Origin of the sequence: Rhodanobacter spathiphylli B39, assembly GCF_000264295.1 — a bacterium.
In the GTDB taxonomy this organism is placed as follows: Bacteria; Pseudomonadota; Gammaproteobacteria; order Xanthomonadales; family Rhodanobacteraceae; genus Rhodanobacter; species Rhodanobacter spathiphylli.
Genome location: NZ_AJXT01000059.1, coordinates 1 through 50,546, shown reverse-complemented (window position 1 = coordinate 50,546; position 50,546 = coordinate 1). Strand labels below are relative to the sequence as shown.

Sequence of the window (50,546 nt, the reverse complement as noted above, 5' to 3'; positions counted from 1 at the left end):
CAAAATCAGAGTTTCCTTAGGCGTGTCTCAGGTCGCGGCTGGTGAGGATGACTATATTGCTCGAAACCATGGCGAACTGTCTTACTATTTTCAGTACCAATTTACGGGAAGGAGTTTTATTGTTGCGGCGCCCGCGGAGTGCTCGCCTAATTATTTTGGAGGCATTCGATTGTTGGCGACGACCTTGCCTCCTCATGACGAAAGTTATGGAAAGGTTGAAGCATTGAGACAATTCCATATTAGTGTCAATAATATGGGCTATAATGTGTACATGGCGGCTTCTTTTTGGTAGGCAACCTTCGTTATTTGGTGTCGAGGTGAAGCAATTTGTACTAAAGCCTTATGAGCGGACGCGACCTGATCTTGCGATACAATCCTTGTTGAAGAATCCCGACGTGGTTGAAGCGATGGAGAAGTTAGGTATTGAAGTCGCTGCAGAGCCGCCTTTGGGGCCTGGGGCTACCTCGCTTCGCGGTCCTCATGCGCTTCCACGTATATTTAGAAATATCTCGATTTCAGAGATTTTGTCAGAATTTCTGCGCACTTATCCGGGGACAATATTGCTTCTTGAGTGCAAGCTTCCTTCTGGTCGGCACGCATTTACATTGCATTATCAGGATCCGTCAGTTCTGACCTTTCCGCCTGATAATTGGTAGCCGGCATGAATTTAATGGCGCGGCGGGGCGGCGCCCTGCGGCATCGCGAAACTCAGAAACCTCAGGGTCAAGTCTTGTCACGACACATCGCCAAGCTTAGCCTGCCACGATGTTCCGTCCACTTCGCATTGGGTTCGCCGGCGCGCTGTACCACGTGATGGCGCGAGGTGACGCGCGCAGGCGAGCGCTTCGAGTGGCGGCTATGGCCTATTGTTTGATGGACAATCACTACCACCTGCTGGTCGAGACGCTGCAGCCGACACTTTCGCGAGGGATGCGCGAGCTCAACGGCGTTGATACGCGGGCATTCCGACAAAAAGGGGGCGTGGCCAATTAAGCCCCCTGACGAAGGTGTCGCCTATGGAACGGCTACATTGATGGCCCTCGTGCGACATCCATTTCTTGCACCACCTGCATCCGCATCACCCCCACAACACCGGCTTCGCCACCATCAGCCAGAACGTGGCGATCACGGCGAGGAAGGCCGGCCAGCCCAGTGCGAACCAGGTGCGCATGCAGCGATGGTAGGCCGGCGGCAGGGCGGTGCCGTCGCGCAGTGCGGCGGCGGCCAGGTTGCGCGCGCGCCATTGCAACCAGACCACTGGCAGCCAGCAGGCGCCGGCCAGCAGGTATAGCGCGATGGCGGCTTGCAGCCACGGCGTGTGCAGGTCGAAACCCATCAGGCGCATCAGCAGGTAGCCGGACAGCGGCTGCACGATCACCGCCGGCGTGGTGAACAGGAAGTCCGCACGCACGGTCAGCCGCGTGGCCACCGCGATCGCGGAGAGCTGGCCGCTGCGGTGGGTGAACCACAGGAAGAAGGCCGTGCCCAGTCCGGTGCCGAACAGCAGGGTGGAGGAGAGGATGTGCACGGTTTTCAGCAACACGTAGGCATTCATCGACGTTGTTCCGTCGCCAGCAGCAGCGCCAGTGCCGCGACCAGCGGCAGGTTCTTCAGCAGGCCGCCGAACGGGTCCAGCCAGTGGACGGGCCAGGCGATGCCGATGCCGAAGGTGTAGCCGAGCAGCATCGCCAGCATCAGGCCCAGCACCAGATGCGGCCGCCAGCGCAGCAGGCACAGCGCGCCCAGCAGCAGGTCGGCGCTGGCGGTGATGCGCGCCAGCGCGAGCAGGCTGCCGGCGGCGAGTGAACTGCCGTGCGTGGCGGCGACCACGTCGGTTGCCGGGGTCAGCCAGCCGACCACGCCCGAACCGATCCACAGCAAGGCCATCGACACGCGCAGCAGCGGCAGGCAGAAATACAGCCGCGCATGCCAGCGGTCCTGCACGTGGCTGGGCGCTTCGGCCAGCGCGCGTGGCAGTGATCGCGGAGTCAGGCCGAGGCGCTCGCGCAGGCGGGGGACGGCATCGGCGGCGCCGGCGTTGCCGCGTTCCAGCATGCGCCCGATGGTGTTGCCGAGCGGGCCGTTGCCGAGGTGTTCGCCCAGCGCGCAGGCCAGTCGCACCAGCGGCATCGGCACGGCGAGCGCGTATGCGTGCCCGAAGCCGAGCCAGCGTCGCCAGGCCAGCAGGTAGTCGCGCAGGCTCATGGTGTCGGGGCCGACCAGTTCGAGCATCTCGCGGGCGACTTGCGGTCGGGCCAGCGCGGCGACGACGGCCAGGCCGACGTCTTCGGCGGCGATCGGCTGCAGCGGCTGCGCGCCGCGGCCGGGCAGGGGCAGCAGGCCGGGTAGCCCGGCCTGCGCACGCAGCAGCGAACTGCCACCGTACGAGCCATGCGCGCTGTAGACCAGCGACGGGCGCAGCACCAGCCAGTCCAGTTCCAGCGCGGCCAGCGCCGCATCGGCACGATGCTTGGAGGCGATGAACTCGCCGTCGGTGGGATCGCCCAGTGCGGAGACCTGGATCACCCGCCGCACGCCGGCCTGCACGCAGGCGCGGAACAGGGCCAGCGGCGCCTGCTCGTGCACCGCCGCGTAGCTGTCGGCGCCGCGCTCGCGCAGGATGCCTGCGCAGTTGACCACCGCCTCGATGCCGGCGAGGCGGGGCAGCCAGTCTTCGCTGCGCAGGTCGCGGGCCATGTCGCAGGCGATCGCGTCGAGTCCGGGGAAACGCGTGTCGAGGCGCGCGCCTCGCACGGCGCAGACGACGTCATGGCCCGCGGCGACCAGCGCCGCCACGATGTGCGCGCCGATGAAGCCGTAGGCGCCGGTGACCAGCACGCGCATGGACACTCCCTGTTTGCCTTGCGGGGGAACGATGAAGGTGCGCTTCAGGCGTAGCGGTCGGCCAGCCGATCCATCGCCTGCACCAGCTGGTCGACGATCGCGGGATCAGCGGCGCTGTGGCCGGCCAGCACCACGTGCAGCTCGGCTTCGGGCCAGGCCTGGCTGAGGTCGTATGCGCTCGTCATCGGGCAGATGATGTCGTAGCGGCCGTGCACGATGGTGGCGGGGATGTGCCGGATGCGTTCGATGTCGCGCAGCAGCTGGTTCGGTTCGAGGAAGATGCGGTGGCGGAAGTAGTGCGCTTCCATGATCGCCAGGCTGACCGCCTTGTGCGGGTCCTCGAAGTCGCCACCGCCGTGGGGATCGTGCAGCAAGGTGGTGCTGCCGCCTTCCCATGCGCTCCACGCCTGCGCTGCGGCAAGCCGGGTCGCCTCGTCATTGCTGGTGAGCCGGCGCCAGTAGGCTTCCAGCATCGAGTCGCGTTCGGCTTCGGGAATGAAGTCGCGAAAGCGCGCCCATCGCTCGGGGAAGATCTGCGAGGCGCCGCCATCGACTTCGTTGAACCAGCGCAGTTCCGGCTCGCGGCCGAGGAAAATCCCGCGCAGCACCAGGCCGAGCACGCGCTCGGGATGCGTCTGCGCGTACGCCAGCGCCAGGGTGGAACCCCACGAACCGCCGAACACCACCCAGCGCTCGATGCCTAGGTGCTCGCGGATCGTCTCGATGTCGGCGACCAGGTGCCAGGTGGTGTTGTCGGTGAGCTCGGCGAACGGCGTGGACTGCCCGGCGCCGCGCTGGTCGAACAGCACGATGCGGTAGCGCGCCGGATCGAAGAAGCGACGGTGATAGGCGGACAGGCCGGCACCGGGGCCGCCGTGCAGGAACACCACCGGCAAGCCGTCAGGGTTGCCGCATTCCTCGACGTGCAGGGTGTGGATCGCGTCGACGGCGAGGCGATGGGTCTGGTAGGGGTCGATGGCGGGGTAGAAGTCGCGCATGGTGATCTTGGCGTGTCGCTGGAAAGGTGCAGCTTACGGGGAAATCGGCTTCGATGAAGTTCGACGCGGCGTGGACCCCACCCCTGCCCTCCCCTGCGGAGCAGGGGAGGGTATCCCGGTGGCGATGGAGTTTCGGGTGGCTCGTTCTGCTCCTCCCCCTGCCTGCAGGGGGAGGCTGGCGACCGAAGGGAGTCCTTCAGGTGAGGGGGTGCTCTGGGGCTCAACTGAACTGCAGCGCCGCGGTGAGGTCGCCGGGTGGCGGGCCGCCGGCGGCGATCATCGAGGCGTCGCGCAGTTTCAGGCCGGGCAGTTGCCTGAGGCCGAAGCGGCGGGTGAGGAAGCGCAGGATCGAGCCGGTGTCGTAGACGGTGTGGTCGACGAAACCCTTCTTCGCGTGGGGCGACACGATGATCGCGGGGATGCGCGAACCCGGTCCCCAGCGATCGCCCTTCGGCGGCGCCACGTGATCCCACCAGCCGCCGTTCTCGTCCACGGTGATCACCACCAGCAGGTTCGGCCACAGTGGACTTTTCTGCAGCGCCTCGACCACCTGCGCCAGATGTTCGTCGCCGGCATCCACGCTGGAATAGCCCGCGTGCATGTTCAGGTCGCCCTGCGGCTTGTAGAACGACACCGGCGGCAGCGTGCCGGCCTCGATCGCGGCGATGAAGTGGTTGCTGTCGGCGTGGTTGCCCACGCCGGCGTCGCGCAGGTGCTGCGCGCGTGCCGGCGTGCCCGGCGCGAAGCTGCGGAAGTAGTTGAACGGCTGGTGGTGGATCTGGAAGTTTGGTACTTCCGGGAACGCCTTGTGGTCGCCGTCGCCATGGCCGTCCAGCGCGAGCTGCCAGCCGCCGGCGTACCAGGCCCAGTCGACGCCGGCGTCGGACAGCGCATCGCCGATGCTGGCGTGCACCTGCGGCGGCAAGGTGTTGTGGCTGTCCGGGTCGGCAAAGCGCGGATCGTGCTTGTCGTGGCTGAAGGCGGGCGCGTAGGCCGGCCCCATCGTGTTGACCGCCCAGAAGTCCGGCGTCAGTGCGTCGCGCGAGGCGAACTCCGGGCGACCCTGCATCGCGCTGGCGGGCGAATCCTCGGCCATCACGCGCTGGAGGCCGGTCGGGTCGTCGCCTTCGACGGTGGCGATCTGGATCTTCGCCGGGTGCCGGTCGGCGTGCGGGAAATACGGCGGCTGCGCGGCGACCAGGTAGTGATGATTGAGGAAGGAGCCGCCGAACGCGCCCATGAAGAAGTTGTCGCACAGGGTGAATTGCCCGGCGAGTTTCCACAGCCGCAGGTTGGCCGCGCCGTCGCCGTAGTGGCCCATCGTCATCGCGCCGGTGTTGCCCCAGGCCACGAAGCCGTCGTTCCTGCCGCCGTTGATCTGCAGCTGGTTCTCGTAGAAGCGGTGCACCAGGTCGCGGGTGATCACGCCGTGCGGCAGTGCGTCGCCGTCGGGCGTGCGCAGGACGAAGGGGCGGTTGGGCAGGCCGCGGATCGCGTCTTCGCCGATCTGGTAGTGACGGCCGTCGACGGTCTGCGCGTGTGGCGCCAGGCCACCCCATACCGGTGGCAATGCGTCGAGCAATCGACCATCGCGATCGCGCTGGCGGTAGGCGGGCGAGTCGAGCGCCTGCAGCGGTTGCGCCAGCCCGGGGAAGTTCGCGAACAGGTTGTTGAAGCTGCGGTTCTCGGCGTACAGCACCACCACGTGGTGGATGTGCTGGCGCAGCTGTGCATCGAGTGCCGCGTCGCCTGCGCCTGGCGCCGCGGCTGCGCCGCGCTCGCCGAACGGCTGGCAGCTGCTCACGCCGAGCGCGGCTCCGGCCATCGCGAGGCCGCCGAGCAGGCGGCGGCGTTGCGGATCGGCGGGCGCGCCGGTGGTGGTCGAAGGGGGCGGGGTGGTGGGCTTGTCGGTCATGGGATGGTCGCAGGGGAGAGGGTCAGTCGCGTGACGCGGCGAGTGCGGCGTTCCACATCGCGCGGGTCAGCGGGCGGTGTTCGTGCGGCGTCTGCAGCACGATCAGGGTAGTGGTGCTGTTGCTGGCGCCGGTCTTGAGCAGGCGGTCGAGCACCGATTCCAGGTGGCCGATCGACATCGCCACCACATGCAGCAGGGCGGAGTCCTCGCCGGCCAGGCGGCGACACTCGAGCACTTCGGGGATGTCCTCCATCAGTGCGCCGATGCGCGCGCAGGTGACGCCGTCGCAACGCAACCGGATCATCGCGCTGATGCCGTAGCCCAGTCGCCGGGGGTTCACCGTGGCGCGGTAGCCGCTGATCACGCCGGCTTCCTCCAGCCGTTTCACCCGCTCGGCCACCGCCGGCGCGGACAGCCGCACCTTGCGGCCCAGCTCGGCGTAACCCAGGCGCGCATCCTGCTGCAGCGCTTCGAGCAGCTGCCAGTCCTTCGCGTCCAGTTCGAGCTTTGATTCCATGACTTTCGATTCCAAGGCAGGATCAGGTATCGATGAATTCGATCGCTGGCGAAACAGCGCGAAAACGCTTCGGTGCATTATTCCTCGGCGCGAGCGGCAAGACTAGGATGCGCACTTCCCCGTTTCAGGAATGCGTCCCCATGGGTACCGTTGACCGTCTCGATGGCCGCGCGCTGCTGGCCATCGCGATCGCCCTGCTCACCTGGTCGTCGGCGTATGCCGCGATCGCCTATGCGTTGCCCTCGTTCACGCCGGGCGAGGTGGCCTTTGCGCGGCTGCTGACCGGCTCGCTGTGTTTCGCCGTCCTGTTGTGGGTGAAGCGGGTGCCCCTGCCGGCGCCGCGTGACTGGCCGCAACTGGCCTTGCTCGGCGTGCTCGGCCTCAGCGTCTATCACCTGTGCCTGAACTACGCCGAGACGCGGATCGCCAGCGGCACCGCCTCGATCCTCATTTCGCTGGTGCCGGCCGCCACGGCGGCGGTGTCGGCGTTCTGGATCGGCGAGCGCCTGACCTTGCGCACCTGGGTCGGCCTGGCGCTGGCCCTGCTCGGCACGGTGCTGGTGGTGCTGGCCAGTGGGCAGCGGGTGGAGGTGGACCCGCACGCCTTGCTGGTGCTGGTGTGCGTCGCCGTCTCGGCGGTCTTCTTCGTGGGTCAGAAGGCGCTGTTCGCCCGCAGCAGCATGGTCGGCGTCACCGCGTTCGCGATGTTCGCCGGCACGCTCGGCGCGCTGCCGTTCGGCTGGCATCTGCCGCAGGCGCTGGCGGCCGCGTCGTGGTCGCACATCGGCGCGCTGCTGTGGCTGGGCATCGCGCCGACCTTCGTCGGCTACCTGGCCTGGAACATGGCGGTGCACCGTGCTTCGGCTTCGCAGGTCAGCAGCTTCATCTACCTGTCGCCGCCGATCGCGCTGCTGATCGGCTGGTTGTGGCTGCACGAAGTGCCGAATGCGCTGATCCTGGTGGGCGGGGCGGTCACCATCGGCGGCGTGGTGCTGGCCAATGCGCGGCGGCGGCCCGTGCGGGTCGTGCCGCCGATCGAAACCTGCGAACAGAACTGACCACGGGAGGTTGCACGACATGTACCAGCTGCACATCGCCAACAAGAACTATTCGTCGTGGTCGTTGCGGCCGTGGCTGCTGCTCAGCGAGCTTGGCATTCCGTTCGAAGAACATCTGGTGACGTTTGCCCAGGGCAACGGCGCCAGCTGGCAGGCGTTTCGCGCGTTCTCGCCCAGCGGCAAGGTGCCGTGCCTGCACGACGGCGAACGGGTGGTGTGGGATTCGCTGGCGATCGCCGAATACCTGGCCGAACGTCATATGGACGTATGGCCGTCCGATCCGGACGCGCACGCCTGGGCGCGTTGCGCTGCCGCGGAGATGCACGCGGGCTTCGCGGCCCTGCGCAACCAGTGCGGCATGAACTGCGGCCTGCGCATCCGCCTGCCCGACGAGCTGCCGGCGGCGCTGCAGGGCGACATCGCACGCATCGATGAATTGTGGAGCGAAGGGCTGGCCCGGTTTGGCGGGCCGTTCCTGGCCGGCGCGAAGTTCGGTGCCGTCGATGCGTTCTTCGCGCCGGTGGCCTTCCGCATCCAGAGCTACGGCCTGCAGCTTGGCGCGCCATCCTCGGACTATGCGCAACGGCTGCTGGCGCTGCCCGGCATGCGCCGCTGGTATGACGCCGCGCTGCAGGAGGGCTGGCGCGACGAGGAACACGAGCGCGAGGCGCGGCAGTCGGGCACGGTCTGGCAGGACCTGCGCGTGCCGGCGAGCTGAGGCGCGCCGCGCGCTCAGTTCAACCGGGTCACGCGAACGACGGCGGGATCGTCGGCATGCTCCAGCAGCAGGCACTTCACCCGCTCCTGCCACGCCTGGCCGAAGGCCGCGCGCTGTTCCGGCGTGGCCTGCGGGTCGAGTGCCGCCCCCAGCAGCGGACGCAGGCTGGCCGGCGCGGGGACATCGCCGAGATCCAGCGCCACCGACACGCTCTTTCCGTTGTCGCGTCGATGCACCCGCAGGCCCGCACCTGCGTCAGGCGTGGAGAAGTGCAACAGCGAATGCCGGGCGAAGCGGCCGGCAATGCCGTGAAAGCCGTTGGCTGCGGCGGCGCCGGTGACCAGGGTGAACACCTGGCCGATCACGCCGTTGACGCCCTCGTCTTCCGCGCCGCTCATTTCCACGCTGACGCCGCCGCGCTCGGCGGGGCCATCGGGATAGAGCGCGCGCAGCGCGGCACGCGCCATCAGCCAGGCGCCGGCTACGGTGGGGCAGGAGTGGCCGGCCAGACGCACGGCGTCGATGTAGTGGTAGTCGAGCAGGCCGTCGTCGGCCGCGCCAAGCAGGTCCGCCAGCGGATCGCGCAAGGTGATCGCTGGCGCCTGGTCGAAGAAGGGCGGATAGCGCATCACTCCACCGGCAGGCCGGTGATGCCGAAGTCGATCACCACGGCGTCCGCATCGCGCTGGCGGTAGGTCACGCTGAGGTTGTCGCCGAGGCGTTCGCGCAACTGGGCGATCAGCGGGATCGGGTCGTGGTCGTTGACGAAGCGCATCGTCTCACCCGAACGCAGCGCGCCGATCGCACCGAAGATCGCCGAATGGCGGAAGCGGCGGGCCACCCCGCGGGCGTCGAAAAGATGGGTGTTTTGTTCTGCAATGATGTCGCTGGCCATGGGGCGGGCTCGTCGGGAAAGGGAGCCCAACATACGCCGCGCGTCGCGGCGGGCCACTGATCTGGATCACGTCCACCCGGCGCGAATCGCCTTCCATGCAAACGGAAAACTGCTCGCCGGGTCGATCGGGGGAGGGACGGCGATGAATGCGCAGGTTGCGGCCGATGACGACGAGCCGGGGCGGGTTTGCCTGGGCCGGTTGACCTGGCGGGAGTCGATCAGCTTCCGCCAGGTCGAACGCGATGGCCGTTCCGGCGACACCTCAGCTGGCACCCGTCACCTTGTCGGCCGCGGGCGCAGGTCGGCTGCGGAACAGCCACTGGTAATTCATGATCGGGTGGAACAGGGGCGCCACAGCCGCCAGCAGCGTCACCAAAAGCAACGTCGCCCCGATGACCACGCCCAGGCTCTGCCCGACACCCAGGTGCCGGAACAGCTTCCAGATGCCGTATGCGGTGGCCAGCTTGATCAGAAGCCCATGCAGCAAGTACACCGAAAGACTCTCTCGACCCATCTTTTCAAACGGACTTGCTGCGCGAGGGGTCAGTCGCAGTACCGCCCATACGCCTGCGGCGGATGCCGCAAGCAGGCCCGCCTGGATCGCGCCTCCCCAAAGATTGGTGTAGGGAGCGAGACCGAAAAGCCATTTGGCGCTGAGCTCGCGGATCAGCCAGGCGAAACCGGCAAGCGCCAGCAACACGCCGACGGCTGCGAGGCGCGGCCCTTTGATCTTCGTGCCATGCAGATAGCCCGCGACGAAGAATGGAAAGAACACCAGCGTGCGCGACAGGCTGAACGAGTAGCCGACGTCGTTGAGGTAGCCAGAAAGCACGGCCAGGGTGCAGGCGACCAGGAGCGGTCTGGTAAAGGAAAGTGCCGGGATCAGCATGATCCGCCAGCAGGCCAGGCTCATCAGATACCAGAGTATCCAGTTGGGGCTTGTCACGGAGTAGACGAATGGCTTGCCAAGCAGCCACGCGTCGAAAGCGAGATAGATCGCCTGGAAAACCAGGAATGGCAGAACCAGCCTGGTCAGCCAGCGTGTCCCCTGTTCGATGCCGAACTTCGGCCGGGACAATGCACCGGACAGATAGATGAAGGCCGGCATGTGGAAAAGATAGATGAACTGATAAATAGCCAGAACGACAGGCGACTTGTAGCGCCACTCTTCCATGCAATGCCCCAGGACAACCAGCGCGATCAGGATGAACTTTGTGTTGTCGATCCAGGAGCTGCGTTGCGGGTCTGCGACCTGCGCGGATATTTCTTTTGCCGGGGAGCTGATCATGGCCTGCTGTCTTCGATGGCCGGAAGAGAAGACGCGCGTCGAAGTCACGCCAGATGGAAGCGCAGCATGCAGGCAGTGGCTGACGGATGCAACGGCGCATGCCGTCGAGAGCCCGAGTGGCCGACCGCATGTCTCCGCAAGATCATCGGGCGGGCACTGGTCGATACGCGGAAGCCGCCGCGGGGGGCGGCTCGCCGTTCATCTCCCGCGAGCCTTGGCGGCGCGTTGCCGAATCCGCGATCGTGTGGACGAAAATTCTCCTCTTCGACGCGTATATTCTCGCTTTTACCCGACTTGCGGGATGACGACGGTTGCCCGTGTGATGACACACTGGTGGTCGGAGTCGGCCTGTTCCGGCGATCCACGTGATGAAATGGAGGACGCAGACAATGCGCCGCAGCTATCCCGTACTACTTCTGCTGGCGATGTTGCCTGCGGCTCACGCGGCGAACCCGTCGCTGTTGCGTGTTGATACGGCGCCTGTCCGTGCGCTACTTGCCACGCCGGCAAGAACGCCGGTCTTGCTCGATGAAAACGCAGCACTTGCCGCGATGCAGGATGGTGGCCTGTGGCTGGACAGCCCGACGGGCGGACGCAGTTACGTGCGCTACGTGCGGCACGAAACCTTTCCCAATGGCGACTGGACCTGGATCGGCAGCGTCGATACGCAGCATGGTCCGCAGTCGGTGGTGCTGACCTTCGGCGCGCATGCCAGCTTCGGCAATATCCCGCAGGCCACCGGCGCCTCCCTGCGCGTCTACACGGATCGCTCGGGCAGCTGGCTGATGGCGCCGGCGACCCAGTCGCGGCTGCGGCAGCGCGCGTTGGGACCAGGCCGCAACGATGCGCGGATTCCCCCGCGCGACGCGCGAAAGGCATCGTTCGCGACCGCAGGAATGAGCCTGGCGGCACAGCAGGCGGCGATCAGCCCGCCAACCTCCCCGCCGACCGGCACCACCCTGGTCGACGTGCTGGTGGCCTACACACCGGACATGGTCCAGCAGCTGGGTTCGACCGACAACGTGCTGACCCGCATCCACTACCTGATCAGCTACGCCAACCAGGCCTATGCAAACAGCCAGGTCGACATGCGCGTGCGGCTGGCGCGCGCGGTCCCCGTCGACTACACCGCCGCCACCTCCAACGAGCAGGCACTGGACGACCTGACCACGGTCGGCGGCACCACGGCGCTGGAGCCGTTGCATGCGCTGCGCGACCGCTACGGCGCCGATCTCGTCGCGCTGTTGCGTCATTTCGACAACGCACGGGATGGCAGCTGCGGCAACGGCTGGCTCAGTGGCGGTGACGGCACCTCGATCACCGACCACTACGATTTCTCGGCCGGTTATGGCTTTTCGGTGGTGAGCGACGGCTCCGACGAGAGCGGGTACTACTGCGAAGACAAGTCCTTCACCCACGAACTTGGCCACAACATGGGCCTGGCCCATGACGTGGACAACGCCGACGGCACCGGCGCCTATCCGTATGCCTACGGCTACAAGAAGACAGTCGGTTCGGGTGGCTTCGGCACCATCATGGCCTACGAGGACGCGGGACAGGATTCGACCCAGGTGTTCTCGAGCCCGCAGCTGACGATCTGCCAGAATTTCCCCTGTGGCGTGCAGAATCAGGCTGACAACGCGCGCGCGCTGCGGCAGACAGACTGGCTCATCGGGGGCTTCCGGCACAACCGGATCGCGCCATTCAACGCCGATGGCGACACCACCTCCGATCTGCTCTGGCACAACCCGAACGATGGCCGGATGGTGTATTGGCCGATGCTTGGGGCAGGCCACGATGGTTATCGCAACCAGTCAGTCAGCACCTCGCTGCGGCTGCTCGGTACCGGCGATTTCAATGGCGACGGCTTCGTCGACCTGTTGTGGGCCGACAGCAGTCGTCGCATGACCATCTGGCTTGGCGGTCGGAATGCCGGCAAGAGCGACTACGTCGCCAGCAGCTTCGGCACCTACAACAGCAATGACTGGTATCTGGCCGGCATCGGTGACGTCGACGGCGACGGCAAGGACGATCTGGTCTGGCACAACCAGGTGCAGGGTACGCTCGCCTACTGGCTGATGGACGGTTCCAGCAGGAAGTCGGCGCGCAGCATCGGCGTCAACAAGGCCTACCGTGTTCTGGGCGTCGGTGACTTCAACGGTGACGGACTGGTCGACGTCCTGTGGGGCAATGCGCAACGCACGATGTATGTGTGGCTCGGCAATGGCAGCACGTTCTCGATCAACGCCTTCGGCACCTACAACGCCGGTGGCTGGAAGCTGAAGGGCACCGGTGACGTCGACGGCGACGGCAAGGACGACCTGCTCTGGTACAACCAGAGCCTTGGCACCTTCGCCTACTGGACGATGAATGGGGCCAGCAGGAAGGGAACGAAGAGCTTCAAGGTCAATGCGGCTTACGACGTGCTGGCCACCGGCGACTTTGACGGCAACGGCATGGTGGACATCATGTGGGGCAACGCTTCACGAGTGCTGTACGCCTGGCTCGGCAATGGCAGCACCTTCGACGTGCAGGCGGCCGGAAGCTACTCGACGGGCGGCTGGAAGGCGATCAATCGCAAGGGCGTGACCGACGCGGACATGGCGACGCCCTGAAGCGAGGAAGGTGGCAGCGGCGCGACCGTCTCCGTTCCGCCGTGTCGAATGCGCAGGGAATGCATGAACGGCGAGGCTGGAAGGCGAGGCCGGGAAAGGCAAGGCGACGATGGAGACGCTATGCCGCCGAACCGGGCACGCTGGTGCCGGCGGGTTCGCCGGCCGGCTCCATCGGGGCCGGCGGCTTCGCGATGTCGCCGGCCTGCCGGGCGGCTTTCTGCGCACGGGCGCGGGCGAGGCGGGCGAACAATCGGGTCAGCAGGGGAATCGTCAGCAGCACGAAGTTGTTCGGTCCTTCCCAGAACCATGCCAGCCCCAGCGACATCGCCGCCGCTACCGGCAAGCCCCACGCCCGTCCCAGTGCCCCGGCCACGTCCACGGGGCTGATGTCGGCATGCAGGAAGCCCGAACGCAGCGCACGGCCGAACAGCCAGCGCTGGAGCAGCGCTGCCAGCAACAGCGTGGCGGAATAGAACATTTCCGGCACGCGCGACAGCGGGTTCGAACTCATCAGCGCGGTGGCGAAGGGCATGAACGCGATCACCAGCAGCATCAGCAGGTTCGGCAGCATGACACCGGGGCTGTAGGCGGAGATCATGCCGAATACGCGGTGGTGTGCCGCCCACAACGCGCCGATCACCAGGAAACTCAGCACGAAGCCAAAGATGCTCGGACCCAGCGCGGCGAGTTCGGAGAGAAACACCTGGTCGCTGGCCAGGCCCAGTCGCGGGACATGGATTTCGATCACCAGCAGGGTGATCGCGATCGCGAACACCGCGTCGGAGAAGAAGACCAGGCGTTCCAGCTGGTGGTTGTGGCTGCTCATGCGGCGACGGCTCTCGGGGCGATACGGTCGATATTCGGCTCAGAACTTGTATGCGCGATGGATCGCCACGATGCCGTTGGTGAGGTTGCGCACCTCGACGCGGCCGAAGCCGGCGCGCTCCATCATGCCTTTCAGGGTTGCCTGGTCGGGATGCTTGCGGATCGACTCGGCCAGGTACTGGTAGCTGTCGGCGTCGCCGGCGAACAGCTGGCCGAGCTTCGGCAGGATCCTGAACGAGTGGAAGTCGTAGAGCTTGCCGAACAGCTCGCTCTGCACTTTCGAAAATTCCAGCACCAGCGCGCGGCCGCCGGGTTTCAGCACGCGGCAGATGTCGGCCAGCGCCTTGTCCTTGTCGGTGACGTTGCGCAGCCCGAAGGCCATGGTCACCGCGTCGAAGCTGTTGTCGGGGAACGGCAGCGCTTCGGCGTTGAGCTGGGCCCAGCGCAGGCCGGAAACCAGGCCGCGGTCGGTCATGCGGTCGCGGCCGACGCCGAGCATGGCCGCGTTGATGTCACCCACCACGATGTCGCCCTGGTCGCCGACGACCGGCTTGAGCAGGGCGGCGATGTCGCCGGTGCCGCCGGCCAGGTCGAGCACCCGGTCGCCCCGGCGCACGCCGCTGGTGGCCACGAAGTGGCGCTTCCACAGCCGGTGCGTGCCGAACGACATCAGGTCGTTCATCAGGTCGTAGCTGCGTGCGACCGAGGTGAACACCTGGCCGACCAGCTTCTGCTTGTCGCCCACGGGCACGTCGCGGAAGCCGAAGTGGGTGGTCGATTCGGGCGTGGTCTTGGGCTGTTCGTTCATGGCCGGCAATGCTACAGGAACGCCGTGGTCAGGCGTCGGGAGTGGGGCCGCGACGATCGTCGCCGCTGCGCCGTTCGTGTTCGTGCTGCTCGGCGTCGACGTGGCGCCGGTGCAGGTCGGCGGCGGAGGCGTCGTCGGGCAGCGCCTGCACGGGCACGGCATCGACCGGTTCCTCGGTGGCCGTTTCCCGCTCGCCGCCGGGGGTGATCTTCAGGATCGAGTGGCGCACTTCGCGCGACAGGATCACCCGCGCATCGCGCACCATGCCTTCCAGCGCGCTGTCGTAGTCGAGCTTGCCGTCGGCATCGGTCCACACGATGCGCCGCTCGCGCAGCTTCTGGATGAAGCCGCGGAACAGCGCCTTGTCGAAGAATTCCGGCGCGCTCAGTTCGTTGAGCAGGGACAGCCGCTGCGCGGTCAGCGTGCAGGCACTTTCCAGTTCGCCGCCGCTCATCGTGTGCGGACCGTTCTTGGCCAGCGCGGCGATGGTGATGTAGTAGCGCTCGAACGCCTGGATCAGGCTGCGGGCGATCACCTTGAGCTGGAACGCACCGTCGTCCTGGCCCGGGCTGCGTTCGAGGCTGCGGCCGTCGTTGGTGGATTCGAGCAGGCCGCGGCGCACGAAGAAGTCGATGGTCGCTTCCAGCTGCGCCACGAAGCCGTCCGCATCCCATGGCAGGAACAGCTCGCCCTGGATGAACGGGTAGATGATCTGGCCCAGCCGCAGCACCGAGGCCCGCGACATGCGGCGGTTGTTGAGGAAGCAGCAGGCCACCCATGCCGCGGTGGCGTTGAGATGCAGCACGTTGTTGCGGAAGTAGCTGAGCAGCACCGCCTGCTCGGCACCCACCGTCAGCACGTCGCCCAGCGGATGCTGCACGCGCTGGATCCAGCCCATCTGTTCGCCGTAGGCGATGATCGCGGCCGGATTCATCGGCGTCAGCGTGACCCGGTCCGAGTACGGCAGTTCTTCCAGCATCGCCTTGCCCAGCTCCAGCTGGGTCAGCAGGTCGGCCTCGGCCATCGCGTGCTTGGGCGTGGCCAGCAGGGCCAGCGCCAGCAGGTTGATCGGGTTGACGTCGGCGGCGCGGTTGATGTTGATCTGGATCTGTTCGGCCAGCCGGTCGGTGACGCTGTTCAGCCACTCGGGCTTGACGTCGGGATCGGCACCGGCGGCGCGCCAGTCGCTGCTGGCCGCGTCGAGCAAAGGGGTCAGCTCGATCGGCTCGCCGAAGTTCAGCGCCACGTGGCCATAGCGCTGGCGCAGCACCTTGAGGCCGCGCAGCAGGCCGATCAGCGACTCCTTCTCCTTCGCCTGACCGCTCAGCTCGCCGGCGTAGGACTTGCCTTCCATCAACTTTTCATAGCCGATGTAGACCGGCTGGAACAGCACCGGCCGGCGCGGCGCGCGCAGGAACGCGCGCACCGTCATCACCAGCATGCCGGCGCGCGGCGCCAGCAGGCGGCCGGTGCGCGAGCGACCGCCCTCGATGAAGTATTCCATCGGCACGCCGCGGTCGATCAGCTGCGCCACGTACTCGTTGAACACCACCGAATACAGCGCATTGCCCTTGAAGCTGCGGCGCAGGAAGAACGCGCCGCCGCGGCGCAGGATCGGGCCGATCACCGGCAGGTTGAGGTTCACGCCGGCGGCGATGTGCGGCACCACCACGCCGGACACGTGCAGCTGGTAGCTCATCAGCAGGTAGTCGGCGTGGCTGCGGTGGCAGGGCACGTAGATCACTTCGTGGCCGGGCGCGGCGGCGCGGGCCTTGTCGAAGTGGTGCATCGCGATGCCGTCGTACAGCTTGTTCCAGAAGTTGCTGAGCAGGAACGAGGCCGAGCGCACCACCGGATGCGAATAGTCGGCGGCGATCTCCAGCAGCAATTTGTTGGCCTTGCGCCAGGCCTTGGCGTGGCTGATCTTTTCCTTGGCGGCGGCCGCGACGATTGCCGCGCGCACCGGTTCGGCGTTCAGCACCGAGTCGACCACGGTGCGCTTGTGCGACAGGTCGGGACCGATCACCGCCGCACGGATGCGATGGAAATGGGTGCGCAGAACGCGGGCGACCTTGCGCGCGAAACGCTCCGGCGCGATCGTGCCGGACTCGTCCAGCATCTGCCGCAGCGACACCGGCGCGGAGAAGTGCACCACGGTGTCGCGTCCGTTCAGCAGCAGCGCCAGCAGGCGTCCGAAGCGGCCCACCATCACCCAGTTTTCCGAGAACAGCACGCGGAACCAGCCGCTGTCGCGGCTGGGCGCGCGGCCGACGTAGATCGACACCGGCACGATCTGCACGTCGAGCTCGGGCTGGCCTTCCAGCGAATGCACCAGCTGGCGCAGCGGCTCGCTGGCGGCACGCTTGCGGTTGCGTCCGAACAGCCAGCCGTCGCGGCGGGTCAGTGCGAACACCGAGCGGCGCCGGCGGGTGCCGGACAGCGCCTGCATCGGGCTGGGCAGGCCGGCCTCGCGGCAGGCGCGCTGCAGGATCAGCGCGTCGGAAAAGCCGTCACGCTCGATCACGTAGCAGACCGGCACGCCGGCCTGCAGCAGGGTCGCCGGTTCGGCCGGATCGCGGCGGATGCGCACCCAGGGCTGCAGCAGCTGGCCGGCGAGGTTGAACCACCAGGGAGCGGGTTGGCGGGCAGGAGCGTCCGCGGTCGTGATCATGGGCATCCGCCTATTCTAACGGTTGGGCGGATCAGTCTTTCGTTACGGGGCTGGCCGCGGCGGCGACCGTGCCGGCCACGGCCGCCTGCTGCTGCAGCCGGGCGTGCGAGCGGCGGGCATTCGCCAGCAATTCCTCGTTGTACCAGCGACCGTTTTCCTCGACCATTTTCGCTTCGGCGGACAGCGGCTTGCCGAGCAGGGTGTAGTCGATCTTCACCACGGCGTGGCCGTTGCCGTTCGTCAGCGGGGTGAGGCGGACCGAGTCCAGCGTCTGATCGATCGACAGGCCGTAGATCGCCAGCAGCTGCTTGGCGCCTGCGTAGGCGGTCGCGTACCTGGTCATGGTGGTGTCGAAATCCAGGCTGCGCAGCTGGTCGGCATCCTTGATGTCCAGCTTGCGGGCGGTGGCCACGGCCACGCCGATCGCCTGTTTCGCATGGGCCGCGTCGAACCACGGGGCCTGCTGCGCCCACGGCAGCAAGGCGTCCAGCACGCTGCCGAGCTGGGCTTTCTGCGTCTCGCCCAGGCTCGGGCTCCGCGCGATGGAACGCTTCAGGATCGCCTCGCCCACGCTGGCCAGTACCGGCAACTGGTCCTGGTACTGCTGCTGCATCTGCGCCAGCTTCGGCTGCAGTTCCGCATACAGGGTGTCCTCCGCGTCCGGGGCCGTCAGCTTGCGCAGGGTTTCGCTGAAGCGGGCGCGTTGCCCGGCGCTGTCCGGCTGGGCGTGGCGCTGTTGCAGGGCCCAGTCCGCGCGCATGCTGGCGTAGTCGGCTGGCGGCAGCAGGTGCTTCCACAGCCCGTTGAGGTCACCGCTGCGGAGCAGGTCCACCGACGACTGCAGCGCCGCTTCGGGCGTGCTGCCGCCGGCCTGTGCCGGCTCGTCCTTGCCGTGGCAGCCAGCCAGCAGCAGGGCGGCGAAGAGCAGCAGGGCGTGACGCAGGACGGGCAGGCGCATCGAATCGGTTCTCGCGTGGGGAGCGGGCGCGGATGCGCCGCCTGGCGGGCAGGCGCGCAGGGTAAGGGGCGTGGCGAGGGCGAGACAAGCGCGGCTGCAGGTTTTTGCGAGGCCGCCAAAAGAAAACCCCGCGGGCGCTGGCCTCGCGGGGAAATCCGGCAGGGCCGGAAGGGAAATGGCCTTGCCTGCAATGCACTTCGGTCAGCAGGTGTCGGCAGCGAGATATTAACGATTCGTCAAAGCTGAGGCAACACTTTTCTTTTGTGTTGCAAGTTATTGATTTAATTGTGTGGATCAGTGCGTGCGCAAGGCCTCGATCTTCTTTTGGCGACGCTGGTCGGGCGAGGCGGACCAATCGTTGTCGAACAGCGCCGGTTCCCACGAGCCGTAGGTGGGGTTGGGCAGCACGAACCAGCGCGTGCCGATCCACGGCAGATAGTCGGCCACCGCCTTGCGCCGGCCATCAAGCGTGTTCAGCGGCACGTCGACGAAGTCGCCGATCTGGTCGCCGAACTGCATCAGCACGCGGTAGTGCCGGGCCACCAGCTGGCGGCGGCAACCCTTCTCCGAGCCGGCCTGTTCGCAGCCCTCGACCACGGTGCCCAGGCCCAGGAACGATTCCGGGCCGGCAACCGGCAGGCCGGCCTTGCGCAGGTTGGCCAGGGTGACCTGATCCAGATCCTTCGCGCGGTTGGAGATGTAGATCACCGCGATCCCGTGCTTCGCCGCGAACTGGGTGAACTCCACGGCGCCGGGCAGGGCGCGGGCGATGGCCTCGCGGCACCAGGCGGCCCACTCGGCCTCGTTGTACTCGCGGTTGCCCTGGATCATGCGGGCAGCGGATGGCGAGTTGTCCAGCACGGTTTCGTCGATGTCCAGGATCACGGCGGGCTTGAGGCCCTTCAGCGGCGTGGTGCGATCGTTGCGGCCCAGCGCATCCCAGTGGCGGTCATGCAGCGCGGCTAGCAGGCGCGACTGAGCGTCGCGGTAAGTCTGCAGGTAGATCAGGTCATGTTCGATCGCGTGCTGGCTCCACGCCACCGCGTTGAGGTTGTCGTTGGCGGCGACCGTCGGCGTGGCGACAGGTGGGGACGCCGCGGGCGGCGTGACGGCCGCGCGCTGCGTGGGTGCGGCGGCGCAACCGGCCAGCAGGGCGAGCGCGAGCAGGGTCGAGGAAAGACGCAGTGACATGGGGAATCCTTGGCAAGACGAACTGGAGCTGATGCGGTACGAGAGCATGAACGGAGTCTACGACAGTCGCATGGCGGGGCTGGCCGCGGCGGCGGCCTGCTGACAGACTGGCGTCCCCGCCGCCACGACTTCACCCGCATGGATTCCTCCCTGCCCGCCTCGCGCGCGCCTTCGCCGGCCATCCGTTACGCGAGCTACGTGCTGACCGCGGCGGTACTGCTGCTGGTCATCGAGATCCACCTGCTGCCGGCGCTACTGGCCGGCCTGCTGGTGTTCGAACTGGTCCAGGCGATGGTGCCGCTGCTGGGGCGGCGCATTTCCGGCGACCGGGCACGCGTGGTGGTGGTGGCGGTGCTGGGCGCGGTGGTGGTGGGCCTGCTGATCCTGCTGATCCTGGGCGCGATCAGCCTGTTCCACAACGAGATCGGCAACCCGCAGCTGCTGTGGCAGCAGCAGTTGATGCCGCTGGTGGAAAAGGCCCGCGCCCAGTTGCCGCCGCTGCTGGTGAACAACCTGCCCGACAGCATGGACGACCTGCGCGTGGGCGCGATCGAACTGGCGCGCAAGCACGCGGCAACCCTGCAACTGGCCGGCAAGGGCGCGGTGCGCGTGTTCGTGCACATCATCATCGGCCTGGTTCTGGGGGCGATCGTGGCGCTCAGCCGCACCCGTCCCGCGCACCAGATGGGGCCGTTGTCCGCCGCGCTGAGCCAGCGTTGCCAGCGCCTGGCCGAGGCCTTCCACAATATCGTGTTCGCGCAGATCAAGATCTCGCTGATCAACACCGTGTTCACCGCGATCTTCCTGCTCGGCGTGCTGCCGTTGATGGGCATCCATGTGCCGTTGGCCAAGACCCTGGTGGTGGTGACCTTCGTGGTCGGCCTGCTGCCGGTGCTGGGCAACCTGATCTCCAACACCGCGATCGCGGTGGCGGGGCTGTCCGTGTCGCTGGGGGTGGGCATCGCCGCGCTGGTGTTCCTGATCCTGATCCACAAGCTGGAATACTTCCTCAACGCGCGCATCGTGGGCACCCAGATCCGGGCGCGCGCCTGGGAACTGCTGGTGGCGATGCTGCTGATGGAAGCCGCGTTCGGCCTGCCGGGCGTGATCGCCGCGCCGATCTACTACGCCTACCTGAAGAGCGAACTGGAAGCGGAGAACCTGCTGTAAGCGTGGGCGATGCCTGGTTGAATCCCGAATCCCGAATCCCGAATCACCCGCTGGCCAGCATCGCCTTGATCCGCGCCATGTGCGACTCGGCGGTTTCGCGGGTCACTTCCTTGTCCGCTTCGGGGTCCTTGCCCTGCCAGTGCAGGTCGTCCTGCGGCAGTTCGTGCAGGAAGCGGCTGGGCTGGTTGCGGTGGACTTCGCCGTAGCGTTTGGTCTGCGCGCACCACGACAGCGTCAGCAGCTCCTTGGCGCGGGTGATGCCCACGTACATCAACCGGCGTTCTTCCTCGACCCGACCTTCGTCGATCGCGCCTTCGTGCGGCAGGGTGCCGTCTTCGCAGCCGACGATGAAGACGAAGCGGAACTCCAGGCCCTTGGCCGCGTGCATCGTCATCATGCGCACCGCGTTGCCCGGCTCGTCGCGATCGGCGTGGCTGAGCAGGGCCAGCTGCGAGGCGAGGTCGCCTGCCGTGTTGCCACCTTTCTGCATCGCACGGAACCAGCCGGCCAGTTCCTGCAGGTTGCCCAGCTTGCGCTCGCGCGCGCTGGCGTCGGGCGTGCCGGCGATGATCTGCGCGGCGTAGCCGGTGCGCTTCAGGATCAGTTCGACCAGGTCGGCGGCGTTCTCGTGCAGCGAGGCGCTGCGCAGTTCGTCCAGCAGGTTGGCGAACGAGGCCAGCGCCGCCGCCGGGCGCGGGGTGAGCTGGCGCAGCACGCCGTCGCTGCGGGTGGCGTCGAGCAGGGACGAGTAACGCGACTGCGCAAGCTGGCCCAGCTTCTCCAGCGTGGTCGCGCCGATCTCGCGTTTGGGCACGTTCACCACGCGCAGGAAGGCGGCGTCGTCGCTGGGATTGGTCAGCAGGCGCAGATAGCACAGGATGTCCTTCACCTCGGCGCGGTCGAGGAAACTCAGCGCGCCGGTGAGGTGGTAGGGAATCCGCGCCAGGCGCAGCGCCTTTTCCAGCGGCCGCGCCTGGAAGTTGCCCCGGTACAGGATCGCCATGTCGTCCCAGCGCGCCTTGTGCTTCTCGGCCAGGGTGGTGGCGATCGCGGCCACGCGCTCGGCCTCGTGTTCGGCTTCCTTGCATTCCAGCACGCGGATCGGCGCGCCTTCGGGGTGCTCGCTCCACAGCTTCTTTTCGTGCAGGTGCGGGTTGTTGGCGATCAGCTTGTTGGCCGTGCGCAGGATGCGCTTGCCGCAGCGGTAGTTCTGCTCCAGCTTGATCACGCGCAGGTTCGGCCAGTCGCGGCCGAGCTGGTCGATGTTCTCCGGGTTGGCGCCGCGCCAGGCGTAGATCGACTGGTCGTCGTCGCCCACGCAGGTGATCCCGCCGCGCTCGCCGGTCAGCGCTTTCAGCAGGCGGTACTGCGCGTCATTGGTGTCCTGGTATTCGTCCACCAGCAGGTAGCGGAAACGCTCGCGCCACGCCTCGCGGCATTCGGCGTCGGACTCCAGGATGCGCAGCGGCAGCCGGATCAGATCGTCGAAATCCACGGCGTTGAACGCGCTCAGGCGCTGCTGGTACAGGTCGTAGATGGTGGCGGCCTCGATCTCGCGCGGGCTGCGCGCGGCGGCCAGCGCTTCCTCCGGCGACAGCCCGCCATTCTTGGCGCGGCTGAGCAGGTTGCGGATGCCGAACAGCACGTCGTTCTTCACGCCCTTGGGCGCCAGCTCCTTGACGATGCCGCTGCTGTCGTCCGCGTCCAGCACCGAGAAGCCGCGGCGCAGGCCGGCGCGCGCATGCTCGATCTGCAGGAACTTCAGGCCCAGCGCGTGGAAGGTGCTCACGGTGAGCGCGGCCGCGTCCTCGCTGCTGACCAGCTTCGCCACGCGCTCGCGCATCTCCTTCGCGGCCTTGTTGGTGAAGGTGATGGCGGCGATCTTGTGCGCACTGAGCTTGCGACGCTGGATCAGGTACGCGATCTTCTGGGTGATCACGCTGGTCTTGCCGGAACCGGCGCCGGCCAGCACGAGCAGCGGCCCCTCGCAGTGTTCGACGGCGGCCTGTTGTTGGGGGTTGAGCATGGATCGGAACAGTGCGTGATGCGGAGTCCGATGTTAGCAGAGCCTCGCTGGCGCGCCGCCGCGCTTCGGCCATAATCCGCCCACGACAGTCGCTGGGGAGAGGCATGGCGGAGCAGCAGGCAGAGCAGCAGGCAGAGCAGCAGGCAGAGCAGCAGGTGGAACAGTGTGACGTGGTGGTGATCGGTGGCGGCCCGGGCGGCAGCACCGCGGCGACGCTGCTGGCGCGCAAGGGTTACAAGGTGATCGCGCTGGAGAAGGCGCATCACCCGCGTTTCCATATCGGCGAGTCGCTGCTGCCGATGAACCTGCCGGTGTTCGAGCGCCTCGGCGTGCTGGACAAGGTGCGCGCGATGGGCGTGTTCAAGCCCGGCGCCGATTTCGAGGCCGACAACGAACGCGGCTACAACACCTACGCGTTCGCCCGCGCGATCGGGCAGAGCCCGCCGCATGCGTTCCAGGTGTGGCGGCAGGATTTCGACAGGATGCTCTACGACCACGCCCGCGAATCCGGCGCCGATGCGCGCGAAGGTCACGAGGTGGTGCAGGTCGAGCAGCGCGGCGCCCGCGAGAGCTGGCTGGACGTGAAGACCGACCAGGGCGACAGCTACGCGATCCAGGCCCGCTACGTGGTCGACGCCAGCGGTCGCGATGCCTTGCTGGCGTCGAAGAAGAAGCTGCGCCGCAAGAACGGCCAGCACCAGAGCGCAGCGATCTTCGGCCACTTCCGCGGCGCCGAAACGCGCGCCGGCGAAGACGCGGGCAACATCAGCATCTACAGCTTCGGCTACGGCTGGATGTGGATGATCCCGCTGCCCGATGGCGTGATGAGTGTGGGCGCGGTGTGCCGGCCGGAGTATCTAAAACAGCGCAAGGGCCGCAGCGTCGACTTCCTGCTCGACACGCTGAAGCTCAGCCCGGCGCTGTGGCAACGCGTGCAGCATGCCGAGCTGATCGACAACGAGGTGCGCGTCACCGGCAACTACTCTTACGACTCCACCTGCATGGGCGGACCGGGCTGGATTCTGGTCGGCGACGCGTTCGCCTTCCTCGATCCGGTGTTTTCCTCCGGCGTGTACCTGGCGATGAGCGGGGCCGAGCAGGCGGCCGAGGTGGTCGACCAGGCGTTGCGCGAGCCGTCGCGCGAACTGTCGCTGCTGCGCAAGCTCGAAAAGCGCCAGCGCGCCGGCATGGCCCGCTTCTCGTTCTTCATCTACCGCTTCAACGGTCCGGTGATGCAGCAGATGTTCCGCCAGCCCCGCAACACCTGGCAGCTGGAGCAGGGCGTGATCTCGATGCTGGCCGGCGACCTGTTCGACACCCCGAAGGTGCTGTGGCGGCTGCAGCTGTTCAAGCTGGTCTACGCGATCTGCGGCCTGCGCGACTGGCGCCGCTGGCGCGACGAGCACCGCTATCGACTGGCGCAGGCGCGCCTGCGCTTCACCGGCGGCACGACGCCGCTGGATCGGGAGTAGGGGTGGGGAACAGGGAACAGGGGCGGCTCTGGCGTTTGGAGTCTGTGAGAAACTGGGCGGCCTGTGCGGGCTCGGCGCTGCTCCTGCCGTTTCCGTTCCCCGTTCCCTGTGCCCCGATCCCGACCCCATGGCCAAGCTCTATTTCTATTACTCGGCGATGAATGCCGGCAAGACCACCACGCTGCTGCAGAGCGCGTACAACTATCACGAGCGCGGCATGCGCACGCTGATCCTCACGCCGGCGCTGGACAACCGTTTCGGCGAAGGCGTGGTGGCGTCGCGGATTGGCCTGAAGGCGAATGCCCGCCGATTCAGCCGCGACGAGGATCTGTTTGCGCTGGTCGAGGCGGATATCGCCGCACGCGGTGCGCTGAACTGCGTCTTCGTCGATGAGGCGCAGTTCCTCGGCAAGGCGCAGGTGTGGCAGATCAGCGACGTGGTCGACCGGTTGAACATCCCGGTGCTGGCCTACGGCCTGCGCACCGACTTTCGCGGCGAGCTGTTCGAGGGCAGCCGCCACCTGCTGGCCTGGGCCGACAACCTGGAAGAGATCAAGACGATCTGCCACACCGGCCGCAAGGCGACCATGGTGGTGCGCGTGGATGAGCACGGCCGTGCCGTCACCGACGGCCCGCAGGTTGAGATCGGCGGCAACGACCGCTATGTCTCGGTGAGCCGCGCCGAGTTCAAGAAGATCAGCGCAGGCGACGGCCGCATCGAGTTGCAGCAGACCGTGCTGCCGCTGGGCGAGCGCGAATGAAACGGACCATCAAGGAATCTGCATGAGCGAAGTCACCCCCGCCGTCAGCTGGCCCCGGCCGTACTGGCAGCCCGGCGAAGAAGAGGCCGTGCTGCAGTTCTACGTGTTCGGCAAGTTCGAGCCCGAGTTGCTGATCCCGTCGCCCCGCTATGGCAGCCCGGGCCTGCCCGAAGGTGTCGAGATCCAGCGTTTCCAGAACGCGGTGCTGCGGCAGTGGGAAGGCTATCCGCTGAATGGCGCACTGGGCCAGCTGATCAAAGAAGACACGCCGGCGGCGTACGAGAACGCGCGCATCGCGCCCGAGGTGCTGGTGGTGCGCGGCGTGCTCAAGGACGCGGACACCCTGGATTACCTGCGCGACACGCTGGGCGTGCTGGCCGGCATGCTCGACGTGGGCGGCACGGCGATCCTCGATCCGCAGATTCTCACCCTGTTCGACGCCGACCACTGGCGCCGCCACTACCTGGTGAAGGACGGCGCGCCGCCGCGCAATCACGTGCTGATCCTGCGCAGCGGCGAGGAAGCAGCCGATCGGTCGTGGATACACACCCGCGGCATGCGCAAGTTCGGCCGTCCGGACCTCAGCCTGCACAACGTGCCCGAGGGCGACATCGATCGCGCCGGCGTGCTGTGCGAGCGGCTGGTGGAGCTGTTGTCGCTGGGCGCGAACTTCGCCGCCGGCCAGGAACTGGAGGTCGACGGCCTGGCCGAAGGTCTGGTCGCGCGACCGGGCGGCAGCCTTGACGATCCGGATTTCAACAACACCCATATCGCGTTCCACTGGCCGCAGTAAGCGCCGCCACGGCCACAACGACAAAGGGCGACACCGAAGTGTCGCCCTTTGTCGTCAGTCCGACGGATGAGAGGCTGCGAATCAGTCACTCGCGTGACCGATCCGCGACCGGCCATCCGTGGCCGAGCCAGCTCACACCTCTCAGCCCTTGACGATGAAACGCTGGCTGTCGTCCATGAAGGCCTTCTCGCCGAAGCCGCCTTCGTGCGAACCGAACGGCATCTGCGCGCGCAGTTTCCACGTCGCCGGCACGTCCCATTCCTGGCGGGTGGCATCGTCCGCCACCGGGTTGTAGTGCTGCAGGCTGGCGCCCACGCCGGCCTCGGTCAGCGCCAGCCACACGGCGAACTGCGCCATGCCGCCGGCCTGCTCGGACCACACCGGGAAGTTGTCCGCGTACAGGGCGAACTGCTCCTGCAGACCCTTCACTACCGACTGGTCCTCATAGAACAGCACCGTGCCGACGCCGGCGGCGAAGCTGTCGAGCTTGGCGGCGGTGGGCGCGAAGGCGTCGGCCGGCACGATCCTGCTCAGCTCGGCCTTGGTCAGTGCCCAGAACTTCTCGCTCTGCTCGCCGAACAGGATCACGGCGCGCGAACTCTGCGAATTGAACGACGATGGCGTATGCCGGATGGCTTCCTTGATGCGCTGGGTCAGCGCGTCCTTGTCCAGCGACACGTTCTTGCCCAGCGCGTACTGGGTGCGGCGCTGCTTGAGCGATTCGATCAGGGTGCTGTTCATGGGGATTCCTTGGGCAATGGGGTCGATGCAGGGAATCGCGGGTTGCAGAAGGCTTGTCAGGGAAACAGTGCCGGAGGGCCGTGCTGTCCGCGCCCGACCACGGAAGAATTCCGTTTCGTCGCCTTCATCGCCTTACGTCGCGATCCATGACCAACATGTTAGGCCCGAAAATCGGCCTGGCTAGCCGGCGACTCGTGGTTAGTCTGTTTCCAGAAAGAAACAATGGGCGGACGGATGCCAGCCTGCGTCAGCGCTGGCAGTGCGGGCACCAAAACGTCGAGCGCTGGCCCAGGGTGACCTGGCGGATCGGTGTGCTACACACGCGGCAGGGCTCGCCGCTGCGGCCGTAGACCATCAGTTCGCGGAAGAAATAGCCCGGTGCGCCGTCGGGGCTGATGAAGTCGCGCAGGGTCGTGCCGCCGCGCTCGATGGCCCAGGTCAGCAGGCGTTTCACCTCGGCGGCCAGTCGTGCATAGCGCGCCCGTGAGACCTTGCCCGCGGCGAGCCGAGGATCGATGCCGGCGTAGAACAGCGCTTCGCTGGCGTAGATGTTGCCCACGCCCACGACGATCGTGTTGTCCATCAGGAACAGTTTCACCGCGGCCGTGCGACCGCGTGAGCGACGCCACATCAGGTCGCCATCGAAGGCGTCGGTCAGCGGTTCCGGCCCCAGCTTCGCCAGCAGTTCGTGCGTCTCACCCGGCGCTTGCCACAGCAGGCAGCCGAAGCGGCGCGGATCGGTGAAGCGCAGGATGCGCGGCGCCTGCGCGCTGGTGCGTTCCAGCGCAATGTCGACGTGATCGTGCTTGCCGATCGGCGCATCCGGCGGCAATACGCGCAGCACGCCGCTCATGCCCAGGTGCAGCAGCGCGCTGCCCGCTTCGGTATGCAGCAGCAGGTATTTCGCCCGGCGTTCCACCGCGTCGATGCGCTGGCCGGGCAGCATGCTGCTGATCTCCGGCGGAATCGGCCAGCGCAGGTCGGGACGACGCAGGGTCACCCCGGTCACGCGCCGGCCGATCAGATGCGGCGCGATGCCGCGACGGGTGGTTTCGACTTCGGGCAGTTCGGGCATGCGCTGCTGCCGGTCAGTGCAGTTCGGTGACGGCGACCGCGGGCGAGCGCGGCATGTAGCGCGACGACACCAGCGCCACGCGATCACCCACGCGCACGTAATGCTGTGGTCCGGTCACCGAGCTTTCGCCGAACTCCAGCTTCTGTCCATCCAGCAGCAGCACGGCGCGCGGTGGCAGCAGGCCGATCTTCGCCGGATCGAAATCGCTGGCCGGGCGCCAGCTCAGCACATGGGCGGCGGCGATGCCGGCGAGATCGTCGAGGCGATCATCGTTGGCGACGCGGCCGGGCGTGCCGTTGGTGCGCCACCAGTGGCCGTCGTCGTGCTTGCGGTAATCCAGCGGGGTGGCGCCCGGCAGGGTGAGGCTGATCTGCGTGATGGTCGCCGGGTCCAGCGTGGTCAGCGGGCCGGTTTCCCGGCTGGCATCACGCTGCAGCTGCCAACCGGCCACGCCGAGCAGGACCAGCACGCCCAGCACCAGGAACAGCTTGCCACGCTGCGCGCGCTTCATCGCTCAGCGCCGCCGCCGACGCCACACGATGGCGCCGCCGATCAGCAGCAACAGCAGCGGCAGCGCGATCAGGAAGCCGAAGCTCAGCGCGTTCAACTCGCCCTGCGAGATCTGCAGCAGCCGGTCCGGCGCGCCCCGCGGGGGCAGGTTGACCAGCTTGTCGTCGCCGAGCAGCCAGTCGAACACGCGTTCGCCCAGCGCGCGATTGCCGCCATTGCCCAGGTAGGTGTTGGACAGGAAGTCGCCGTCGCCGATCACCACCGCGCGCTGCTCGCTCTTGTCCGGGCTGGGCGACAGCCGGCTCAGGGCGAAGCCGAAGTCCAGCGGACCCTTCAGCTCGCCCACGTCGGCATCGAAGCGGATGTCGGACGACTTCGCGTTGTCGATCGGCTGGAACTCGGTCCAGCTTTGCGCGCTGGAACGCAGGAACGGCGCGAACGCCCAGCCGCTCTGGTCGAGCTGCGCCAGCGCGGAGGCCTGCGGAAACAGCGTGGTCAGGCTGAAGCCGCGGGTGATCGCCTGCGCCGGGTAGTCGCCCAGGGTGATCAGGCGCGGGTCGTGCAGCCCCAGCGCGGCGCCCGAGCCATCGACCAGCACGCCGGGCAGCACGCGCACACCCAGTGCGGCGGCCAGCGGCCTGAGGCCCAGGTCGTCGTTGGCCGGTTCGGCCAGCCACAGCAGGTTGCCGCCGTTGGCCACGTAGTTGACCAGCGCCTGCACCGCCGCCGGCGGCAGCGCCACTTCCGGACTGGCCAGCACCACCAGGTCGGTGTGCTCGGGCACGGCGCCGACCTGGCTGAAGTTCAGCGGCACCGCGCGCATGCCGCGGCTTTCCAGCTGGGTGATGAAGGTGCCCAGGTCGCCATTGCCCTGTCCGTCGGCACGCCGCTCGCCGTCGCCGGTGACGAAGGCCACGATGCGGTCGCGGCCGCGCAGCAACCGTTCCAGCGCATTGGTGAGGCTGCGCTCGGACAACTCGTCCAGGCGTTGCTCGCGATCCTGGTAGTGCAGGATCAGCGCGCCGTCGACCGTGATGCCCAGCTCGCGCATCTTCGCCGGGTCCAGTTGCGGGTCGACGAAGCGCAGCGTGAGGTCGGGCTTCACCGCCTGGTAGCGCTGCAGGAAGCCGGCCACGGTCTGGCGCAGGTCGCCCTGCGGCCGCGCGTAGCTGACGATTTCCACCGGGCCCTGCAACTGCCCCAGCACGGCGCGACTTTCCGCCGACAGGCTGGTGCGGCCATTGGTGGTCCAGTCGGACTGCGTCGCGTAGCGGGTCGAAAGGTAGCCCAGCGCGGCGAAGGCCAGCACCAGCAGTGCGGCAAACAACCAGCCGTCCAGACGTCTGAACAGGTTTTGCATCAGCCACGCTCCCGGTCGGCGGCGAGCCGGCGCGTCGCCAGCGCCAGCGCCAGCGCCGCCAGCAGCACGAACCACGCAAGGTCGGCGCTGGACACCAGCCCGCGCAGCAGCGGCTGCAGGTGCGAGCTCATCGCCAGCCAGTTGATCGCGCCGCCGTTGATGCCGGCCAGCTGTGCGCCCAGGTTCACGCTCCACAGTGCCAGCGCGATGACCAGGGCCGCGGCGGCCGCCATCGCCGGGTGCGAGGCGAAGCTGGAGCAGGCCACCGCGATCGCCGCCAGCGTGGCCAGCATCAGGGCGAGGCCCAGGCTGGCGGCGGCCAGCTTGCCCCAGTCGAAGTGGGTGGCGTGCATCAGCACCAGCGGCATCATCAGGGTCAGCGCCAACCACAGCAGCAGCCAGCCGAGCAGGGCCAGGTACTTGCCCAGCACGATGCGCGAAGCGGGCACGCCCGCGGCGAACATCAGCGGCAAGGTGCCGTTGCGACGTTCGCCGGCGATCACCGACATGCCCAGCAGCGGCACCACCAGGAAGGCCAGCTGGGCGAGCTGGCCCAGCAGCGGCACGCCGACCAGGTCGACGAAGCCGGGGCCGTCAGGCTGGGCGGCGCGCTGGATCTGGCCGGCCAGGAAATTGCCCAGCAGCAGGGTGAAGTTCCAGGCCAGCCAGGCCAGCGTCAACGCCGCCAGCACCCAGGCCAGCGGGCGCACCAGCAACCGGCGCCATTCCAGTCGTGCCACCGCAAGCAGAGTCATGCGGCCTGCGCCTTGTCGCTGCCGTTCATCGCAATCCCGAAGAAGGTCTGTTCCAGTGCCGGGTGGTCGTCGGCCAGCACGGCGCCGTCATGGCGCAGCGTGCCCTCGTGCAGGATCGCCACGCGATCGCACACCGCGGTCACCTCGGCGAGCAGGTGGGTGGACAGGATCACCGCGGTGCCGGCGGCGGCCTGTTCGCGGATCAGCGCGCGCAGCGCCGCGACCTGCACCGGGTCGAGCGCGTTGGCCGGCTCGTCCAGCACCAGCAGGGCCGGGCGATGCAGCAGCGCGCAGGCCAGCCCGAGCCGCTGGCGCTGGCCTTGCGACAGCACGCCGGCCAGGCGCCGGGCCAGTGGCTGCAGTTCCAGTCGTTCGATGATCGCGGTGCGGGCCTGGCGCAGGTTGCTGCCACGCATGCCGCGCAGTCGCCCATGGGCATCGAGATGCTCCTCGACCGTCAGTTCGGCCCACACCGGCGCGCGCTCGGGCAGCCAACCGATTTCGCGCCGGGCGAGTTCCGGATACTCGAGGAAATCCTCGCCGTTCAGCTGGATGCCGCCGCTGTCCGGGCGCAGCGCGCCGGCGATCATCGACAAGGTGGTCGACTTGCCGGCGCCATTGACGCCCAGCAGGCCCATCACCTCGCCGCTTTTCAGCGCCAGGCTGAGCTCGCGCACGGCCTGGCGGCCGGCGCGTCGGCGGCTGAGGCGATCCAGTTGCAGCACGGTCTTGGGGGAGGCCGGAACGATGGTGGTCATTGCCTGATTGTCATGGCGCCCCCATCCTGAAACAACAGGCGCGTGAATAACGTCGCCTTAGCTTCCACGGCTTGACCAACTGCTATCATTCGTGGTTCACAACATGCTGGTGGGTACGGAAGCCCCTGATTTACACTGACTTGTCTCTCATCCGGTGCCTTCCATGCTCGACGCGGTAATCAATTTCCTCAACGATGGTCTGACCGGCGCAAGCTGGGGCCAGATCGCCGTGTACATGCTGGTGATGACCCAGCTCACCATCTTCACGGTGACCCTGTACCTGCATCGCAGCCAGACCCATCGCGGCGTGGATTTCCACCCGGCGCTGGCGCACTTCTTCCGCTTCTGGGGCTGGCTCACCACCGGCATGGTCACCCGCGAGTGGGTGGCGGTGCATCGCAAGCACCACGCCAAGGTCGAGACGGCGGACGACCCGCACAGCCCGATGATCTATGGCATCAAGAAAGTTTTCTGGGATGGCGTGTCGCTGTACCGCGACGCCTGCGAGAACAAGCAGGACATGGAGCAGTACGGCCGTGGCACCCCGGACGACTGGGTCGAGAAGCACGTCTATGGTGCGCATCCGTACTGGGGTCCGACCCTGATGCTGTTCATCAGCGTGGCGCTGTTCGGCGTGATCGGTGCGGCGCTGTGGGCGCTGCAGATGGTGTGGATTCCGTTCTGGGCCGCCGGCTTCGTCAACGGCATCGGCCACTGGGCCGGCTATCGCAACTTCGAAAGCGCGGACACCGCGCGCAACCTGATCCCGTGGGCGTTCTGGATCGGCGGCGAAGAGCTGCACAACAACCACCACGCCTTCCCCAGCTCGGCCAAGTTCGCCCTGCGCAAGTGGGAGTTCGACATCGGCTGGGCGGCGATCTGCGGCCTGCGCGCCGTGGGCCTGGCCAAGGTGCTGCGCGTGGCACCCACCCTCGACATCCGCCCGAACGTGCGCCTGCCCGATGCCGAAACGCTGAAGGCCGTGCTGACCCATCGCTTCCAGGCGATGACCGACTACTACCGCGGCGTGATCCTGCCGACCATCGCCGAAGAGGCGCAGCATGCCGGCGAAAGCCTGAAGTCCACCCCGCGCCGCCTGCGTCGCGCCCTGGCCGACGGTGGCCGCTGGCTGGACAGCGAAGGCCGTGACCGCATGCAGGCAGTGCTGGCCAGGCGTCCGACGCTGGCCACCGTGGTCGAGTTCCGCAGCCGCCTGGCGGCGCTGATGGAGCAGCGCGGTGCCGAGCAGGCGCTGAAGGGCCTGCAGCAGTGGATTCACGAAGCGGAGGAAAGCGGCATCCGGGCGCTGCAGGAATTCGCCCAGCGGCTGAAGGGCTACGGCGTGGCCACGGCCTGATCGGAAGCCAGCATGTTTCAGCAGAACCCGCCGTCCGGCGGGTTTTGTTTTTCGGGGATCGCCACGGGGGAATGGATGGCCTTGCGCGTAGTGTTGATCGGCGCCACCGGCGTGTTCGGTTCGCGGATCGCCCGCCAGCTGGCGGGCGATCCGCGCTTTCAACTGGTCGTCGCTGGCCGACGGGCGCAGAGCCTGGCGGCGCTGCGTGAGGCGCTGGGTGATGCCTCGGTGCAGCTGGCGGCACTCGACGTGGCCGCGCCGGGCCTGGCCGATGCGCTGGCCGCGTTGGGGCCGCAGCTGGTGATCCACGCGGCCGGTCCGTTCCAGCAACAGGACTATCGGGTGGCCGAGGCATGCCTGGCCTGCGCCAGCGACTACATCGACCTTGCCGACGGACGCGACTTCGTCGGCGGCATGAGCCGCCTGGACGACCGTGCGCGGGAGGCCGGCCGCCTGCTGGTCAGCGGCGCCTCCACGGTGCCGGCGCTGAGCAGCGCGGTGGTCGATGGCCTGCTGCCGCACTTCGCCGAGCTGGAGGTCATCGAGCACGCGATCAGCCCGGGCAACCGCACGCCGCGCGGCGACGCCACGGTGGCGGCGATCCTGGGCTACTGCGGACGCCCGCTGAAGCTCTGGCGCGACGGTCGCTGGCAGCGCGCTCACGGCTGGATGCTGACCCGGCGCCCGCGGTTTTCGTTCGGCCGACGCTGGACCGGCTTGTGCGACGTGCCGGATCTGGAGCTGTTCCCGCGGCGCTATCCCGGTGTGCGTACGGTGATCTTCCGCGCGGGGCTGGAGCTGAAACGTCTGCACTTCGGCACGCTGGCCGCGGCGTGGCTGGTGCGACTGGGGCTGCTGCGCGACCTGGCCCGCCACGCCACGCGCCTGCGCCGGATCAGCGAATGGTTCCTCGGCGCGGGCAGCGACGTCGGCGGCATGCTGGTCGAGCTGCGCGGGCGCGACGCCCAGGGGCGGGCGCTGAAGTTGCGCTGGTCGTTGCGCGCCGGTGCCGGCGATGGCCCGCAGATTCCCGCCACGCCCGCGGTGGTGCTGGCCCGCAAGCTGGCCGACGGCAGCCTGTCGGCACGCGGGGCGATGCCGTGCATGGGCCTGTTCACGCTCGACGAGGCGCTTGAAGCACTCGATGGCTTCGCGATCCAGACGCAGCTGGAAGCGCTTACGGGCTGAAACGCGCGCGTTGTTCCGGCGTGGGCACGAAGCAGCTGCGGCTCTGTCCGAAGATCCGGTAGCGGTGGCGGGCCACGAAGCGATAGGCCGGGTCGGCGAGCCAGCGCGGCACCCGATGCAGCGCATGGCCCAGCCAGCGCCAGCGACGCTGGCCCAGGCTGCGCAGGATCTGCACGATCGCCCGGGTGTCGGTGTAGCCATACTGGTCTTCGACCAGCAGGAACGACAGCGGCGAGTCCGGGTCCAGCCCGTGCGCCAGCAGCAGGGCGCGGCCGTGCTCCGATTGCATCGCGGCGAAGTGATAGCGCGATGCGCGATCGTGCTTCAGCAGGAAGCGCACCCAGCGACTGCACAGCAGGCAGACGCCGTCGAACACGATCACCGGTGCGGCGGTTTCAGCCTTCATCCGGTGTTGCCCCGGTTTGCGAAGGTTCCAGCCAGCCGTGGTAGGCGACCAGCTGGCCCAGCCACGGCAGCCGCACGTCGACGCTGAACTGGTAGCGACCGTCACGGATGCCGCTGCGCGAAAGCACCTGGCCATGCAGCGCCCGCGGGCAGGGCAGGCCGAGGAAGTGCACGCTGCGCAGCTGCCAGTCGATCGCGTCACCGTCCTGGCGCAGGGCGAAACCCAGCCGGGCCGGTCCCAGCGTTTCGAACAGCAGGGGCGAGCCGTTGCGCCGGCCCAGCGTGGAGCGCATCTGCCTGCTGGCGAAACGGCGGGTCCAGACCTCGCGGTCGTCGCGGCGTTCGATGGTCAGTGCCAGTGCCTGCGCCGGGCCTGGCGACGGCAAGCCCAGCAGCCGGCGCAACCAGCGTGCGGGCAGGCGGCGGTCGCCGGTGATGTCGGCCAGGCCGTTCGCCTGCAACCGTGGTGACGAGCCGTGCATGGCCTGCACCGCCGCTGGCAACTGTCGCCAGCTCTCGTCGCCGAGCAGCTCGGGAAACAATGCGATCAACGGGGCGGGACTCATCCGGCGATGATGCGTGGCAGTCGCCGGCCCGGCAAGCAGGCAAAAGAAAACCCGCCACGGGGGGCGGGTTTTCTTCGGCGCGTCGATCAATTACTTGATCTTGCCTTCCTTGTACATCACGTGCTTGCGAACCACCGGATCGTACTTCTTGAACTCGAACTTTTCCGGGGTGTTCTTCTTGTTCTTCTGCGTGGTGTAGAAGTGACCGGTGCCGGCCGTGGAGATCATGCGGATCTTGTCTTGGGTCTTGTTAGCCATGGTTTGATCCTCAGACCTTTTCGCCGCGGGCGCGCATGTCGGCAATCACGGCCTCGATGCCATTCTTGTCGATGGTGCGCAGGGCGTTGTTGGAAACGCGCAGCTTGATCCAGCGATTCTCGCTGGCCACCCAGAAACGACGCTCATGCAGGTTCGGCAACCAGCGGCGACGGGTACGGTTGTTGGCGTGCGAGACGTTGTTGCCGCTCATCACACCCTTACCGGTGACTTGACATACACGGGCCATGACGACCTCCGTAAATTTTTTTGACACCCGTTGGCCAGGGTGTGATCGGCCCAGCGGCGCCATGCGCCACGCGATGCTGGAGGTCTTGCGTCGCGTGAGCGTGAGGTCCGTACCGCGTGGCGGACCGCCCGGAAACACCGGGTCGACAGAGGCGAGCCGCGTATTCTCGCAGAAAAACAGCGCCCTGCGCAATCTTTGCCGCATTTGGCGGTCCCCGCCGGCGTGCGCGCGGCGGGGATGTATGGAACAATCGTCCTCTTTTATTCAAACGACCCGACTCGAGGAACGCCCGATGGCACAAGAGATCACCAACGACCAGGCCAACGGCCAGTCCAGTCAGCCGCAGCTGGTGATGCAGAAGATCTACGTGAAGGACGTGTCCTTCGAGGCGCCGAACGCGCCGCAGATCTTCCAGGAGATCGACGAGAAGGATCAGCCGCAGGTGCAGCTGAACCTGGGCCAGAAGGCCACCGATCTGGGCAACAACATGTACGAAGTGGTGCTCAGCCTGACCCTGACCTGCACCATCGGCCAGCGCACCGCGTACCTGGCGGAAGTGGAGCAGGCCGGCGTGTTCGGCATCGCCGGCTTCAGCGAGGCCGACCAGGCCGGCATCATCGGCAGCTACTGCCCGAACCTGCTGTTCCCGTACGCCCGCCAGGTGATTTCGTCGCTGGTGCTGGAAGGCGGCTTCCCGCCGTTCCTGCTGCAGCCGATCAACTTCGATGCGCTGTTCGCGGAACAGCAGCGCCGCGCGATGGGCGGCGACGAAGCCCCGGCCACGCTGAACAGCTGAGTCCGGCCCATGCCTGACCACCCGAAGCTGACCGTTCTCGGCGCCGGCTCCTGGGGCACTGCGCTGGCGGCCCTGATCGCACGCAACGGCGTGCCCACCACCTTGTGGGGGCGCGATGCCGGGGCCCTGGCGGCGATGGCGGCCGCTCGCGTCAACCAGCGCTACCTGCCGGACATCGAGTTGCCGGAGCAACTGGGCTACGAAAGCGACCTGGCCCGCGCCGTGCGCGGCGCCGGCATCGTACTGATCGTGGTGCCCAGCCATGCCTTCGCCAGCATGCTGGACGAACTGGCACCGCTGCTCGATGCGGATACCGCGATCGCCTGGGCCACCAAGGGTTTCGAGCCGGGCACCGGCCGTTTCCTGCACGAGCTGGTGGCGGAGAAGCTGCCCGGTCGCGCGGCGGCCGTGGTCACCGGGCCCTCGTTTGCGAAGGAAGTGGCGTCCGGCCTGCCCAGCGCCGTCACCGTGCACTCGGACGATGCGGCGTTCGCGCAGCAGCTGGCGACCCTGCTGCACGCGCCGAACCTGCGCGCGTATTCCGGCGGCGACGTGCTGGGCGCCGAGCTTGGCGGGGCGATGAAGAACGTGCTGGCGGTGGCCACCGGCATCGCCGACGGCATGGACCTGGGCCTCAACGCCCGCGCCGGCCTGATCACCCGCGGCATGAACGAGATGCTGCGGCTGGGCGTGGCGCTGGGCGCGCGGCCGGAAACCCTGATCGGGCTTTCCGGCCTGGGCGACCTGGTGCTGACCTGCACCGGCGACCTGTCGCGCAACCGCCGGCTGGGTCTGGCGCTGGGCCAGGGCATCGCGATCGACGAAGCGGTGCGCCGGATCGGCCAGGTGGTCGAAAGCATCCTCACCGCCGACGAGGTGGCACGGCTGGCCGACAAGCACGGCCTGGACCTGCCGATCAGTGCCAGCGTGCGCGCCGTGCTGCATGGCGAGGTCACTCCGGTGGCAGGGCTCAAGGCGCTGATGGCGCGCGAGCAGAAGCCGGAATATCCGCACGGGCTGTTCGGCAACGCCTGAGAGGTTGTGATTTTTCAACCTCGAAGCCCGGCCAGGGATGGCCGGACGCGGATCGGTCACGCAAGTGACTGATCCGCGTGAGCACGTCCGGGCGTGTACCGGACGTGCGATAGAAGAAAACCACAGGAAGTGGTTTTCTTCACCGGACCTGATTCTCCCCCGCGCCCCGGTCCGCATTGGCCGGCGATGCGATCGCAACGATCGCATCCAGCCCGCGCGCTGCTAAGCTCAATGTTTTGGTCATCGCCACGGACCGCATGCGCATGCAGCAACCGGACGAGAAACAGCACGCCGCCAGCGCAGCATCCGGCGATGACGAAGCCCTGCCGCAGGCATGGCGACGGCTGCTGGCTGCGCCCCGGCCGACCGCGACGGACGAGCCGGGCGTGCTCGGTTTCTTCCTGGAAGTGATGCCCGAAGAGAATGCCCCGTTCGCGCGCCTGGACGTGGCGCCGGTGCTGCTCGGCGTGGTCGAGCACGGTCGCTACGCGCGGCCGGTGCCGCTGGACAGTCGGCACCTGGCGCAGTCGCCGCTGCAGCCCCACGAGCAACGCCTGGCCGCGACCATGCTCGGCCTGCCGCAGAACGTGCGCAAGGGGCGCAGCTATGCGCGCATGGGCGGCCACGTCGGCGACACCCTGTTGGCCGAGATCCTCGACACCGCGCCCTGTTTCCTCGGCGGGCTGGCTGGCCTGCGCCTGTCGCGCGGCAAGTCGCACCAGCTCAACTGGCACTGGAAGATGGAGCCGGACGGCAGCCAGCGCCTGTTGCCGGTGCTGCCGCACAGCCAGCGCCTGCTGCGCATCGACTGCCTGTGGTATCTCGATGTGGAGCGCGCCACCGTGGGCCGCTTCGATGCCGTCGGCGAGGAGACCCACTGGCTCGACCTGCCGCCGCTGAAGCATGAGCACGGTCGCCGCCTGCGCAGCCGCTTGAGCGGCAGTCGCCTCGCCACGCGGGTGCCGCCGCCCCAGGTGTTCGGCGAGGTGCGCCGCTCGGAGCTGGCGCCCAAGCCCATCCTGATCCTGCACGCGCTGACCCGGCATGCCCGGCTGGCCGCCGGCACGCCGCCGCTCGGCTACGCCAGGCTGGCCTTCGACTACGCCGGCGAACGCCTGCCCGGCCGCGGTGGCGAACCGCTGGTGCGCCGGGTGCGCAACGGGCAACTGGTGGAGATCAACCGTCGCCGCGCCGAAGAACTGACCGCGATGGAACAGCTCGAGCGCGCCGGCCTCACCCCCGGCGTGGATACCGAAGGCCTGCCATGGGACGTGGCCGAGACCTTGCCCGACGACGCGTGGCTGTTTCCCGGCACCGGCTATGCCGGCGCGCTGGAGGTCAACACGCCCGCCCGCTGGCTGGCGCTGCGGCCCAAGCTGGAGGCCGAGAACTTCCACGTCGAGTACGCGCCCAGCTTCCCGTTCGAAGTGCTGGAAGGCCCGGTACAGTGGTACGGCCACGCGGTGGAGGACGCCGACGACCATGCCTTCGACCTGGAAATCGGCATCGAGCTGGATGGCCAGCGGCACAACCTGCTGCCCGCCGTGGCGCAGGCGCTGGCCGAGCATCAGCTGAACCTGAGCCCGGCGCCGAACGAACCGGAAGACGCGGTGTGGTACGCGCCGGTCGATGCGCGCCGGCGCGTGCCGGTGCGACTGAAGGAACTGCGCGGCCTGCTGGCGCCGCTGGCCGAATACCTGGAGAAGCCGCGCAAGAAGCTCCACCTGCCGCGGGTGCAGGCAGGCCGGCTCGAAGAGCTGGCCGCGGCGATGCCCGGTGGCAGCCAGCTGGAAGCGGCCGAGCCGTTGCTCGGCTTCGCCGCGCGCCTGCGCGATGCCGCCGAGCGCGCCAGCGATGCGGTGCCCGAAGGCCTCACCGTCGAGATGCGGCCGTACCAGCGCGAAGGCCTGCGCTGGCTGAATGCGCTGGCCGAGGCCGGCGTTGGCGGCGTGCTGGCCGATGACATGGGCCTGGGCAAGACGCTGCAGCTGATCACCCATCTGCTGTCGCTGAAACAGGGCGGTGCGCTGAGCCAGCCTGCGCTGATCGTGGTGCCGACCAGCCTGATCCCGAACTGGCAGTCGGAAATCGCCCGCTTCGCGCCGATGCTGCAGGTGCTGACCCTGCACGGCCCGCAGCGCGCCGAGGAGTTCGACCAGCTGGGCGCGCAGGACATCGTGCTGACCAGCTACGCATTGTTGCCGCGCGACGTGGTGGCGCTGCGCCAGCAACCGTTCGCGCTGATCGTGCTGGACGAGGCGCAGCAGGTGAAGAACCCGCGCACCCAGGCGCGCCGCGCCTTGCTCAGCCTGCGCACGCCGCGTTATGTCTGCCTTACCGGCACGCCGCTGGAAAACCATCTGGGCGAGCTGTGGTCGCAGGTCGACCTGGCGGTGCCCGGCCTGCTCGGCGACGAGAGTGCGTTCCGGCGTTTCTACCGCGTGCCGATCGAGAAGCAGCACGACGAGGAATGCCAGCAGCGGCTGAACCTGCGCATCTCGCCATTCATCCTGCGCCGGACCAAGTCGCAGGTGGCCAAGGAGCTGCCGCCGAAGACCGAGATCACCCGCCGCGTGGTGCTGGAAGGCCGCCAGCGCGAGCTGTACGAAGGCCTGCGCCTGTCGCTGGCCGAGGAACTGCGCGAGGTGATCGCCGAGCGCGGCATTTCGCATTCGGGCATCGTGGTGCTGGACGCGCTGCTGAAGCTGCGCCAGGTCTGTTGCGATCCGCGCCTGGTGAAGCTGGAGGCCGCGCGTGGCGTGCATGAATCGGCCAAGTTCGAACTGCTGATGGACATGCTGCCGGCGCTGCTCGACGAAGGCCGCAAGGTGCTGCTGTTCTCGCAGTTCACCGGCATGCTGAAGCTGATCGCCGCCGAACTCGACCGCCGGCGCATCCGCTACGTCACCCTCACCGGCGACACCCGCGATCGCGCCGAGCCCGTGCAACGTTTCCAGAACGGCGACGTGCCCCTGTTCCTGCTGTCGCTGAAGGCCGGCGGCGTGGGCCTCAACCTCACCGCCGCCGACACCGTGATCCACTACGACCCGTGGTGGAATCCCGCCGCCGAAGCGCAGGCGTCCGATCGCGCCCACCGCATCGGCCAGGACAAGCCGGTGTTCGTGTTCCGCCTGATCACCTCGGGCACGGTGGAGGAGCGCATCGAGGAACTGAAGGAGCGGAAGGCCGAACTGGCCGCCGCCGTGCTGGAAGGCGGCGGCAGCCGGCAGAAGCTCAGCTTCGACGAAGGCGACCTGGACGCGCTGCTGGCACCGGGCTGAGCCGCTTCGGCAGGTGCGACGCGGCGGTGGATATCCGCCGTGGCACAGATACTTGTCAAAGCAGTCATCAACCGCAACACTCGAGGAAGTGCTTGACGGGGGGCGGCAACACGATGGTGCGCATGGAGGCGGTGACACGTCATTACCGGATCGGCGGGCAGCTCATCGCCGCGCTGGACGGGGTCAGTTTCGCGGTGCCGCAGGGCCAGTTCATGGCCATCGTCGGGCCGTCCGGTTCGGGCAAGTCCACCTTGCTCAACATGCTTGGCTGCCTCGATCGGCCGGACAGCGGTCGTTACCTGCTGGATGACGTCGACGTCTCCACCTTCGACGACGAGCGCGCCAGCGATTTCCGCAACCGCCGCATCGGTTTCGTGTTCCAGTCGTTCCACCTGCTGCCGCGCCTGAGCGTGCTGGAGAACGCACTGCTGCCTCGGCGCTTCCTGCGCGGCTCCGACGAAGGGCTGGAACAGCGCGCCCACGAACTGCTGCAGCGGATGGGCCTGCAGCGGCACCTGGCACATCGCCCGGGGCAGCTGTCCGGCGGTCAGATGCAGCGCGTGGCGATCGCCCGCGCCTTGCTGATGAAGCCGGCCCTGCTGCTGGCCGACGAGCCCACCGGCAACCTCGACTCGAAGAGCGCCGCCGACGTGCTGGCCCTGCTCGCCGAAGTGCATGGCGACGGCCAGACCGTGGTGATGGTCACCCATGACGCCGACGTCGCTGCGCGGGCGCAGCGGCAGATCAGCCTGCGCGACGGGAGGATCGAGCATGATTCGGCGGCTTGAGGCGCTGGCGCTGCTGCTCCTGCTGCCGTCGCTGGCGTCGGCGACGGTGTTCAGCGGCGAGGTGCAAGTGGCCGGCGCGCAGGAGATCTTCACGCCGCCCTCGATGAGTTCGCCAGTGGTGTTGCGCTATTACATCGCCGACGGCGCGAAGGCGAAGCCCGGCGACGTGCTGCTGCGCATCGACGCCGGCCCGGCCGAGACCCAACTGCGCACGCTGCAGGCGCAGCTCGACCAGGCCATCGCCAAGAACGCCAAGGAAATCGCCGAGCTCGAACTGAAGCAGGCCGACGCTGAACTCGCACTCGCCGATGCCCAGGCCGAACGCGACACCGCGGCGGTGGACGCGGTGATCCCCAAGTCGCTGATCTCGGCGCTCGACTACGACCGCCACCAGGGCGAGATGCAACGCACCGAGCGCGCGCTGGCGCTGAAGAAGCAGGAGGTGGCCCAGGCCATCGCCGCGGTGACGAGAAGGCGGCAGGACAGCGAGCTGGAACTGGGCAAGCAGCGCGCCTCGCTTGATTTCTACCGGAAGCAGGTGGCCGGCGCGGTGGTGCGCGCCAGCCACGCCGGCACCGTGGTGCACGGCTTCGACGACGTGTTCGGCAATGGCGGCCGTTACGAGGAGGGTTCGACCAGTTTCCCCGGCGTCAAGGTCGGCGAGCTCGTGGGCGAGGCCAGCGGCTACACCGTGCGGGCCTGGGTGCTGGAACCGGATCGCCCGGGCCTGCGCGTGGGGCAGCCGCTGCAGTTGCACGTGGACGCGCTGCCGGGCAGCAGCCTGCGCGGCAGCATCACCAGCATCGCCGGTGCATCGGCCAGCAAGGATGCCTGGGGCGACGGCCGCTACTTCGAGGTCGACATCGCCTTGCCCGCCGGGATGAAGCTGCCGTTGCGCCAGGGCATGAGCGTTCGCGTCGACAGCGACCTCGATGATCCGCAGCCACACGCCGGCGCGTCGGGTGGCGGCATGCTGGCGCCGCTGAAGGCCGATGGCGAGGTGTTCGCCCAGCGCAGCCTGGCGATCTCGCCGCCGTCGGTGGATGGCCTGTGGCAGATGACGGTGAGCCAGATGGCCGGCGATGGCGAGTCGGTGAAAAAGGGCGACATGCTGGTGGCGTTCGAGGCTTCCGAGGTGGTCAAGAACCTCACCGCCAAACAGGGCGAGCTGGCCGAAAAACGCCGCAAGCAGGAACAGCTCAAGCTTGACCTGGCCGATCGCGCCCGCGAAGCCGAGCTGGCCACGGCGCAGGCGCGCGCCGAGATGGAAAAGGCGCAGCGCAAGGCCGATCAGCCGAAGGACTACATCGCGCGGGTGGATTACCAGAAGCTGGTGGTGGCGCGAACCAGGGCGGAGCAGCGGCTGAGCCTGACCGCGCAGCGACAGCAGGTGGCGGCGCGCGAGCGCGGCGCCGAGCAGGCCATGGCCGATGAGGACGTGGATGCGCTGGAAACGGAGGTGGGCAAATTGCAGGAGTCGCTGGTTGCGTTGACCGTCAAGGCGCCGCGCGACGGCATCGTGGTGCACGAGGACAGCTGGCAGGGCGGCAAGGTCGATGTCGGCACGCAGATATGGCGCGGCCAGTCGGTGGCGCAGATGCCCGACCTGTCGACGCTGGCCGTGCGCGCCGCGTTGCCCGAGCGCGAGCTCACCCGGGTGAGCAAGGGACAGCACGTGCGCGTGCTGGTGTCCGGCGGCGATCGCAGCCTGTCGGGAGTCATCGCCGAAATCGGCGGCACCGTGCACAGCAAGTCGCGGGTGGAGGCGATACCCGTGGTCGATCTGATCATCCATCTGGACCAGGGCCAGCCACGCCTGAAGCCGGGCCAGCCGGTGCAGGTCGAGCTCACCGCGACAGCGGGAGCGAAACGATGAACCGCTGCGCCTGGTTGCTGCTGTTCCTGCTCGGCGGATGCTCCCATGCAGACGCCGATCACACCGTGCTGGAACAGGCGCACGCGGGGCCGCTGGAATTCAGCGTGCTCGGCGAGGGCGAGCTGCGTTCGACCCGGCCGACGCCGCTGCTGGTGCCCGGCAAGCAATGGAGCTCGCGCCAGCTGAACTGGATGCTGCCCGACGGCAGCACGGTGGAGAAGGGCGAACTGGTGGCGCGGTTCTCGGCCGACCAGAGCAAGCAGGATCTGCTGGAAGCCCAGATCGACCTGCAGCGCAACGCGCTGGCGCGTGCCGGCAAGCAGGCCGAACTGGATGACAAGAATGGCCAGCTTGATGTCGACCTGATCCAGGTGGCGGCGCAGCACGCGATCGCCGCGCGCTATGCCAACGCCAGCCTCGACGCGATGGCGCGCAACGACATCCTCGACGCGGTGCAGGACGTGCACTACCTCGACGTGCGCCAGCGCATCCTGCAATGGCGCGAAGACCAGTCGGCGTCGCGCGGAGCCGCCGAGCTGGCCGTGCTGGATGCCCAGCGAAACAGTTTCGAAACCCTGGCGAAGCAGAAGCAGGCCGATCTGGAGGCGCTGGAACTGCGCGCCCCGCATGCCGGCGTGCTGGTGTTGGAAAGGGACTGGAGCGACCAGGTGCCGCACGTGGGCGGCAGCCTCTACGCGGGCAACACCTTCGCCAGCCTGCCGGACCTGGCGGCGTTGGAAGTGCAGCTGAGCGTGCCGCAGATCGAGGCCCAGGGCATTCGCGTGGGCGATGTGGTGCAGCTGCATCGCTGGGGCATCCCGGCGCAGACGGCGAGCTCCCGCGTCAGCTGGATCGCCTCGGCGGCGCAACCGCGCAGCCGCGACAATCCGGTGAAATACCTGTCGCTGAAGACCACTCTGCCGGCTGACGTGGCGCGGCGCTACGGATGGATTCCCGGCCAGCGCTTCGTCGGCAAGATCATCCTGTTGCAGGCGCAGGGCTACAGTGTGCCGAACATGGCCTTGAGTCACGACGACGGCCACGACAGCGTGCAGGTACTGGCCGGCAACGAAGTGCGCACGAAGCGGCTGAAGCTGGGCGTGCGTGGCGCCACCCGCACCCAGGTGCTCGACGGACTCCGGAGCGGCGACCGCATCCTGCTCGCCGGCAAGGCCGGGGAAGCGAAATGATTTCCGCATTGTGGCGCGAGGCCATCGAGGAACTGTCGCGGCGCAAGCTGCGCACCCTGCTGACCCTGCTCGGGATGATCTTCGGCGTCGGTGCGATCGTGGCCATGCAGGGCGTGGGCGAAGGCAGCCGGCGCGAGGCGCTGAAACTGGTCGACAGCCTGGGCCTGCACAACCTGATCGTGGAAGCGAAGAGCCAGGATGGCGATGCGCTGAAGGAAGCCCGTGCCCGCAGCATCGGCCTCACCGTGGCCGATGCGCGGGCGGCGCTCGACGTGGTGCCGTCGGCCGAACGCTACGCCGCCGAAAAGCGGGTCAAGCGCTGGGACGTCTACAGCGATGACGGACATGCCGACGCCGAGATCAGCGGCATCAGCCCGGACTACTTCCAGCTTGCCTCGCTGCATCTGGCCGAGGGCCGCGCGCTCTCCGCGGACGACGATGCCGGCCTGGCCCCGGTGGCGGTGCTCGGCCACCAGGTAGCACACGACCTGTTTCCCGATGGCAAGCCGCTGGGCCGGCTGTTCAAGGTCAACCAGGTGTGGCTGCGCGTGGTCGGCGTGCTGGCCGATCGCGACCTGGGCCAGGACAAGTTCGAGGGCGTGGCGCTGGGGGCGGAGAGCAATCGCGTCTTCGTGCCGCTGGCCAGCGCCCGGGCGCGCTTCCGCTTCCAGCCGATGGAGGACGAGGTCGACCGCTTCCTGCTGCGCCTGAAAGACCCCGAAGGCCTGGCGGCCGGCGCTCGCGTGCTGACCGCCCTGCTCGACCAGCGCCATGCCGGCGTGGGCGATTACCGGCTGATCGTGCCGCAGCAGTTGTACCGGCAAAACCAGAAGACCCAGCGCATCTTCAGCGTGGTGATGGGATCGATTGCCGGCGTGAGCCTGCTGGTCGGCGGCATCGGCATCATGAACATCATGCTGGCCAACGTGCTGGAACGTCGCCGCGAAATCGGCCTGCTGCGGGCGATCGGTGCACGCCGCCAGGACATCGTGCAGCGCTTCCTGCGCGAGGCGCTGGTGATCTGCCTTGCCGGTGCGTTGGCCGGCCTGCTGTTCGGCGCCCTGCTGGCCTACGCGATCGCGGCCTTCGCAGGTTGGCAGGTGGCGTGGGCACCGATCGGCGTGATCGCCTCGGTGCTGGCCTGCGTGCTGATCGGGCTGGCCTTCAGCATCTACCCGGCACGCCAGGCGGCGGCACTGGACCCGATCGCGGCGATCCGCGACGAGTAACCGGCAATCCGGGCGTCAGGACGACTGCGGCGGCAGTCGCGTGCGCAGCAGGGCGTCCACCGACTGCTGCCATTCCGGCGAGCCGGGTTGCGACTGGGGCGCTTCCTCACCCAGCTTGCGCTGCACAGCCTGGTTCCATTCGGCCGAACCCTGATCCGGGCCGTGGCCGTCGTCGCTGATATGCAGGGATTGATCGACCCAGGCATACCAACCGGCCGAGCCGAGCGCGGCATTGGCCTTCGCCACTTGGGCGGTGCCGGCTGCCGGCGGCGCCGGCGAGCAGGCGGCGAGCAGCAGGGCGAGCGGCAGACTGGCGAGAAGTCGACGCATGGGCGGCTCCCTTGGCGATGATTGCACGATGCAGCGGAGCCTACTGCGTCGCCCGTGGCCGGTGATTAATTTTTCATGAGATGGCGCGTGGCGATTCAGCTGCCTTGCGCGTTCAATCGCGCGCCGCCACTTCGTCCACATGGCGCAGCAGGTCGGCCGGATCGTCATACACGCGGAACGCGCCCGATTGCTGCAATTCGGCCAGGCCGTAGCCGCCGCTGAGCACGCCCACGCCCAGCGCCCGGGCACGCTGGGCGGCCAGCATGTCCCACACGCTGTCGCCGATCACCAGCGACTGGCGGATGTCCACGCCGAGGCGTTCGGCGGCGGCGATGAACAGGTCCGGGTCGGGTTTGGCATGACGCACCTGGTCGCGCGTCACCACCGGCACCTTCGCCGGATCGACGCCAAGCGCCTGCAGGTTCGGCGCGGCGGTTTCCATCCGCCCGCTGGTGGCGATCGCCCACGGAATGTCCTGCGCGGTGAGGTAGTCCAGCAGTTCGCGCGCGCCGGGCAGCGGTCGCACGGCACCTTGCGCATGCTGTCGGTTGAACGCCTCGGCATGCCAGCGGCGTAGTCGTTCGAGGCGGTCCTCGGTGATCTCCAGCCCGGTCTCGCGCAACAGCATGTGCGAGAACAGCCCGCCGCTCATGCCGATCTTGCGATGGATGCGCCACACCGACAGCTCCACGCCCTCGCGGTCCAGCGATTCCTTCCACGCCAGCACGTGCTGGTACACGCTGTCGATCAGGGTACCGTCGAGGTCGAACAGGAAGGCGGTGTCGCGGCGGGGCATGGGCGGTTCTCCGTGAAACGGCGGTCAGCGCAACAGCTTGATCCTGCGCATGCCGCGCCGGATCGCGTCGAGGTTGCCACCGGGCGGCCAGCCGACCACGGTGTCGACGACGGTACCGTGGTCGAGGAAGTAGAACACCGGGGTTTCGATGCGCTCGACCATCGGCAGCGCGGAGCGGTCGTAGGCGACGCCGAGCCGCAGCGCGGGGTGCAGCTGGTTCCATTCGCGCAAGGCGTCGAAGGCGGTGACTTCATCCGGTGGCGCCACCCATTGCCCGAACTCGCGGAACAGATCGCTCAGCAGCGGGTCCGCCTCGATGTCGTGCGCGGCGCTGGCGGAAAAATGGCATCCGGTCGAGGCCAGCACGATCACTTGCGCCGGCGCGCGGATGTTGAAGCGGAAGCGCACCAGCTCGCGTTTGCGCGTCCCCGGGGTGACCACCCACAGGCTGGGCTGGCCCTTGCGAATGCGGTTGAACGTGCGCATCGATGGTGGCGGGTTGCGTTCGAGCGCGGGGTGGGCGGCGAGCAGCGCGCGCGCTTCGTCGTCGTGATGCGCGGTGAGCAGCGCGTCATGGAAATCGGCGAGCTGCGGCCGATCGATCCGATGCCGGCGTTGCAGTTCGGCAAAGTCGCCGCGCATGTCGGCGAGGTAGGTCGGCTGGCCGGTAAGGCGGAAGGCCAGGTTCGCGGCGCGGAACAGGAACTCCGTGTCGCGGTCGCCGAGTGCGTGCCGTTGCGCGTCGTTCTGTGCAGGTGCGAAAGCCGCGGCGTATTCCTGCACGACTGTCGGTGTCTGTGCTCCATCGACCTCGGCCTGATCGACGGCCTTCAGCAGGCGATCGTAGGCGGGCTCCAGCGTGCTGGTCGCGGGTGATTCCGGCGCCCGCGTGGTCAGCGCGTCCAGGTCGATCGCGTAGTTCTGCGCACCGAACAGTTGCAGCAACACGTAGGCCTGCTCACGGGTGAGCTCGTAGCGCAGGTCGGCAAGGCTCATGCCGCCCAGGCCGTGTTCGCGGTACACCAGGCTGTCGATGAAGCGGCGCCTTGCGCCAGGCGTCAGCCAGCTCAGTGGCGAGCTTTCGGGTGGCGTATCGCGCTGATAGGCGTCCAGCGCCGCGCGCGAGGTGATCGGCGTGGCCGGGATGGCCAGTACCGCGTCGCGGGTGACGCCGGGATCCGATGCCGGCGCCGCCAACGCGGCGAACGGCAGCGCGGCGAACGGCAGCGCCAGCAGGCACAGCAGGCGAACGATGGTGGAGCAGGACATGCACATTCCTCGCAATCCGTCGGAAGGATACGTGTTCGCCCGTGGCGTCGCCGCGGACTAACGCGATGGCAGCAGCGTGCGGCCCGATTCCAGCACCGCCAGCGCCGCCGCGCCCAGCAGGCCCGGCTCCGGATTCATGATCGCCTGGGTCGGCACTTTTTCCATGATGTCGCGGAAGCGGCCCTTGGCCTCGAAGCGTTCGCGGAAGCGGCCGCGTTCCAGCCACGGCAGCAGGATCGGGATCAGCCCGCCGGTGAGATACACGCCGTCCCACGCGCCCAGCGTCAGCACCAGGTCGCCGGCGACGCTGCCGAAGATGCCGGCGAAGGTTTCCACCGTGCGCGTGCACAGCGGGCAGCTGCCGTCCTTCGCGCGGGCGGTGATGTCTTCCGGTTTCAGGTCGGCCGGTATCGCGCCGACCATGTGGCAGATCGCGTCGTAGAGGTTGACCAGGCCCTGGCCGCAGATCAGCCGCTCGTTGGAGACGCGGCCGTACTTGTGGTTGAGGTAGTCGAGGATCGCGATGTCTTCCGGCGTGTGCGCGGCAAAGCCGGCGTGGCCGCCCTCGGTCTGCAGCACGCTGCAGTGGCCGGCGCGCACCAGCAGGCCGCCCACGCCCAGGCCGGTGCCCGGCCCGACGATGGCGAAGGTCTGCTCGGCCTCGGCGCCGATCACCGGTCGCGGCAGCGTGCCCACGTCGACCAGGTCGTCGCCGTGCAGCAGGGTCACCGCCATGCTCTGGGCGGCGAAGTCGTTGACCAGATGCACATACTCCAGGTCTAGCGCGCTGGCGGTCTGCTGCGCCGAGATCGCCCACGGATTGTTGGTGACCTTGACCGTCTCGCCATCCACGATGCGTCCGGCCGCAGCCACGATCGCGCGGCGCACTTCCAGGCCGGTGTCGGCGAGGTACTGCTTCGCGGTGGAAACCAGCGAGTCGTGCTCGGCCACGCGGTAGCGCCGGATGCTGTCGGTGATCAGCGGCTTGTCGCGCGAGGGGTCGGCCACGCCGAAACGGACATTGGTGCCACCGAGATCGACCAGCAGGGTGGGGGCGCTGCGAGACTGGCTCATGGAGCTTCCTGACGACGTGAAGCGACAAGCCTGCCGGCCCGCTGGCGGTTAGTCCAGTGTTTTGCTCACCGTACGGCGCAGAATGGCCGGGCCGGCACATTCGGTGGAGGCTTGCCGCAACGGCGTAAAATGGCCCGATGCCCCGCCACGAGACCACGCCATGAGCTTCCCCGCCATCCGCATGCGCCGCATGCGCCGCGACGCCTTTTCCCGCGCCCTGATGCGCGAGCACACCTTGCTGGCCAGCGACCTGATCATGGTGGCCTTCGTGATCGAGGGCGAAGGCCAGCGCGAAGCGGTGCCATCGATGCCCGGCGTCGACCGTCTCTCCATCGACGAGTTGCTGAAGCTGGGTGGCGAATGCGTGCGTCTGGGCATCCCCGCGCTGGCGCTGTTCCCGTCGCCCGGTGCCGACGTGAAATCGCTCGACGCCAGCGAGGCGTGGAACCCCGACAACCTGATGCATCGCGCCACCCGCGCGCTGAAGGCGAGGTATCCCGAGCTGGGCCTGATCGGCGACGTCGCGCTCGACCCGTACACCACCCACGGCCAGGACGGCCTGATCGACGACACCGGCTACGTGATGAACGAGCCCACCGTCGAGGCGCTGATCAGGATGTCGCTGGCCCAGGCCGAGGCCGGCATGGATTTCGTGGCGCCGTCGGACATGATGGACGGCCGCATCGGTGCCATCCGCGAAGCGCTGGAAGACGCCGGCCACATCCACACCCGCATCCTCGCCTACTCGGCCAAATACGCCTCCGCCTTCTACGGCCCGTTCCGCGACGCGGTCGGCTCGTCGGCGAATCTCGGCAAGGGCAACAAGCACACCTACCAGATGGATGTCGGCAACAGCAACGAAGCGCTGCACGAAATCGAGCTGGACATCGCCGAAGGCGCCGACGCCGTGATGGTGAAGCCCGGCCTGCCGTATCTGGACATCGTGCGCCGGGTGAAGGACAGCTTCGGCGTGCCGACCTTCGTCTACCAGGTCAGTGGCGAGTACGCGATGTTGAAGGCGGCTTCGCAGAATGGATGGCTGGATGAGAGGGCGGTGGTGCTGGAGTCGCTCACTTCGATGAAGCGGGCGGGGGCGGATGCGATCCTTACTTACTATGCGATTGATGCGGCGCGGTGGTTGCGCGGGGAATGACCCGCTCTGCCCGATGCACAAAGCCATGTCCGAAGTCGACGGTCGACAAGTGCTGCCATGGGTAATCAGGGCAAAAAACCGCTCGTCCCAGTGATCGTCTTGCTGTGCGCCATGTTGTGTCTGTGCGTGGGTTTTTGGGTTCGGGAACGCTTGGTGGTGAAGGTGCAGGGGGCGGTGGTTGCGCGCGCGCTGACGGCATCTACTCCGGTCGGTGTCGATGCTGCCCGGAACTACCCTGCCGAGACCGTTGGCGTGGACGAAGCTGGCACCCATGTTCACCGCTTCCTCCAGAAAGCCGACTACACGTACACCGCATTCAACGGCGAATTGCTTGGTGCTGATCGCGGCGAGTGGGGTGGGGAGCTGGTGTTTCGTGATGCAAGCGGGGCGGTGCAAACGTTGCTCAGACAGAACGTGCGGGGCATCGTGGGCATGCCGTTCGGCATCGTTGTCTTCACCGGGTTGTCCCATATGCGGCATAGTACCGGCGGCATCTTTCGCGTGGAGCAGCGCAACGATGGTGCCGTAGTCGCGACGCCACTGCATTCTCTTCGCGGTGCTCCGGGTGATGTGCGGTGGACAACGCGCGGTGACCTGGTGTTTACAGTCGACTATGTGTCTCGTGGCAGGCTGTTCGGAGGGATGCATACGCAATGTTTCCTGCTGAAGAGATCCGGTGACCTGCGAAGGCAGCCTTGCCTGGCCATCGCAGGTGAATAGCGAAAGAGCAGGAATGTCAGCAGGAGCTTTCGTCCTTCTGCGGAGATCGAGCTACTTTTCTTTGTGTAGCAGGAGAATCTCTGTTCCGGCGAAGACTAACTAACCTGTCGGCTGTCATTCCGGCGAAGGCCGGAAGAGCTTTAGAACAGCGAAGCTGGTCATCGCACTTGTTGTTGTCGCGCAAGAGCAAAAGCTTTCGTCTGCCTACAGCAGCCGAGTTACTTTCTCTTTGCGTGGCCAAAGAGAAAGTAACCAAAGAGAAAGGCC

At 67.6% G+C, this 50,546-nt stretch carries 47 protein-coding genes; 19 read left to right on the top strand and 28 right to left on the bottom strand.

The features are described 5' to 3' along the window. Positions 1–292: hypothetical protein (locus tag UU7_RS19030; protein WP_238530976.1), on the top strand; the 292-nt coding region annotated here is incomplete at its 5' end. A gap of 786 nt (positions 293–1,078) precedes the next feature. Here the strand turns inward: UU7_RS19030 and UU7_RS16665 are convergent. The 5 genes from UU7_RS16665 to UU7_RS16645 all read right to left on the bottom strand — a co-directional run bounded on the left by UU7_RS16665 (position 1,079) and on the right by UU7_RS16645 (position 6,274). Beyond that, the gene (locus UU7_RS16665; protein WP_007810410.1) at positions 1,079–1,555 is read right to left on the bottom strand and encodes a DUF2269 family protein; all 477 of its coding nucleotides are present in this window, start codon (positions 1,553–1,555) and stop codon (positions 1,079–1,081) included. Next, positions 1,552–2,844 carry a DoxX-like family protein gene (locus tag UU7_RS16660; RefSeq protein WP_007810408.1) on the bottom strand — a complete coding sequence of 431 codons (1,293 nt, stop codon included), beginning with the start codon at positions 2,842–2,844 and terminating at the stop codon, positions 1,552–1,554. The genes UU7_RS16665 and UU7_RS16660 overlap by 4 nt, the downstream gene beginning before the upstream one ends. 44 nt (positions 2,845–2,888) lie before the next feature. Beyond that, on the bottom strand, positions 2,889–3,842 hold the full coding sequence (pip, locus tag UU7_RS16655; protein WP_007810405.1) for a prolyl aminopeptidase: 954 nt from the start codon (positions 3,840–3,842) through the stop codon (positions 2,889–2,891). A 220-nt stretch (positions 3,843–4,062) separates the two neighbouring features. After that, positions 4,063–5,757, bottom strand: coding sequence for an acid phosphatase (gene acpA, locus UU7_RS16650; protein ID WP_007810403.1), 1,695 nt, complete (start codon positions 5,755–5,757; stop codon positions 4,063–4,065). Between the two features lie 22 nt (positions 5,758–5,779). Further along, a complete protein-coding gene (locus UU7_RS16645; protein ID WP_007810402.1) occupies positions 5,780–6,274 on the bottom strand; it encodes an Lrp/AsnC family transcriptional regulator in 495 nt (164 codons plus the stop codon). Positions 6,275–6,414: 140 nt separating this feature from the next. On the opposite strand from UU7_RS16645, the gene UU7_RS16640 reads away from it, so the two are divergent. Next, the gene (locus UU7_RS16640; RefSeq protein ID WP_007810399.1) at positions 6,415–7,332 is read left to right on the top strand and encodes a DMT family transporter; all 918 of its coding nucleotides are present in this window, start codon (positions 6,415–6,417) and stop codon (positions 7,330–7,332) included. A 19-nt stretch (positions 7,333–7,351) separates the two neighbouring features. Beyond that, on the top strand, positions 7,352–8,050 hold the full coding sequence (locus tag UU7_RS16635) for a glutathione S-transferase family protein (RefSeq protein ID WP_007810397.1): 699 nt from the start codon (positions 7,352–7,354) through the stop codon (positions 8,048–8,050). A 14-nt stretch (positions 8,051–8,064) separates the two neighbouring features. Here UU7_RS16635 and UU7_RS16630 read toward each other — a convergent pair whose 3' ends face one another. The 3 genes from UU7_RS16630 to UU7_RS16620 form a co-directional block, all read right to left on the bottom strand. Then, positions 8,065–8,679, bottom strand: coding sequence for a hypothetical protein (locus tag UU7_RS16630; RefSeq protein WP_007810395.1), 615 nt, complete (start codon positions 8,677–8,679; stop codon positions 8,065–8,067). Beyond that, positions 8,679–8,945, bottom strand: coding sequence for a DUF2249 domain-containing protein (locus tag UU7_RS16625; RefSeq protein ID WP_007810393.1), 267 nt, complete (start codon positions 8,943–8,945; stop codon positions 8,679–8,681). Before UU7_RS16625 ends, UU7_RS16630 begins: the two co-directional genes overlap by 1 nt. A 262-nt stretch (positions 8,946–9,207) precedes the next feature. Beyond that, entirely contained in the window at positions 9,208–10,233 is a 1,026-nt protein-coding gene (locus UU7_RS16620) for an acyltransferase family protein (RefSeq protein WP_007810392.1), read from the bottom strand. Positions 10,234–10,622: 389 nt separating this feature from the next. Here UU7_RS16620 and UU7_RS17495 point away from each other — a divergent pair, with 389 nt between their 5' ends. Then, positions 10,623–12,848, top strand: coding sequence for a reprolysin-like metallopeptidase (locus tag UU7_RS17495; RefSeq protein WP_157582390.1), 2,226 nt, complete (start codon positions 10,623–10,625; stop codon positions 12,846–12,848). A gap of 118 nt (positions 12,849–12,966) precedes the next feature. Here the strand turns inward: UU7_RS17495 and UU7_RS16610 are convergent, their stop codons facing one another. The 5 genes from UU7_RS16610 to UU7_RS16590 all read right to left on the bottom strand — a co-directional run bounded on the left by UU7_RS16610 (position 12,967) and on the right by UU7_RS16590 (position 19,301). Beyond that, positions 12,967–13,674, bottom strand: a complete 708-nt coding sequence (locus tag UU7_RS16610; protein WP_007810387.1) for a TMEM175 family protein — start codon at positions 13,672–13,674, stop codon at positions 12,967–12,969. Between the two features lie 39 nt (positions 13,675–13,713). Then, positions 13,714–14,481 (bottom strand): bifunctional demethylmenaquinone methyltransferase/2-methoxy-6-polyprenyl-1,4-benzoquinol methylase UbiE, encoded by a 768-nt coding sequence (gene ubiE / locus UU7_RS16605; protein WP_007810385.1) that lies wholly within the window; start codon positions 14,479–14,481, stop codon positions 13,714–13,716. 28 nt (positions 14,482–14,509) lie between these two features. After that, positions 14,510–17,152 carry a glycerol-3-phosphate 1-O-acyltransferase PlsB gene (gene plsB, locus UU7_RS16600; protein WP_040673627.1) on the bottom strand — a complete coding sequence of 881 codons (2,643 nt, stop codon included), beginning with the start codon at positions 17,150–17,152 and terminating at the stop codon, positions 14,510–14,512. Between the two features lie 31 nt (positions 17,153–17,183). Next, on the bottom strand, positions 17,184–18,110 hold the full coding sequence (locus tag UU7_RS16595; protein WP_007810383.1) for a hypothetical protein: 927 nt from the start codon (positions 18,108–18,110) through the stop codon (positions 17,184–17,186). A gap of 294 nt (positions 18,111–18,404) precedes the next feature. After that, on the bottom strand, positions 18,405–19,301 hold the full coding sequence (locus UU7_RS16590; protein WP_007810382.1) for a 5'-nucleotidase, lipoprotein e(P4) family: 897 nt from the start codon (positions 19,299–19,301) through the stop codon (positions 18,405–18,407). 138 nt (positions 19,302–19,439) lie between these two features. Here UU7_RS16590 and UU7_RS16585 point away from each other — a divergent pair, with 138 nt between their 5' ends. Further along, positions 19,440–20,471, top strand: a complete 1,032-nt coding sequence (locus UU7_RS16585) for an AI-2E family transporter (protein ID WP_007810381.1) — start codon at positions 19,440–19,442, stop codon at positions 20,469–20,471. A gap of 43 nt (positions 20,472–20,514) precedes the next feature. On the opposite strand, the gene UU7_RS16580 is transcribed toward UU7_RS16585, so the two are convergent. After that, positions 20,515–22,497, bottom strand: a complete 1,983-nt coding sequence (locus UU7_RS16580; protein WP_007810380.1) for a UvrD-helicase domain-containing protein — start codon at positions 22,495–22,497, stop codon at positions 20,515–20,517. A 104-nt stretch (positions 22,498–22,601) separates the two neighbouring features. Between UU7_RS16580 and UU7_RS16575 the strand changes: the two genes are divergently transcribed. The 3 genes from UU7_RS16575 (at position 22,602) to UU7_RS16565 (ending at position 25,522) form a co-directional block, all read left to right on the top strand. After that, the gene (locus UU7_RS16575) at positions 22,602–23,969 is read left to right on the top strand and encodes an NAD(P)/FAD-dependent oxidoreductase (RefSeq protein WP_007810379.1); all 1,368 of its coding nucleotides are present in this window, start codon (positions 22,602–22,604) and stop codon (positions 23,967–23,969) included. 127 nt (positions 23,970–24,096) lie between these two features. Then, positions 24,097–24,729 (top strand): thymidine kinase, encoded by a 633-nt coding sequence (locus tag UU7_RS16570; RefSeq protein WP_007810378.1) that lies wholly within the window; start codon positions 24,097–24,099, stop codon positions 24,727–24,729. 22 nt (positions 24,730–24,751) lie between these two features. Then, a complete protein-coding gene (locus UU7_RS16565) occupies positions 24,752–25,522 on the top strand; it encodes a hypothetical protein (protein ID WP_007810377.1) in 771 nt (256 codons plus the stop codon). Between the two features lie 141 nt (positions 25,523–25,663). Here UU7_RS16565 and UU7_RS16560 read toward each other — a convergent pair whose 3' ends face one another. The 6 genes from UU7_RS16560 to UU7_RS16535 form a co-directional block, all read right to left on the bottom strand. Beyond that, positions 25,664–26,263, bottom strand: a complete 600-nt coding sequence (locus tag UU7_RS16560) for a nitroreductase family protein (protein ID WP_007810376.1) — start codon at positions 26,261–26,263, stop codon at positions 25,664–25,666. Positions 26,264–26,510: 247 nt separating this feature from the next. Next, positions 26,511–27,338: a bifunctional DNA-formamidopyrimidine glycosylase/DNA-(apurinic or apyrimidinic site) lyase gene (gene mutM, locus UU7_RS16555; RefSeq protein WP_007810375.1), complete on the bottom strand. Its 828-nt coding sequence runs from the start codon at positions 27,336–27,338 to the stop codon at positions 26,511–26,513. Positions 27,339–27,351: 13 nt separating this feature from the next. Further along, entirely contained in the window at positions 27,352–27,849 is a 498-nt protein-coding gene (locus UU7_RS16550) for a hypothetical protein (RefSeq protein ID WP_007810374.1), read from the bottom strand. 3 nt (positions 27,850–27,852) lie between these two features. Then, on the bottom strand, positions 27,853–29,208 hold the full coding sequence (locus UU7_RS16545) for a GldG family protein (protein WP_007810372.1): 1,356 nt from the start codon (positions 29,206–29,208) through the stop codon (positions 27,853–27,855). Next, the gene (locus UU7_RS16540) at positions 29,208–29,963 is read right to left on the bottom strand and encodes an ABC transporter permease (RefSeq protein WP_040673626.1); all 756 of its coding nucleotides are present in this window, start codon (positions 29,961–29,963) and stop codon (positions 29,208–29,210) included. The genes UU7_RS16545 and UU7_RS16540 overlap by 1 nt, the downstream gene beginning before the upstream one ends. Continuing rightward, entirely contained in the window at positions 29,960–30,721 is a 762-nt protein-coding gene (locus UU7_RS16535; RefSeq protein ID WP_007810368.1) for an ABC transporter ATP-binding protein, read from the bottom strand. Before UU7_RS16535 ends, UU7_RS16540 begins: the two co-directional genes overlap by 4 nt. 163 nt (positions 30,722–30,884) lie before the next feature. Between UU7_RS16535 and UU7_RS16530 the strand changes: the two genes are divergently transcribed. After that, positions 30,885–32,078, top strand: a complete 1,194-nt coding sequence (locus tag UU7_RS16530; protein WP_007810366.1) for a DesA family fatty acid desaturase — start codon at positions 30,885–30,887, stop codon at positions 32,076–32,078. Between the two features lie 75 nt (positions 32,079–32,153). Then, the gene (locus UU7_RS16525) at positions 32,154–33,266 is read left to right on the top strand and encodes a saccharopine dehydrogenase family protein (RefSeq protein WP_007810364.1); all 1,113 of its coding nucleotides are present in this window, start codon (positions 32,154–32,156) and stop codon (positions 33,264–33,266) included. Here the strand turns inward: UU7_RS16525 and UU7_RS16520 are convergent. From UU7_RS16520 to rpmB, 4 genes are all read right to left on the bottom strand, one after another. Beyond that, positions 33,256–33,672, bottom strand: coding sequence for a thiol-disulfide oxidoreductase DCC family protein (locus tag UU7_RS16520; RefSeq protein WP_007810361.1), 417 nt, complete (start codon positions 33,670–33,672; stop codon positions 33,256–33,258). The two genes, UU7_RS16525 and UU7_RS16520, sit on opposite strands and share 11 nt — an antisense overlap. Next, on the bottom strand, positions 33,662–34,237 hold the full coding sequence (locus UU7_RS16515) for a DUF4166 domain-containing protein (protein WP_050981479.1): 576 nt from the start codon (positions 34,235–34,237) through the stop codon (positions 33,662–33,664). The genes UU7_RS16520 and UU7_RS16515 overlap by 11 nt, the downstream gene beginning before the upstream one ends. A gap of 90 nt (positions 34,238–34,327) precedes the next feature. After that, entirely contained in the window at positions 34,328–34,495 is a 168-nt protein-coding gene (rpmG, locus tag UU7_RS16510) for a 50S ribosomal protein L33 (protein ID WP_007810357.1), read from the bottom strand. Between the two features lie 10 nt (positions 34,496–34,505). Next, complete coding sequence (rpmB, locus tag UU7_RS16505; RefSeq protein WP_007810354.1) at positions 34,506–34,742, bottom strand: 50S ribosomal protein L28; 237 nt, start codon at positions 34,740–34,742, stop codon at positions 34,506–34,508. 292 nt (positions 34,743–35,034) lie between these two features. Between rpmB and secB the strand changes: the two genes are divergently transcribed. From secB to UU7_RS16470, 7 genes are all read left to right on the top strand, one after another. Further along, positions 35,035–35,538 (top strand): protein-export chaperone SecB, encoded by a 504-nt coding sequence (gene secB / locus UU7_RS16500; protein ID WP_007810352.1) that lies wholly within the window; start codon positions 35,035–35,037, stop codon positions 35,536–35,538. A gap of 9 nt (positions 35,539–35,547) precedes the next feature. Further along, positions 35,548–36,573, top strand: coding sequence for an NAD(P)H-dependent glycerol-3-phosphate dehydrogenase (locus UU7_RS16495; protein ID WP_007810351.1), 1,026 nt, complete (start codon positions 35,548–35,550; stop codon positions 36,571–36,573). Between the two features lie 263 nt (positions 36,574–36,836). Beyond that, the gene (locus UU7_RS16490; RefSeq protein WP_040673630.1) at positions 36,837–39,854 is read left to right on the top strand and encodes a DEAD/DEAH box helicase; all 3,018 of its coding nucleotides are present in this window, start codon (positions 36,837–36,839) and stop codon (positions 39,852–39,854) included. A 92-nt stretch (positions 39,855–39,946) separates the two neighbouring features. Next, complete coding sequence (locus tag UU7_RS16485) at positions 39,947–40,642, top strand: ABC transporter ATP-binding protein (RefSeq protein ID WP_007810346.1); 696 nt, start codon at positions 39,947–39,949, stop codon at positions 40,640–40,642. Then, positions 40,626–42,518: an HlyD family secretion protein gene (locus UU7_RS16480; RefSeq protein ID WP_007810345.1), complete on the top strand. Its 1,893-nt coding sequence runs from the start codon at positions 40,626–40,628 to the stop codon at positions 42,516–42,518. The genes UU7_RS16485 and UU7_RS16480 overlap by 17 nt, the downstream gene beginning before the upstream one ends. Beyond that, positions 42,515–43,708 carry an efflux RND transporter periplasmic adaptor subunit gene (locus UU7_RS16475; protein ID WP_007810342.1) on the top strand — a complete coding sequence of 398 codons (1,194 nt, stop codon included), beginning with the start codon at positions 42,515–42,517 and terminating at the stop codon, positions 43,706–43,708. The genes UU7_RS16480 and UU7_RS16475 overlap by 4 nt, the downstream gene beginning before the upstream one ends. Beyond that, entirely contained in the window at positions 43,705–44,937 is a 1,233-nt protein-coding gene (locus UU7_RS16470) for an ABC transporter permease (RefSeq protein WP_007810341.1), read from the top strand. The genes UU7_RS16475 and UU7_RS16470 overlap by 4 nt, the downstream gene beginning before the upstream one ends. Before the next feature lie 15 nt (positions 44,938–44,952). Here UU7_RS16470 and UU7_RS16465 read toward each other — a convergent pair whose 3' ends face one another. From UU7_RS16465 to glk, 4 genes are all read right to left on the bottom strand, one after another. Next, a complete protein-coding gene (locus UU7_RS16465; protein WP_007810339.1) occupies positions 44,953–45,267 on the bottom strand; it encodes a hypothetical protein in 315 nt (104 codons plus the stop codon). A 112-nt stretch (positions 45,268–45,379) separates the two neighbouring features. Next, positions 45,380–46,063 carry an HAD family hydrolase gene (locus UU7_RS16460; protein ID WP_007810337.1) on the bottom strand — a complete coding sequence of 228 codons (684 nt, stop codon included), beginning with the start codon at positions 46,061–46,063 and terminating at the stop codon, positions 45,380–45,382. A gap of 24 nt (positions 46,064–46,087) precedes the next feature. Next, on the bottom strand, positions 46,088–47,332 hold the full coding sequence (locus UU7_RS16455; RefSeq protein WP_040673629.1) for a hypothetical protein: 1,245 nt from the start codon (positions 47,330–47,332) through the stop codon (positions 46,088–46,090). A gap of 57 nt (positions 47,333–47,389) precedes the next feature. Beyond that, positions 47,390–48,406: a glucokinase gene (gene glk, locus UU7_RS16450; RefSeq protein WP_007810333.1), complete on the bottom strand. Its 1,017-nt coding sequence runs from the start codon at positions 48,404–48,406 to the stop codon at positions 47,390–47,392. Between the two features lie 160 nt (positions 48,407–48,566). On the opposite strand from glk, the gene hemB reads away from it, so the two are divergent. Both hemB and UU7_RS16440 read left to right on the top strand, forming a co-directional pair. Continuing rightward, a complete protein-coding gene (hemB, locus tag UU7_RS16445) occupies positions 48,567–49,559 on the top strand; it encodes a porphobilinogen synthase (protein ID WP_007810331.1) in 993 nt (330 codons plus the stop codon). 57 nt (positions 49,560–49,616) lie between these two features. Continuing rightward, positions 49,617–50,279 (top strand): hypothetical protein, encoded by a 663-nt coding sequence (locus UU7_RS16440; RefSeq protein WP_007810329.1) that lies wholly within the window; start codon positions 49,617–49,619, stop codon positions 50,277–50,279. The last annotated feature ends 267 nt before the right edge of the window (positions 50,280–50,546 follow it).

What these genes read in the sequence shown, in the direction of transcription:
- UU7_RS16535 (WP_007810368.1), bottom strand. Translation starts at nt 30,721, where the DNA reads ATGACCACCATCGTTCCGGCCTCCCCCAAGACCGTGCTGCAACTGGAT.
- UU7_RS16640 (WP_007810399.1), top strand. Translation starts at nt 6,415, where the DNA reads ATGGGTACCGTTGACCGTCTCGATGGCCGCGCGCTGCTGGCCATCGCG.
- UU7_RS16540 (WP_040673626.1), bottom strand. Translation starts at nt 29,963, where the DNA reads ATGACTCTGCTTGCGGTGGCACGACTGGAATGGCGCCGGTTGCTGGTG.
- UU7_RS16465 (WP_007810339.1), bottom strand. Translation starts at nt 45,267, where the DNA reads ATGCGTCGACTTCTCGCCAGTCTGCCGCTCGCCCTGCTGCTCGCCGCC.
- UU7_RS16580 (WP_007810380.1), bottom strand. Translation starts at nt 22,497, where the DNA reads ATGCTCAACCCCCAACAACAGGCCGCCGTCGAACACTGCGAGGGGCCG.
- UU7_RS16665 (WP_007810410.1), bottom strand. Translation starts at nt 1,555, where the DNA reads ATGAATGCCTACGTGTTGCTGAAAACCGTGCACATCCTCTCCTCCACC.
- UU7_RS16570 (WP_007810378.1), top strand. Translation starts at nt 24,097, where the DNA reads ATGGCCAAGCTCTATTTCTATTACTCGGCGATGAATGCCGGCAAGACC.
- UU7_RS16470 (WP_007810341.1), top strand. Translation starts at nt 43,705, where the DNA reads ATGATTTCCGCATTGTGGCGCGAGGCCATCGAGGAACTGTCGCGGCGC.
- UU7_RS16595 (WP_007810383.1), bottom strand. Translation starts at nt 18,110, where the DNA reads ATGCGCCTGCCCGTCCTGCGTCACGCCCTGCTGCTCTTCGCCGCCCTG.
- UU7_RS16440 (WP_007810329.1), top strand. Translation starts at nt 49,617, where the DNA reads ATGGGTAATCAGGGCAAAAAACCGCTCGTCCCAGTGATCGTCTTGCTG.
- UU7_RS16630 (WP_007810395.1), bottom strand. Translation starts at nt 8,679, where the DNA reads ATGCGCTATCCGCCCTTCTTCGACCAGGCGCCAGCGATCACCTTGCGC.
- UU7_RS16610 (WP_007810387.1), bottom strand. Translation starts at nt 13,674, where the DNA reads ATGAGCAGCCACAACCACCAGCTGGAACGCCTGGTCTTCTTCTCCGAC.
- UU7_RS16520 (WP_007810361.1), bottom strand. Translation starts at nt 33,672, where the DNA reads ATGAAGGCTGAAACCGCCGCACCGGTGATCGTGTTCGACGGCGTCTGC.
- glk (WP_007810333.1), bottom strand. Translation starts at nt 48,406, where the DNA reads ATGAGCCAGTCTCGCAGCGCCCCCACCCTGCTGGTCGATCTCGGTGGC.
- hemB (WP_007810331.1), top strand. Translation starts at nt 48,567, where the DNA reads ATGAGCTTCCCCGCCATCCGCATGCGCCGCATGCGCCGCGACGCCTTT.
- UU7_RS16455 (WP_040673629.1), bottom strand. Translation starts at nt 47,332, where the DNA reads ATGTCCTGCTCCACCATCGTTCGCCTGCTGTGCCTGCTGGCGCTGCCG.
- UU7_RS16635 (WP_007810397.1), top strand. Translation starts at nt 7,352, where the DNA reads ATGTACCAGCTGCACATCGCCAACAAGAACTATTCGTCGTGGTCGTTG.
- UU7_RS16515 (WP_050981479.1), bottom strand. Translation starts at nt 34,237, where the DNA reads ATGAGTCCCGCCCCGTTGATCGCATTGTTTCCCGAGCTGCTCGGCGAC.
- UU7_RS16490 (WP_040673630.1), top strand. Translation starts at nt 36,837, where the DNA reads ATGCAGCAACCGGACGAGAAACAGCACGCCGCCAGCGCAGCATCCGGC.
- plsB (WP_040673627.1), bottom strand. Translation starts at nt 17,152, where the DNA reads ATGATCACGACCGCGGACGCTCCTGCCCGCCAACCCGCTCCCTGGTGG.
- UU7_RS16560 (WP_007810376.1), bottom strand. Translation starts at nt 26,263, where the DNA reads ATGAACAGCACCCTGATCGAATCGCTCAAGCAGCGCCGCACCCAGTAC.
- ubiE (WP_007810385.1), bottom strand. Translation starts at nt 14,481, where the DNA reads ATGAACGAACAGCCCAAGACCACGCCCGAATCGACCACCCACTTCGGC.
- UU7_RS16475 (WP_007810342.1), top strand. Translation starts at nt 42,515, where the DNA reads ATGAACCGCTGCGCCTGGTTGCTGCTGTTCCTGCTCGGCGGATGCTCC.
- UU7_RS16585 (WP_007810381.1), top strand. Translation starts at nt 19,440, where the DNA reads ATGGATTCCTCCCTGCCCGCCTCGCGCGCGCCTTCGCCGGCCATCCGT.
- UU7_RS16545 (WP_007810372.1), bottom strand. Translation starts at nt 29,208, where the DNA reads ATGCAAAACCTGTTCAGACGTCTGGACGGCTGGTTGTTTGCCGCACTG.
- UU7_RS16660 (WP_007810408.1), bottom strand. Translation starts at nt 2,844, where the DNA reads ATGCGCGTGCTGGTCACCGGCGCCTACGGCTTCATCGGCGCGCACATC.
- secB (WP_007810352.1), top strand. Translation starts at nt 35,035, where the DNA reads ATGGCACAAGAGATCACCAACGACCAGGCCAACGGCCAGTCCAGTCAG.
- UU7_RS16590 (WP_007810382.1), bottom strand. Translation starts at nt 19,301, where the DNA reads ATGTCACTGCGTCTTTCCTCGACCCTGCTCGCGCTCGCCCTGCTGGCC.
- pip (WP_007810405.1), bottom strand. Translation starts at nt 3,842, where the DNA reads ATGCGCGACTTCTACCCCGCCATCGACCCCTACCAGACCCATCGCCTC.
- UU7_RS16575 (WP_007810379.1), top strand. Translation starts at nt 22,602, where the DNA reads ATGGCGGAGCAGCAGGCAGAGCAGCAGGCAGAGCAGCAGGCAGAGCAG.
- UU7_RS16625 (WP_007810393.1), bottom strand. Translation starts at nt 8,945, where the DNA reads ATGGCCAGCGACATCATTGCAGAACAAAACACCCATCTTTTCGACGCC.
- rpmG (WP_007810357.1), bottom strand. Translation starts at nt 34,495, where the DNA reads ATGGCTAACAAGACCCAAGACAAGATCCGCATGATCTCCACGGCCGGC.
- mutM (WP_007810375.1), bottom strand. Translation starts at nt 27,338, where the DNA reads ATGCCCGAACTGCCCGAAGTCGAAACCACCCGTCGCGGCATCGCGCCG.
- UU7_RS17495 (WP_157582390.1), top strand. Translation starts at nt 10,623, where the DNA reads ATGCGCCGCAGCTATCCCGTACTACTTCTGCTGGCGATGTTGCCTGCG.
- UU7_RS16645 (WP_007810402.1), bottom strand. Translation starts at nt 6,274, where the DNA reads ATGGAATCAAAGCTCGAACTGGACGCGAAGGACTGGCAGCTGCTCGAA.
- UU7_RS16550 (WP_007810374.1), bottom strand. Translation starts at nt 27,849, where the DNA reads ATGAAGCGCGCGCAGCGTGGCAAGCTGTTCCTGGTGCTGGGCGTGCTG.
- rpmB (WP_007810354.1), bottom strand. Translation starts at nt 34,742, where the DNA reads ATGGCCCGTGTATGTCAAGTCACCGGTAAGGGTGTGATGAGCGGCAAC.
- UU7_RS16460 (WP_007810337.1), bottom strand. Translation starts at nt 46,063, where the DNA reads ATGCCCCGCCGCGACACCGCCTTCCTGTTCGACCTCGACGGTACCCTG.
- UU7_RS16530 (WP_007810366.1), top strand. Translation starts at nt 30,885, where the DNA reads ATGCTCGACGCGGTAATCAATTTCCTCAACGATGGTCTGACCGGCGCA.
- UU7_RS16480 (WP_007810345.1), top strand. Translation starts at nt 40,626, where the DNA reads ATGATTCGGCGGCTTGAGGCGCTGGCGCTGCTGCTCCTGCTGCCGTCG.
- UU7_RS16565 (WP_007810377.1), top strand. Translation starts at nt 24,752, where the DNA reads ATGAGCGAAGTCACCCCCGCCGTCAGCTGGCCCCGGCCGTACTGGCAG.
- UU7_RS16525 (WP_007810364.1), top strand. Translation starts at nt 32,154, where the DNA reads ATGGCCTTGCGCGTAGTGTTGATCGGCGCCACCGGCGTGTTCGGTTCG.
- acpA (WP_007810403.1), bottom strand. Translation starts at nt 5,757, where the DNA reads ATGACCGACAAGCCCACCACCCCGCCCCCTTCGACCACCACCGGCGCG.
- UU7_RS16495 (WP_007810351.1), top strand. Translation starts at nt 35,548, where the DNA reads ATGCCTGACCACCCGAAGCTGACCGTTCTCGGCGCCGGCTCCTGGGGC.
- UU7_RS16620 (WP_007810392.1), bottom strand. Translation starts at nt 10,233, where the DNA reads ATGATCAGCTCCCCGGCAAAAGAAATATCCGCGCAGGTCGCAGACCCG.